Genomic DNA, 54,602 nt, shown 5'->3' with positions numbered 1-54,602 from the left:
GAAGGTGCACCAGTTCCGGCCGCGAGGCGAGGGGCGGCTCAATCGCGAGTGGCTCTCGGTCAGCGATGCCGACTTCGACGCGGCCATCGCCCCGCTCTCCCAGGGAGTCCTGCCATTCCCCGTCAGCACGTCGAGGGTGAGTGACTCCATCGGTGCCTATCTCATCGTCAACCCGGATTCGACGGTGTTGGTCACGCAGGAGGACCACTACCTCTCCTTCGGGCAACTCATCGTCGACGGCGACGTTCGACCGGAGGTCTACTCCGAGGCAGTGGCGCACCTCAACGCCGAGAAGCACATCGCCAACTCTCTCCGGGCTTTCCCGGAGGCGGCCTATGTCGCGCAGGCGACCGCGGCTCCCGCTGGACCGCCGCGACCCCGCGTGATCGCCGATATTCACCTCGACAGGGGCGGACGATGACGGCCGCGCACTCCTATGGCTCGACGTGCCAGATCGGGAGCGAATTCAAGGACATGGACCTGCGGGGCGCGGACTTCTCCCACGCGGATCTCAGCTACGCGCGCTTCGAAGGGTGCGACCTCTACGGCGCCAACTTCAGCGAAGCCATGCTCTACCACTGCACGTTCGTGGACTGCGACCTCACCAAGGCCACGTTCGAAGGTGCATATCTCAGCGGTTTCCGCCTGCGCGACGACGACATCACACACGTGAACTTCGATAAGAAGCCGATAGTAGGTGCGGTTCGCAAGCCGATCGCGTTCGGGCCGACCACGGACGACGTCTACGCGACGAGAGGCTGGTTGAGCGTCGACCGCGGTGACATCCTCCCGCCCGTCGCAACCCTGGAGAGCTCCTACGAGGGCATCTACTGCCCCTCGTACCCGTTCGCCATCGTCTTCTCGAGCGACCCGGTAAGTGAGCAGTGGCGCTCGAGCCGACGCCGCGCCGAGGTCTGCAAGATCCTTCGCATCCAGCTGCAGGGCAACGGATATGCAGAGCGCTCCCTCGACTACTACTTCGAGGAGCGCCGGTTCCGGCGGATGGCCCTTCCGCCGAGTCGGGTCCGCTGGATCCGGCGGTTCGGCGACTACGTCCTGGGCGAGCTCTTCTGGGGCTACTCCACTCGTCCCGTGCGTCCGATCATCGCCTACGGGGTGCTGCTGGCGATAGTGAGCCTGCTGTACGTGTTCATGCCGGCCGTGGTGCCCTCACAGGGCATGGGTCTGGCCGACGGTGCGGCCGGCACGATCGCGTTGGTCGACTCCGGCGACGGTGTCGCGGGCTTCGTCCGTGTTCTCTACGTGCTGGCGACCTGCGCCTTCGGCACCTCCGGGTTCGAACCCACCGGCCCCGCGGGGCAACTAGTATTCGCTGCCTACTGCGTGGTCTCGCTCGCGATCCTCACGTTCATGTTCGCCGCGATCTCGCGCCGCATCGGACAGTCCTAGCGCGCCCCAGCTGGCGGGCCGATGAGGTTGACCACTTCGCTCTCCCAGCCCGCGGTGAGCAGCACGACTATCGCGTCGGGCACGGCGAGCCGGAGCTGCCGCGCCCCCTGCGGGTCGATGTCCACCACCGCGAGGCGGCCGGCAGCTCGTGCCGCGGCGATCGGCGCACCCGGCGTGCCGTACCGGTGCTCGTGGACCTCCGCCCACTCGAGCAGCTCGCCTGCGGCGATGAAGCGGTCGAACTCCTCGTCGCTCACAAAGTAGTAGTGCACACCGTCGATCTCGCCCGGGCGCGGCGTACGCGTCGTCGCCGATACGCTCAGTACGACTTCGGGGTAGTTGTCGCGAATGTACGTCGACACCGTGCCCTTGCCGACCGCGGTCGGGCCGGCCAGCACCAGCAGGCGACTGGGCTCGGCTCCCTGGCGCTGGACGAGCCAGTCGCGGAGCTTGCTGCGCTGCCGGATGCCCAGGCCCCCGACCCGCTTGCGGTCTGAGATCTCCAGCTCCGCCATGATCCGGGCCGTCCGCGTCGGGCCGAGGGACGGCACGCTCCCGAGCAGCTCCGTGACCCGAAGGCTCGCCTCCGGGCTCTCGGGATCGTTCCACCCTGCCTGCGCCGCGTCGAGCGCAGTGCGCTGCCGGGTCGAGATCTCGTGCTTGACAGCCGCCCTGGCGCGCCGCGCAGCGATGGCCGCCCGTCCGGCGGCGGCGCGGTCGACGTCAGCGGGCGGAGCCGGTCGCGGGCTCATACCGTGAGGGCCCGGGAGAGCTCGTCGACCTGTTCCTCGAGAGCACCGCGCACGCCTGCGGGGCCCGCCTTGAGCACTGACCTGCCGAGGTTGGCGACCACATTGGCCGATGCGGGGCCGTACAACTGGGGCAGACGGGAGAGCACAGCGCCCTGCTCGCCGAAGCCCGGCGCGAGGATCGGGGTGGAAGCCAGCAGCCCCGGGTCGATTCCGTAGTCGGCGAAGCCGACCGTGGCACCGATCACGACTCCTACCGAGCCCAGGCCGGCGCCGCCGTTGATCGCGTCCACCTCAGCGACGATACCGGCAGCGACGGACAGCCTGTGGTGCGCGCCGGTCTGCAGCATCGCGGACTGCAGCGGGTACGCCTCGACGTTGGAGGTGGCCGCCAGCACGAACACGCCCTTGCCGTTCGCGCGGGCGAGCTCGATCGGGCCGCTGATCGATCCGACGCCCTGGTAGGCCACGAGGGTCATCGCGTCGACCTCCAGCGGCGACCCCGGCGTGAGCCAGGCCTCCCCATACGCGTCGATGGTGGAGCCGATATCGCCGCGCTTGACGTCGGCGATGACGACGAGCCCGGCCGAGCGGGCGGCCCGGATGACATCTTCAAGGGCGGCATAGCCCGCCGACCCGTGGCGCTCGTAGAACGCGATCTGCGGCTTCACTATCCCGACGACGCCGACGGCGGCGTCGACGGCGCGCAGGCCGAAAGCGCGGGCTCCGTCGGCGGAGTCGGGCAGCCCCCACTCGGCCAGCAGGTGCGCGTGCGCGTCAATCCCCAGGCACACGTGGCCGAAGGCATCGAACGCGGCGTCGAGCCGCTCACCGAAACTAGGCACGGGCGAGGCGCTCCGCCCTGTCGAGCGCGTAGTCCTGGAGCGACCGCACGTCGAAGCCGTCCCGAATGGCCTCGAATGAAGCCACGGCCGCGCCGAGCTGGGCGATGGTCGTGAACAGCGGCTTGTCCGCGGCGACCGTCGCGGTGCGGATCTCGTAGCCGTCGGCCCGCGCGCTGCGGCCGCTCGGCGTGTTGATCACGACGTCGACAAGGCCGTCGTTGATGAGCTCGACGATCGACGGCTGGCCCTCGACCACCTCCTGGCCCATGTAGTACTTCCGCACCACTCTGGCCTCGATGCCGTTGCGCGCGAGCACCTCCGCGGTGCCCTCGGTCGCGAGGATCGTGAAGCCCAGCTGGCTGAGTCGCAGCACCGGGAGCACGATCGCGCGCTTGTCGCGGTCGGCCACCGAGACGAATACCGCGCCGCTCGAGGGGAGCCCGCCGTACGCGGCCTCCTGGCTCTTGGCGAACGCCTTCGGGAAGTTCGAGTCGATGCCCATGACCTCGCCGGTCGATCGCATCTCCGGGCCGAGCACCGAGTCGACGACGTGCCCCTCGACGGTGCGGAAGCGCTTGAACGGCAGTACCGCCTCCTTCACCGAGACCGGCGCGTCCATCGGGACGATCGATCCGTCCTGCGCCGGGAGCAGGCCGTCGGCGACGAGCGACCGGATGTCCCGGCCGACCATGATGAGCGACGCCGCCTTGGCGAGCGGGATGCCGAGGGCCTTCGACACGAACGGGACAGTCCGGGATGCCCGGGGGTTCGCCTCGAGCACGTAGAGGATGCCCTGCCCGATCGCGAACTGGACGTTGATGAGCCCCCGCACGCCGATGCCGGCGGCGATGCCGAGCGTGGCCTCCCGCACGCGGTTGATCACGTCGCGGCCCAGGGTCACAGGGGGAAGGGTGCACGCCGAGTCGCCGGAGTGGATCCCCGCCTCCTCGATGTGCTCCATGATGCCGCCGATGTAGAGCTCGGCGCCGTCGTAGAGGGCGTCGATGTCGATCTCGATCGCGTCGTCGAGGAAGCGGTCGACCAGCAGCGGCGACCCGGGCGCGATGATCGCCTGGTCCTTCACGCGCTCGAAGTAGTCGGCCATCGACTCGGTGTCGTAGACGATCTCCATACCGCGGCCGCCGAGCACGTGGCTCGGGCGCACCAGCACGGGGTAGCCGATGTCCTCGGCGATCGTGATGGCGCCGTCGCGGTCGGTGGCCGTGCCGTTCTTCGGGGAGATGAGTCCCGCATCGTCCAGGATCTTCGAGAACAGCCCGCGCTCCTCGGCCAGGTCGATCGCCTCGGGAGTCGTGCCCAGGATCGGCACGCCCGCATCCTTCAGACCCTGCGCGAGCCCGAGGGCCGTCTGCCCGCCGAGCTGCACGACCACGCCGACCAGCTCGCCGGACGCGGACTCCGCGTGCACGATCTCGAGGACGTCCTCAAGAGTGAGCGGCTCGAAGTACAGCCGGTCGCTCGTGTCGTAGTCGGTCGAGACCGTCTCCGGGTTGCAGTTGATCATGATGGTCTCGAAGCCCGCGCCGGCGAGGGCGAAGCTCGCGTGCACGCAGGAGTAGTCGAACTCGATGCCCTGGCCGATGCGGTTCGGGCCGGATCCCAGGATGATGACCTTGCGGCGGTTGCTCGGGGTCACCTCGGTCTCGAGGTCGTAGCTTGAGTAGTGGTACGGGGTCAGCGCGGGGAACTCGCCGGCGCACGTGTCGACGGTCTTGAAGACCGGGCGGACATCGAGAGACCACCGGATGCCCCGCACCTCGGCCTCGGTGAGACCCCGCAGCGCGGCGATCTGCACGTCGCTGAAGCCGTGGTCCTTGGCCAGGCGCAGCGTTCCCTCGTCGAGCTCGGCGGACGAGGCCACAGCCGCGGCTACCTCGTTGATGAGCTCGATCTGGTCGATGAACCACGGGTCGATCTTGGTGGCCTCGAAGACCTCGGCATTGGTCGCGCCCGCGCGCATCGCCTGCTGCACGGTCACGATGCGGCCGTCGGTGGGCACTGCAGCGATCGCGAGCAGGACGTCCTTGTCGCCGGGCTCGCCGTCCCAGTGGAAGCTGCTCCCCCGCTTCTCGAGCGAGCGGAGCGCCTTCTGGAGGGCTGTCGAGTAGTTCCGGCCGATCGCCATGGCCTCGCCCACCGACTTCATGGTCGTGGTGAGGCGGGTGTCGGCGGCGGGGAACTTCTCGAACGCGAAGCGCGGTACCTTGACGACCACGTAGTCGAGCGTCGGCTCGAAGCTCGCCGGCGTGACCTTCGTGATGTCGTTGGGGATCTCGTCCAGGCGGTAGCCGATCGCGAGCTTGGCGGCGATCTTCGCGATCGGGAATCCGGTCGCTTTGGAGGCCAGCGCGCTCGAGCGCGACACGCGCGGGTTCATCTCGATGACGATCACGCGGCCGTTCGACGGGTCGATCGCGAACTGGATGTTGCAGCCGCCGGTGTCGACGCCCACGCGCCGGATGATGTCGATGCCGATATCGCGCAGGTTCTGGTACTCGCGGTCGGTGAGCGTCAGGGCGGGCGCGACGGTGATCGAGTCGCCGGTGTGGACGCCGACCGGGTCGACGTTCTCGATCGAGCACACGACCACGGTGTTGTCCGACGTGTCGCGCATGAGTTCGAGCTCGTACTCCTTCCAGCCGAGGATCGACTCCTCGAGGAGCACCTCGGTGGTGGGGCTCTGGTGCAGGCCGTCGCCGACCATGCGCATGAGCTCCTCGCGGTCGTACGCGAAGCCCGAGCCGAGACCGCCCATGGTGAACGACGGGCGCACGACGAGCGGGTAGCCGAGATCCTCGGCGCCCGCGATCGCCTCGTCGAGGGTGTGCACGATGTGGCTGCGCGCCACGTCCGCGCCCGACTCGAGGACGAGCTCCTTGAAGAGCTGGCGGTCCTCGCCCTTGTTGATCGCCTCGAAGTTGGCTCCGATGAGCTCGACGTCGTACTTCTCCAGGATTCCGTGGTTGTGCAGCTCGATGGCGGCGTTGAGCGCGGTCTGGCCGCCGAGGGTCGGCAGGATCGCGTCGGGCTTCTCCTTGGCGATGATCGTCTCGATCACCTGCCAGGTGATCGGCTCGATGTAGGTCGCGTCGGCGAAATCGGGGTCGGTCATGATCGTCGCGGGGTTGGAGTTCACGAGGATGACGCGCACGCCCTCCTCGCGGAGCACGCGGCACGCCTGCGTTCCCGAGTAGTCGAACTCGGCGGCCTGGCCGATGACGATGGGGCCCGACCCGATGACCAGGACCGAGTTGATGTCTGCGCGCTTAGGCACGTGCTTCCTTGCTCTTGAGGACCAGATCGCGGAAACGATCGAACAGGTAGTTGGCGTCGTGCGGCCCGGCAGCGGCCTCGGGGTGGTACTGCACCGAGAAGGCCGGGATGTCGAGGGCGTTGAGGCCCTCCACGACGTTGTCGTTGAGGTTCACGTGGCTCACCTCTACTCGGCCGAAGCCCGCCGGCGAGTCGGTGACCACGCCGATGGGCGCGTCGACCGCGAAGCCGTGGTTGTGGCTCGTGATCTCGGTCCGGCCCGTCGACACGTCGACCACCGGCTGGTTGATGCCGCGGTGGCCGAACGGGAGCTTGTAGGTGCCGAAGCCGAGAGCGCGACCGAGCAGCTGGTTGCCGAAGCAGATGCCGAAGAAGGGCAGGTCGGCTCGCAGGATGCCCTGCAGCAGGGCGACGTGGGCGTCGGATGCCGCGGGGTCCCCCGGCCCGTTCGAGAAGAACGCGGCCACCGGCTCGAGCGCCAGCACCTCGTCGAGCGTGACGGACTGCGGCAGCACGTGCACGTCGAACCCGCGCGCTGCGAGGTAGTTGAGCGTGGAGGTCTTGACGCCGAGGTCGAGGACGGCGACCCGGCCGATACTCTCCGCCGTCGCCGGGACGATGTACCCGTCGGCAGTCGAGACCTGGCTCGAGAGGTTCTGGCCCGCCATGCCCGTGGCGGCACGCACGACCTCGAGCTGCTCGTCGAGGGTGAGTGCGGCATCCGGGCCCGAGAAGACCCCGCCGCGCATGGAGCCGGCGTCGCGCAGGCGGCGGGTTACAGCGCGGGTGTCGATGCCGCTGATGCCGATCACGCCCTCGTTCACCAGCTGGTCGTCGAGCGAGCCGGTCGCGCGGTAGTTGGAGACCACGCGGCTGGGGTCGCGCACGACGTAGCCGGAGACCCAGATGCGGGAGGACTCCGGATCCCCGTCGTTGACGCCCGTGTTGCCGATGTGCGGCGCGGTCTGCACCACGATCTGGCCCGCGTAGCTCGGGTCGGTGATGGTCTCCTGGTAGCCGGTCATGCCCGTGGCGAAGACGACCTCGCCCAGCGTGCGGCCCACCGCGCCGTAGGAGCGGCCGGTGTAGCGCGTGCCGTCCTCGAGGACGAGGTATGCCGTGCCTGTGCTCGTGCCGCTCATGCCGCTGCCTTCTTCGGGAGGAGCTGCTCGAAGGCGGACTCGAACGCGTCGGGCTGCGCGAGGCGGAAGTAGCTGTCCACCGGGGTACCGCCCAGGTTCCAGGCGAGCAGCTCGAGGCCGTCGTGCTCCACCACCCGGTCGATGGTCCACGTCGCAGTACGGCGGTCGAGCACGTCGGCGCGCGGGATCCAGACATCGTCGGCGCCGGGGCGCTGGACGAGCACGCCTGTGCCGGTGAGGGTCAGCGAGGCGTCGCTGCGGAAGCCGAGGCCGTGCACGGCGATCCGCTCGAGCGGCTTGCCCGCGGCGGTTGTCGCGACGTACTTGCCGTCAAACGTGCCGATCGCCGCTCCGAGGTCTGCCGGGGCTGTGAGGGGCGCGGGGACGCCGCTCTGCCGGCGCTGGCGGGCACGCCAGCCGGTGTACATGAGGACGAGCAGGAGAGCGAGGACGACGAGGACTATCGCCATCAGCTGGGGCCTATCCATGAGATGCCTCCCTGGCAACACTGTGTTCACTGACGAGGCCGGCGTCGACGAGCTCGCCGTCGAGCACGGTCGCGTAACCGTTGTGCACGGTCGCGATCACCCGCCCGGGGAGCTCGCGGCCGAGGTACGGGGAGTTGAGCCCCTTGCCGCGCAGGTCGCTCGTGGCGAACGTCCTGGTGGCGCTGGGGTCGTAGAGCGTGACGTTTGCGGCGCTGCCGACGGCGAACGGGGTGCCGTAGCCGGCGAGCAGGCCGATCTCGGCGGGCTTGGCGGAGAGCACGCGCGCGACGTCGGACCAGTCCAGCTGGCCGGATGCCACGACCGCGGCGTGCACGACGCTCAGTGCGGACTCGAGTCCGACCATGCCGTTGGCCGCCTCATCCCAGGCGCAGTCCTTCGACTCGACGGGGTGCGGCGCATGGTCGGTCGCGACGATGTCGATGGTGCCGTCGGCGAGGGCGGCGCGGAGCGCGATGACGTCCTCGTCGCGGCGCAGCGGAGGGTTCACCTTGAAGCGCGAGTCGTACCCGCGCGCGAGCTCCTCGGTGAGCAGAAGGTGGTGGGGCGTGACTTCGGCGGTGACCTTGACCCCGCGCGCCTTCGCCCAGCGGATGACCTCCACCGATCCCGCGGTCGAGACGTGGCAGACGTGCAGCCGCGCATCGACGTGCTCGGCGAGGAGGACGTCGCGGGCGATGATCGACTCCTCCGCGACGGCCGGCCAGCCCGCGAGGCCGAGCTCGCTGGAGAGCGCGCCCTCGTTCATCTGCGCGCCGATGGTGAGGCGCGGCTCCTGGGCGTGCTGGGCGACTACTCCCCCGAAGGTCTTCACGTACTCGAGGGCCCGGCGCATGAGGAGCGCATCGCTCACGCAGTGGCCGTCGTCGGAGAACACCCTCACCTGCGCCCGCGACTGCGCCATCGCGCCGATCTCGCTGAGCCTCTCCCCGGCGAGGCCCGCGGTGACGGCGCCGATCGGGCGGACTGTCACGTAGCCGTGCCGGCGGCCGAGCGACTCCACCTGCTCCACGACACCGGCCGTATCCTGCACGGGCATCGTGTTCGCCATGGCGAAAACCGCGGTAAAGCCGCCGATCGCTGCCGCGCGGGAACCGGTGAGGACGGTCTCGCTCTGCTCGAACCCGGGCTCGCGCAGGTGCGTGTGCAGGTCGACGAGTCCCGGAAGGGCGACAAGGCCGTCGCCGTCGATGGTCTCCCCCGACCCGCTCGCGGCGAAGACGCCGTTCTCGATGAACAGGTCTGTGCGTGTTCCGTCCGGAAGCCGGACGCCGGTGATCTTCATTCGCTCACTCCAGACGAGAGCAGGTGATACAGCACGGCCATCCTTATCGAGACCCCGTTGGCGACCTGCTCGAGCACTGTCGACTGCGGCGAGTCGGCGGCGTTGGCTGAGATCTCAAGACCGCGATTCATCGGTCCGGGGTGCATGACAATGCTAGCCGCAGGCAGGCGGGCCGCCCGCTCGTCGTCGAGCCCCCACTGCCTGGAGTACTCGCGGGCGTTGGGGAAGAAGGCGGCGTTCATGCGCTCGGCCTGGATGCGCAGCATCATCACCACGTCGGGGCCGGCGTCGATCGCCGCGTCCAGGTCGTAACTCACCTCCACGGGCCACCCCTCGGTGGAGACCGGGAGCAGCGTGGCGGGCGCGACCAGGCTGACTCGCGCCCCGAGCGTCGTCAGCAGCCACACGTTCGAGCGGGCGACGCGGGAGTGCAGGATGTCACCCACGATCGTCACCGTGATGCCGTCGAGGGCCCTGCCGCGGGCATCCGGGCCGTGAAGTCTGCGGCGGATGGTGAAGGCGTCCAAGAGCGCCTGCGTGGGATGCTCGTGCGTGCCGTCGCCCGCGTTGACGATGCCCGCGTCGATCCAGCCGCTCTCGGCCAGCACCTGCGGGGCCCCGCTCGCCGAGTGGCGGATCACTACCGCGTCCGCGCCCATCGCGGCGAGGGTCTGCGCCGTGTCTTTGAGGCTCTCGCCCTTGGAGACGCTCGAGCCCTTCGCACTGAAGTTGATGACGTCCGCGCTCAGGCGCTTCGCGGCGACCTCGAACGAGACGCGGGTGCGGGTCGAGTCCTCGAAGAAGAGGTTCACCACCGTCTTGCCGCGCAGGGCCGGCAGCTTCTTCACCTCGCGGTCGGCGACTCCCGCCATGTCCTCCGCGATGTCGAGGATCGCGATCGCCTCATCCCGTGAGAGGTCTTTCGTGGAGAGCAGGTGCCTCATCCGATCGTCACCTCCTCGCTGCCGTCGATCTCGCCCAGGCGAACGTTGATCCGCTCCTCGGCGGAGCTCGGCAGGTTCTTGCCGACGAAGTCCGCGCGGATGGGCAGTTCACGGTGCCCGCGGTCGACAAGCACCGCGAGGCGGACAGCGCGCGGCCGGCCGATGTCGCTGAGCGCGTCGAGCGCGGCCCGGATGGTGCGGCCGGAGTAGAGCACGTCGTCGACGAGGATCACGGTCTTGCCGTCAATGCCGCCGGGCGGGATATCCGTGGGACTCGGCGCCCGCGTCGGGTTCTTGGCGAGGTCGTCGCGGTACATCGTGACGTCGATCGAGCCGACCGGGACATCCACGAGGATCGCACCGAGTCGCCGGGCGAGCAGCACGCCGCGAGTGGGGATGCCAAGAAGGACGAGGTTGTCCGAACCGCGGTTGGACTCCAGGATCTCGTGGGAGATGCGAGTCAGCGCACGCGCGATGTCAGCCTGCTGCAGCACTTGGCGTGCAGTCATCCTGACCTCCTTCCCCGCCTCTCTGGACGGAACTTAAAGGAAATCTGTTGGAGCGAGCCTAGCGGATTGAGTAGGGCGCTCTGGCGCACGTATCGAAATCCGGCGGATTGAGTAGGGCGCTCTGGCGCACGTATCGAAATCCGGTGGATTGAGTAGGGCGCTCTGGCGCACGTATCGAAATCTCACCAACCTGCAAGTTTCGATACGGCCCTGGCGGGCCTACTCAACCCGCCGGGTCGCTTAGCCCCAGCGCTTGAGGAGGTACCGCTCCAAGAGCCCCACGAGCGCATCGGTGACTTTGCCGAAGACGCCGAGGAGGATGATCACGAGGAACAGGCGGTCGATGCGTCCGTTGTTCTGCGAGTCCACGAGCAGGTGCCCCAGGCCCAGGGAGGACGCCAGGAGCTCCGCGGCGACGAGGAAGAGCCACGACTGCGCCAGTGCGAGCCGCAGCGACGAGATCACGGAGGGCACGACCGCGGGCAGCTGGACGAGGCCGAGCAGCCGCGTGCCCGTGTAGCCGTAGGCCCGGCCCGCCTCAACGAGCTGGGGATCAACGTGGCGCAGTGCCGCAGAGACCGTCGTGTAGACCGGGAAGAAGGCTCCGATCGCGATGAGCGCGACCTTCGAGTCCTCGTTGATACCGAGGTAGAGGCCCAGCAGCGGCACCCACGCGAGCGAGGGCACTGCCCGAAGCGCACCGAGAGTCGGGGCGAGCAGGCTGCTCGCGACGCTCGACAGCCCTACCGCCGACGCGGCAACGAGGCCGATGAGCGAGCCCGCGATGAAGCCGATCAGCACGCGCTGGACGGAGATGGCGATGCTGGAGAACAGCAGTCCCCGGTTTGCGAGATCGATGCCGGCCAGGAACACGCTCGCGGGCGACGGGAGCCGGTACGACGGGATCAGACCGAGGGTGACGATGAGCTGCCATATCCCGAGGATCGCCAGCGGGATGAGGGCGCCGAGGACGGCCCGGAGCCAGCGCGGCCCGGGAAGGATCTTCCGGCGCGCCGGCACGGCGAGCCCGGAGTACACCGAGCCCGCCGCGCCGGTTGCTGCGATGAACTGGTCAGCCAACGAGCGACGTGTCCACGTTGTCGATGTAGCTCGTGTCATAGAGGGAGCCGAGAGCCTTGTCGATGTCGCTCTGGTTCGCGACGGCACCGGACTCGACGAAGATCGGGCCGATGATCGAGAGCACGTCCGTCTGCGCCTTGCCGGGCTTCGGGTCGACTTCGAGGTTGGTGCGGTCGATCAGCACCGACTTCGCGATGGCGATGTCGATACCGGCGACGTCCGCGAGGATCTGCGCCGCCTCATCCGGGTTCGCCACCGCCCACTCGCGGGCCTTCTCGTAGGCGTCGACGACGACCTGCGCGATGTCGGGAGACTTCGACAGGAAGCCCTCGGTCGCGTTGAGGAAGCCGTAGCTGTTGAAGTCGGGGTTGTCGTAGATGATCTTCGAGCCCGCGTTCACCACGCTCGCCGAGAGCAGCGGGTCGAGGCCGGCCCAGGCGTCGACAGTGCCTGCCTCAAGGGCCGTCTTGCCGTCGGCGTGCGCGAGCTGGGTGATGGTGACATCGCTCTGCGCGATGCCCGCCTCGTCGAGCGCCTGCAGCAGGAAGAAGTAGGGGTCCGTGCCCGCGTTCGCCGCGATGTTCTTGCCCTTGAGGTCCGCCACGGTCGTGATGTCGGAGTTCGCGCCCACGAGGATCGCGGCCCAGTTGGGCTGCGAGTAGATGTCGATCGCCTTGATGGGCGACCCGTTGGAACGGGCGAGCAGAGCCGCCGAGCCGGCGGTCGAGCCGACGTCGATCGAGCCGGCGCGCAGCGCGTCGTTGGCGGCGGCGGAACCGGCGGACTGGACCCAGTTCACGGTCACCTTGTCGCCGAAGGTGCTCTCGAGCCAGCCCTGATCCTTGATGATGAGGCTCAGCGGGTTGTACGTGGCGAAGTCGATGTTCAGAACGTCGCTGCTCCAGGAGCCCGGCAGGGTCGCCGCGGGCTCGGGGTCGGCGGCGAGGTTGGAGCCCTCGCCCGGCACGCAGCCGGCCAGCGCGATCGCAGTTGCTGTGGCGATCGCGGCAAGGGAGATGAAGCGCTTGCGGGATGTCATGAAGTCCTCAAGTGTCGTCAGAATGTGTGGGCAGGGTGATGGGTGGAGACGCCCAGGCCGTAAAGGAGCTCGGCCCGGAGTTGAGCCAGGGAGGCGCTGCCGCGGTCGCGCGGCCTCTTCCCCGGAACAGTGATGACGGAGCGGATGACCGCGCCGGAGTTCGGCGGATAGCCGGGCTCGACGCCCAGCAGGATCACGCGGTCGGAGAGGTAGAGCGCCTCATCGACATCGTGAGTCACCAGCAGGATCGTGGCGGGCTCGGCAGCGTGGACCGTGAGCAGCAGGTCCTGCATTGTCAGCCGCGTGAGGGCGTCGAGCGCGCCGAACGGCTCGTCGAGGACGAGAACGCCGGGGCCGCGCGCAAGAGCACGGGCGAGCGACGCGCGCTGCGCCATCCCGCCGGAGATCTGCCGCGGACGCAGGCTCTTGGCGTCCTCGAGCTGGACCAGCCGCAGTAGCTCGTCGACCCGATCGCGGCCCGCCGCGCGCGCTGTAGTGCGGGGCAGCCCGACCTCGACGTTGCGCGCGACGGACCGCCACGGAAGAAGGCGCGGCTCCTGGAACGCAATAGCCGTGCGCTGGTCGACGCCGTTGAGCGGAGTGCCGTCGATCGTCACCGTGCCCTCATCGGGCCGGTCGAGGCCGCCGACCTGCCTCAGCAGCGTCGACTTGCCGCTCCCGGAGGCGCCGATGATGGCGACGATCTCGCCCGCGGCGATCTCAAGGTCGATATCGCGGAGCACCCGGCGGTCGCCGAACGTACGGCCGACACCGCGAAGGGCGACAGGGAGTGCGGGCACGGAAGGCATCGCTCAACGCTATGGTCTGCTCCGCCAGCTGCCGGACTCAGCCGTAATCTGGCGTCATCTCCGGCGCCGGCGAACTACGCGCGGCTGTCGGCGATCCTGGCCAGCAGTCCGTTGACGAAGCCGGCCGAGTCGTCCGTGCTGTGCACGCGCGCCGACTCCACGGCCTCCGAGATCGCGACGGCGTCGGGCACCTCGTCGTTGTACAGGATCTCCCAGAGTCCGATCCGGATGAGCGCACGGTCGACCGCGGGCATCCGGGCGATCGGCCAGCCCTGCGAGTAGGTCTCGATGAGCTCGTCGATCTCGTCGCCGTGCTCCGTGATGCCGATCACGATGTCGCGGGCGTAAGGCCAGGAGCCCGAGCGCTTCGGGTCCGCGTCATTGCGGGCCTGCTCGGCCGCCAGGACCGTGTTGATGGACTCCTCGCGGACGTCAGCCCCGTAGAGGATGTCGAGCGCGCGCTTGCGTGACTTGGAGCGGGCTCCCACTAGTCGGACACTCGGCCGAGGTACGACCCGTCGCGCGTGTCGACCTTGACCTTGGTGCCCTGCTCGAGGAACAGCGGGACCTGGATCTGGTAGCCGGTCTCCACCGTGGCCGGCTTCGTGCCGCCGGTCGAGCGGTCGCCCTGCAGTCCCGGCTCCGTGTAGGTGATCTCGAGGGTCACCGAGGCGGGCAGCTCGACGTAGAGCGGGTCGCCGTTGTGCAGCGCGATCGTGACGTCCTGGTTCTCGAGCATGAAGTTGGGGGCATCGCCGACCTGGGCCGGGGTGAGCGTGATCTGGTCGTAGTTGCCCTTGTCCATGAACACGAAGTTCTCGCCGTCCGCGTACAGGTACTGGTAGTCCGCCCGGTCGACGGTCTCGGTCTCGATCTTCGCGCCGGCGTTGAACGTGCGGTCGACGACCTTGCCGCTCATCACGTTCTTGACCTTGGTGCGCACGAACGCGCCGCCCTTGCCGGGCTTGACGTGCTGGAAGTCGATAACAGTCCAGAGCTGGCCGTCCATGTTGAGGACGACGCCGTTCCTGATGTCAGCGGTAGAGGCCATGAGGTGTATTCCGTTCGTTAAGTCGGCGGGTTGAGTAGCGCGCCCTGGCACGCGTATCGAAACCCAGCGCCCTAGCCTACCCGAGTCGGCGCTTGACCAGCTCAAGCGCGAGCACGTACGACTCGAAACCGAACCCCGCGATTACTCCCGTAGCCACCGCCGAGATCACGCTCGTGTGACGGAACTCCTCGCGCGCGTGCGGATTCGAGATGTGCACCTCGACGAGCAGGAGTCCAGCTTTGGTGACCAGAGCCGCGGCATCCCGGAGCGCGTAGGAGTAGTGCGTGAAGGCGGCCGGATTCAGGATGACCGGGCTGGCGGTGTCGACGGCCTCGTAGAGCCACGAGATGAGCTCGGCCTCGTCGTTGGTCTGGCGCAGGTCGATGGCGGGCCCGCCGGATGCCTCGAGCTGCAGCCGCAGGTCGTCGAGGGTTCCGCTGCCGTACACGTCGGGCTCACGGCTGCCGAGCCGCCCGAGGTTGGGGCCGTTGAGGACGAGGACTGTGGTCACGCGTTCGAGTGTATCGGCGCGGCATCGGCTCAAAACGCAGGAGAATCGCCCCGGAACTGCGCGCGCGAGCCCGTTTCGAGCCTCGGCTGCAGAATCTCCTGCGTTTTCGGCAGTGGGGGGCCGGCGGGGCGGGGCGGACGAGCTAGGCGCGGGACTCGATCGCCAGAACCGCACCGAAGGCGACGAGGATGCCGCCCGTGACGCGGTCGATCCAGGCCGAGACCCGCGGCGACGAGAGCCACTGGCGCGCGAAATGGGCTGCGAGGATGAGCCCGGTGAACCACACGATCGACTCGACGACGTGGACGCCCGCGAGCAGCAGCCCCATGCCGACCGGGTTGACGCCCTCCGGGATGAACTGCGGGATGAGCGCGATGTAGAACACGCCGACCTTCGGGTTCAGGAGGTTCGTGAGGGCGCCGCGCCCGAACGCGGCCTTGAGCGAGCCCACCGGCGGGACCACGTCCGTAGCGACCAGTGTGCGGCGGAACGACTTCACGATCATGGAGACGCCGAGGTACGCGAGGTAGAGCGCGCCGACAATCTTCAGGACCGTGAAGGCCAGCTCGGATGCCGCGAGCAGAGCTGCAGCGCCGACCGCCGCGGCCGCACCCCAGACGAAGGTGCCGCTCGCGATACCCAGTGCCGTGGCGTACGCGTGCTTCCGCGTCTGGATGAGCGCCGAGCGCAGGATGAGCGCGCTGTCCGGCCCCGGGATGATCGTGAGCACCCCGGCGAGCAGCGCGAACGACCACAGGGCCGAGGCGACGGTCATACCCCGACCTCCTGGTACGCCGTGAAGAGAGTCGCCTCTTCGGGGCCGGCGAGCACGCGCGGCTTGCCGACCTCGTCGAGCACGATGAACCGCATCATGCCCGCGCGGGCCTTCTTGTCCCGCTGCATGGTGGCGAGCAGGGTGTTCCAGCGCCCGAGCTGGTAGTCGATGGGCAGGGTCAGTGACGAGAGGATGCTGCGGTGCCGGTCGACCACGGCATCCGGGAGTGTTCCCGCCAGCCTCCCGAGCTCGGCGGCGAACACCATCCCGACGGAGATGGCGGCGCCGTGGCGCCAGCGGTACCGCTCGGCGTGCTCGATCGCGTGGCCGAGAGTGTGCCCGTAGTTCAGGATCTCGCGCAGCCCGGCTTCCCTGAAGTCCTCCGCGACCACGCGCGCCTTCAGCCCGATCGAGAGCTCGACGACCCTGCGGAACTCGTCGGACGCCGGATCGGTAACCCGGTCGACGTCCGCCTCGATGATGTCGAGGATCTCGGGCTCGCCGATGAATCCGCACTTCACGATCTCAGCGAAGCCGGCGAGGATCTCGTTGCGCGGAAGGGTGTCGAGCACGTCGAGGTCGGCGACCACGGCCGCCGGCGCGTAGAACGAGCCCACGAGGTTCTTGCCCTCCGACGTGTTGATGCCCGTCTTGCCGCCGACGGCAGCGTCGACCATGCCCGCGACGCTCGTCGGCACCTGCACCAGCCGCACACCGCGCAGCCAGGTCGCCGCGACAAAGCCGGCCAGGTCGGTGGTCGCTCCCCCGCCGAAGCCGATGACGGCGTCGGTGCGGGTGAAGTCGGTCTGGCCCATGATCTGCCAGCAGAACGCCGCTACTTCGACGCGCTTGGCGTCCTCCGCGTCGGGCACCTCCGCGAGAAGCACCTCGTACTGCCCCGAGAGCACGTCGCGCAGCTCGTTCGCCTTCGCACCGAGGGTCGGCGGATGCACGATCAGCACTTTCGCGACGCGCGGGCCGAGCTGCTCGGCGAGGCCCGCGAGCAGTCCGCGCCCGACGAGCACGTCGTACGAGTCGCCGACCGGGATAATCGTGGTGCCGGTCATTCGTTCTCCAACCATTCGGCGATCTGCTTCGCGACGCCGTCGAGGGGCCGGCGGGACGTGTCGATCGTGAGCTGCGAGAGCCGGTCGTAGATCGGCTGCCTGCCCTCGACCAGAGCCACCCAGGCGCCGATGCCGTCCTTGACGAGCGGGCGCTTGCCCGTGCTGATCCTCGCCTCCACCGCTTCGGGTGACACGGCGAGCTGCACGACCCTGTGCCCCTCGAGATCGGCCTGGGTGTCGGCATCCAGGACCGCTCCTCCACCGAGGGTGACCACCGCGGGCTCCGCGAGAGCCGCAGCGACGGCTGCCCGCTCCAGGGCCCGGAAGTGCGGCTCCCCGTGCTGCTCGAAGATCTGGGCGATCGGTCCGTGCTCGGCCACGATGCGCTGATCGGTGTCGATGAACGGGACGCCCAGGATGCGTGCGAGGCGCTTGCCCGTGCGGGTCTTCCCCGCGCCGGGCGCGCCGATGAGCACGACTACCGCGCGGTCACTCACGGGCGGACGCGGGGGCGGAGTGGAGGGCATCCGGGATCGCTGCCAGGTACGCCTCGAGGTTCCGCTTCGTCTCGCCGAGCGAATCGCCGCCGAACTTCTCGAGCACGGAGTTCGCGAGCACCAGGGCGACCATCGCCTCGGCGACGACGCCCGCCGCGGGAACTGCGCACACGTCGGAGCGCTGGTGGTGGGCCTCGGCCGCAGCGCCGGTGGCCACATCCACGGTCCGCAGCGCGTGCGGCACCGTCGAGATCGGCTTCATCGCGGCGCGCACGCGCAGCAGCGTGCCCGTGCTCATGCCGCCCTCGGTGCCGCCCGCCCGATCCGAGAGGCGCGTGATGCCGTCGGCGCCCATGACGAGCTCGTCGTGCGCCACGGAGCCGCGGCGGCGGGCCGTCTCGAAGCCGTCGCCGACCTCGACGCCCTTGATGGCCTGGATGCCCATGAGCGCGCCCGCGAGCTGCGAGTCGAGCCGCTTGTCCCAGTGGGTGTAGGAGCCGAGCCCCGGCGGGACCCCGTACGCGAGCACTTCCACGACGCCGCCGAGGGTGTCGCCGTCGTCGTGCGCGCGGTCGACCTCGGCGACCATGAGAGCCGAGGTCGCGGGGTCGAAGCAGCGGAGCAGATCGGCGTCGAGGGCGTCCACGTCGTCCGGGCCGGGGAGGGCCGAGCCATCCGGAACCCGCACGGCGCCGATGGCCAGCACGTGGCTCACGATGCGGATGCCGAGCTCCGACAGGAACGACCGGGCGATGGCGCCCAGCGCCACGCGCGCCGCGGTCTCGCGCGCCGACGCGCGCTCGAGCACGTTGCGCGCCTCCGGGAAGTCGTACTTCTGCATGCCGACGAGGTCGGCGTGCCCGGGTCGCGGGCGGGTCAGGGGCGCGCCGCGCCCCTTCGGGAAGGTCTCGGGGTCGACCGGAGTTGCGCTCATGACGTCGACCCAGCGGTGCCACTCCGTGTTGCCGATGCGCAGGGCGATCGGGCTGCCCATCGAGTAGCCGAGGCGGATGCCGCCGCTGATGGTCAGCTCGTCCTGCTCGAACTTCATCCGCGCGCCGCGGCCGTAGCCGAGCGAGCGGCGCTTCAGGTCGTCCTGGATCGCCTCGGGCGACACCGGCACCCCGGCCGGCAGGCCCTCGAGAATGGCCACGAGTTCCGGGCCGTGCGACTCACCAGCGGTCAACCAACGAAGCATGCGTCAATCCTCCCAGACCGCGGCGCGCATGGCCGCCACGACGGAGTCCTCGTTCGCGAGCGGCAGGTCGGGGTCCCCGCCGACGAAGACGCGCACCTGGCCGACTGCCTGGTTGAGGAGCAGTTCGATTCCGGGGATGATCGCGCCGCCGACATCCGCCCACTGGAGTGCCAGCGCGCTGGGCCAGGGGTCGTAGGCCACGTCGAACAGCACGGACGCCCGGCGCAGGGCTTCGGGGAACTCGAGCCCGTAGTCACCGCCGGGGAGCGTACTGACGACGGCGTCGGCCCCCGGGACGTCGGCACCCCAGGGCGCCACGGCCACGGACAGGCCGAGCTGCTCCCCCAGCGCCGCGAGGGGCGCTGCCTTGGACGGGGTGCGGGCGGACACGCTCACCATGGTCGCCCCGAGCCGGGCCACGCCCGCGATCACGGAGGCGGCTGTCGCGCCCGCCCCGATGACGTGGACCGAGCGGAGAGAGACCACGCCCGCCTCGACGAACGAGCGCTCGACACCGTAGACGTCGGTGTTGAAGCCACGCAGACCGGTGTCTGTGAAGAGCACCGTGTTCGCCCCTCCGACGAGGTCGACGAGCGGGTCGCGACTGTCCAGCAGCGGGAGCACGTCGCGCTTCAGGGGCATGGTCAGCGAGAGCCCCCGCCAACTGCCGTCGCGCGAGCCCACGAACGGCGCGAGGGTGGTACCGGTGATCTCGACGGCCTCGTAGCTCCACTCGAGCCCGAGCTCACGGTACGCCGCCCGATGGATGGCGGGCGACTTCGAGTGCGCGATCGGCGAGCCGAGCACGGCCAGCCGGTGCCTACTCACAGTAGGTGGCGTTCTCGTCGCTCTCCTCGCACCAGGCGAGCAGCTGGTCGACAGCCGCCTGGTGCTCCTCGACGGTCTCGGAGAACACGGTCTCCCCTGTCGCGAGGTTGATCGGGACGAAGAACAGCCACGGGCCGTCCGCGGGGTGCAGCGCCGCGTCGATCGCGTCGTCGCCGGGCAGGCCGATCGGGCCGATCGGCAGGCCCGGGTTGGCGTATGTGTTGTAGAGGTTCGAGGCGTCGGCCCGCTCCTCCGGCTCGGTCCAGACGGAGTCGAAGCGGCCGGTGCCGTAGGCGACCGTCGCGTCAGACTCGAGGTTGATCCCCTGGTCAATGCGGTTCTGGAACACGCGCGAGATCTTGTAGTAGTCGTCGGTGTTCTGGCCGCCTTCGCGCTGGATGATCGAGGCCATGATCACGATGTTGAAGCGGTTCTCGACCGGCACTCCGGCGGCATCGAGGTGCTCGAACATGGTGTCGACGAGCTTCTGCAGCACCTGCTGCGGAGTCTCCGTGCCGTCCAGCTCGTACGTCGCCGGGAAGAGGAAGCCCTCGAGAGTGGTGGCGCCCGCGGGCAGTCCGTAGGCGCTCGGGTCGGCCGCGGCCGCCTGCACGTCCTCCAGCGGAACGCCCAGCGTCTCCGCGATCAGCTCGAGCGCGGTCGCGAGCGAGATCCCCTCACGGAGCAGGAGCTTGTCCGTGACCTTGTTCTCCGAGTCCTGCAGCGCGGCGACTGCCGACTCGGCGCTCATCTCCTTCTGGAGGCGCCAGTTGCCCGGGAGGAAGCTGATGTCGGGATTCTCGACCAGGTAGTCGTAGACGGCGTCGTAGGTCATCGTCACGCCGGCCTCGTGGAGCGTTCGGGCGACGTCGGAGCCGATGTCGCCCGAGCGGATAGCGACCACGACCTCGTCGCCGTTGCCGGTTCCCTCGTAGTCGGTCGGCAGCGGGATGCCCAGCAGCGCCCTGACCTGCTCGTTGTAGTTGAACCAGCCGAAGGCCGCAACGCCGCCAGCGGCTCCCAGCACGAGCACGATCGGCAGCGTGATCTTGAGCCACAGCAGGCGACGCTTCGGCTTGCCGCTGGACCCTCCGCGACCGGAACCGCCGCCCGAGCCACCGCGGCCGGAGCCACCGCGGCCCGATCCGCTGTCGTCTCGCGATCGGCCCTCGCTCTCGCGCGCCTCGCGGCGGCTCATCGGCTGCTCGGCGGCCACCGTCGGGTAGGCCTGGGTGGGCGGGTAGGTCTCCGGGGTGCGGGCCTCGGGCGGCTCGACACCGAACAGGCCGCTGAAGGAGTCTGCGCGGGCAGCGGGCGCAGCCGCGCGCGGGGTCGCGTTGGGGAAGAGGTCCGCGAAGGGATCCGCCTCGGGCACGGGCGCCGGAGCGGCCGGTTCGACGAGGGCGGGCGGCTCGGAGGTTCCGAACAGTGCGGCCAGCGGATCGTCGTCGGCGGGCACGGCAGGCAGCGGCGCCGCCTGAGCGGGCTCGCCGCCGGTCGGGGTGGGCTTGAAGATGTCGTCCCAGCTCGGCTCGTTGGCCATGTTCATGATCCTTCGTGCGGGTCTACGACGATGCCGGGCAGTGTCTGGGCCGAGCGCTCGAAGTCGAGGGCGTGCTGCAGAATTATAACGGCGGCGACCTGATCGACTACCGAGCGCGAGTTCTTGGCGTTGCGCCCGGATGCCCGGAGTGCAGAGTTCGCGGACACCGTGGAGAGCCGCTCATCGACCATTCGCACGGGCGCCGGCTGCACGGCCGCCAATTCGCGGGCGAAGAGCCGGGCATCCCCCGTCGACGCGGTTTCGCGGCCCGAGAGCGCGATCGGCAGCCCGACGACGATCTCGATCGCGTCGTACTCGGTCGCGATCTCGGCGATCCGCGCCAGGTCGCCGGTACCGCGCTTCACGGTCTCGACCGGCGTCGCGAGCATCCCGTGCAGGTCGCTCCTCGCCACCCCGATGCGGGCGGTGCCCACATCGATGCCGAGGCGCGTTCCCGGGCGCATCAGGCCGAGACAGCTGCCGTGATCGCGTCCAGTGCCGCGGGGATCGCCGCGACATCCGCTCCGCCGCCCTGGGCGAGGTCGTCCTTGCCGCCACCGCCGCCGCCGAGGATGCCGGCCGCGGTCTTCGCGAGGGCGCCGGCCTTGAACCCGGCGGCGCGCGACGCGTCGTTGGTGGCGACGATCACCGCGGGCTTGCCCGCGACATCGGCCGCGAGGGCGACTACCGACGAGTCGGCGCCGAGCTGGCCGCGCACGTTGGTGACGAGGCTGCGCAGGTCGTCCGCGGAGGCGAGCGAGCCCACGTGCTCCGCGACGAGCTTCACCGAGCCGACTCGGCGCGCGTTCGCGACGATCGCGGGGATGCGCTGGCCGAGCTGGGCCGACTCGAAGTCCGCGATCTTCTTCTCCGCGGCCTTGAGGTCGGCAACGAGCGAGGCAATCCGGTCGGGCAGCTGCTCGCGCGGGGTCTTGAGCGAGCTCGTGAGCTCGGAGACGATCGCGCGCTCGGCGGCGAGGTCGCGGAACGCCTCGAGGCCGACGAGCGACTCGATGCGGCGGTTGGACGAGCCGACCGACGACTCGCCCACGAGGTTGATGAGGCCGACTTCGCTCGAGCGGGTCACGTGGGTACCCGCGCAGAGCTCGAGCGACCAGGGGCCGCCGATCTCCACGACGCGCACGGTCTCGCCGTACTTCTCGCTGAACAGTGCCATGGCGCCGAGCGCCTTCGCCTCGTCGAGCGGCAGGATGCGCGTGGTCACTTCGAGGTTGTCGCGCACGGCGTTGTTGGCAACCTCCTCGATCTCGGACTTCGTGGCGTGCGAGAGTGCCGAGTTCCAGGAGAAGTCGAGGCGCATGTAGCCGGCCTTGTTGTACGAGCCGGACTGGTGCGCTTCCGGGCCGAGGATCTGCCGCAGCGCGGCGTGGATGAGGTGGGTGGCGGAGTGCGCCTGGGTCGCGCCGCGACGCCACTCGGGGTCGACGACGCTGGTCGCGGCATCCCCCACGCCGACCTCGCCCGAGGTGACCTGGACCTTGTGGCTCACGAGCCCCTTCACCGGGCGCTGCACGTCGAGCACCTCGAGCTCGAAGCCGGCACCCACGATGGTGCCCGCGTCCGCCTCCTGGCCGCCGGACTCGGGGTACAGGCTCGTCTCCGCGAGGATCACCTCGGCGATCTGCCCTGCCGTCGCCTTCGTCACCGAGGCGCCGTCGACGATGAGGCCGAGCACGCTGGTCTCGGTCGTCAGGTAGTCGTAGCCGGTGAATACGGTCTCACCCTGAGCGCGGAACGCGCTGTAGACGGAGAGGTCGGCGAGGTGCTGCTTCTTCGACTTCGCGTCCTCTTTCGCCCGCGTGCGCTGCTTCTGCATGAGGGCGTCGAAGGCGTCGCGGTCGACCGCGAGTCCCGCCTCCTCGGCAATCTCGAGGGTGAGGTCGATCGGGAAGCCGTAGGTGTCGTGCAGCAGGAACGTCGTGTCGCTCGGCAGCTCGGCAGCTCCCGCGTTCTGAGCGCGGGTGACAGCGAGGTCAAGGATGCTCGTGCCGGCCGCCAGCGTCTTGAGGAAGGTCTCCTCCTCCGCTACCGCGAGACGCGAGATGCGGTCGTAGTCGCGCTCGACCTCGGGGTACTGCGCCTTCATCGCGTCCCGCGACGCGGGGAACAGCTCGGCGAACGTCGGGTCCTCGACGCCCAGCAGGCGCATCGAGCGGACTGTGCGGCGCAGCAGGCGGCGCAGGATGTACCCGCGGCCGTCGTTCGCGGGCGTCACGCCGTCCGACATGAGCATCAGGCTGGAGCGGACGTGGTCGGCGATCACGCGCATCCGGACGTCGTCCTCGTGGTTCGCGCCGTACTTGCGCTTCGAGAGCTCGGCCGCCCTGTCGAGGACCGGGCGCACCTGGTCGATCTCGTACATGTTCTCGACGCCCTGCTTGAGGAAGGCGACGCGCTCCATGCCCATCCCGGTGTCGATGTTCTTCTTGGGCAGCTCGCCCAGGATCTCGAAGTTCTTGCCGCTGCCCTCGCCGCGCAGATACTGCATGAAGACGAGGTTCCAGATCTCCACGTAGCGGTCGTCGTCGGTGGCGGGGCCGCCGTCGACGCCGTAAGCGGGACCGCGGTCGAAGAAGATCTCCGAGCACGGGCCGGCGGGGCCCGGCTGGCCGGTCGACCAGTAGTTGGTGTCCATGTCGAGGCGCTGGATGCGCTCATCGGGGAGACCGGCGGTCTTCTTCCAGAAGTTCACCGCATCGTCGTCGTCCTTGTAGACGGTGACCCACAGGTCCTTCGGGTCGAAGCCCAGGCCGCCGTCGGACTCGTTGCTCGTCAGCAGCTCCCAGGCGTACTCGATCGCCTGCTCCTTGAAGTAGTCGCCGAAGGAGAAGTTGCCGTTCATCTGGAAGAAGGTGCCGTGCCGCGGCGTCTTGCCGACCTCTTCGATGTCGAGGGTGCGGATGCACTTCTGCACGCTCGTCGCGCGCGGGTACGGCGCCGGCACGAGGCCGGTGAGGTACGGCACGAACGGGACCATGCCCGCGACCGTGAAGAGCAGGGTGGGGTCGTCGCTCACGAGCGACGCGGACGGCACGATGGTGTGCCCGCGGTCGCCGAAGAAGTTGAGCCAGCGGTTCTGGATGTCAGCGGTGTACATGGTGTTTCCCGGGGTCGTTGGTGAAGCGGGGGTGGCCCCGGTGATCGAGCGGAGTCTGGATCAGCGGGAGCGCTTGAGGTCTGCGATGACGTCCTCGGCGTCGGCGACCGCCGCGCGGAGCTCGGCCTCGCGTGCCTTGTAGCCGTCCACCACGGCGCTGCCGAACTCGCGGGCCTTCGAGTCGACATCCTCGAAGAACCTCTTGCCCTCGGGGGTCTTGGCGACCTGGTGCGCGACGACGAAACCTGCGACTACGCCGACGGCAAGAAGAAGAATGCCCTTCATGAGTGCTCCTAAGTTCGTATCGGAATCCTGCGTCAAGCTTAGTTCTTCGGAGGCCGGGGCTTTCGGTCTTGACGAAGGCCCACGACTGCGGCACGCACGCCCGCGGAGAAGCCGGCGATCTTGATCAGCGGACCGCCGACGGTCGCGGCGAACAGGGCGACCAGAGCCGACACATTGCCGGTCGTCTCCTCGACGCTGCTCGTGATCGAGTCGACACGGGCGAGCTGCTTGTTGGTCTCACTGATCGTCGTCGTGGCCTCCTCCAGGAGCGGGGTAACGCCCTGGCGAACGTCCTTGATGGTCGCGCTCGTCTCGTCGAACACGCGGCCGAGCTTGAGGAGCGGGATCGCGAGAAGTCCGACGAGCACGGCGAACACTCCGGCCGCGATGAGCCCTGCGATGTCTCCACCAGTCATGCAGTCGAGCCTACCGACTCGGGTGGTGGCCGAAAACGCAGGAGAAGCGGCGGGAAGCGACATCCGGATGCTCGTTCCGGTGCTTCTGGGACGAATCTCCTGCGTTTTCAGCCGAGCACGGCAGCGACGACCCGCCTGCCCCTCTCGGCATCGACTCCCCCGGCCTCGACCCAGAGGAGGGACTACCAGAGCGCCCAGCCTCGGGCGCGGGCGAGCATTGCCTCGTCCGGGGCACTCAGCCCGCCCCAAAACGCAGGAGAAGAGGCGGAAAGGCGCTCCGGGATGCCCGTTCCGGCCCATCCGCCGAGAATCTCCTGCGTTTTCGGCAGACGCGGGCGAGCAGCCGGCGGGCACGCAAAAGGGGCCGCGCCCGAAGGCACGGCCCCTTTCGACGGAGGTACTAGCGCGCGGCGTAGTACTCGACGACGAGCTGGACTTCACACGTGATCGGGACCTCGGCGCGCTTCGGGCGGCGCACGAGGCGCGCCTGCAGCTTGTCGAGCTCGACCTCGAGGTAGCCCGGGGTCTTCGGGAGCACGTCGACGTGGCCGCCGGCAGCGGCGACCTGGAAGATCTCCATGCCCTCGCTGCGAGCCTTGACGTGGACGAGCTGGCCCGGCTTGACGCGGAACGACGGGCGGTCGACGAGCTGGCCGTCGACGAGGATGTGGCGGTGCACGACCATCTGACGGGCCTGGGCCGTGGTGCGCGCGATGGCGGAGCGGACGATGATCGCGTCGAGGCGCATCTCGAGCTGCTCGACCAGGTTCTCACCGGTCAGGCCGGCGGCCTTGCGGGCCTCCTCGAACTGGATCTTCAGCTGGGCCTCGCGGATGCCGTACTGGGCGCGCAGGCGCTGCTTCTCGCGGAGGCGGACGGCGTAGTCGCTGTCCTGCTTGCGCTTGGTGCGGCCGTGCTCACCGGGAGCGTACGGGCGCTTCTCCAGGTACTTGGCGGCCTTCGGGGTGAGGGCGATGCCGAGCGCACGGGAGAGGCGGGTCTTGCTACGGGTACGTGACTTGGTAGACACAGGTTCCTTCCAACAACATGGCCGCGACTCTCGCAGCTCACAGACGTACTCTCACCAGTCCTGTCTCAACAGACACAGCCGGAGGCACGTCGACGCCGCCGGGGACTTTCTGGATGGGAGTGTTGGCAATGACCAACCTTGGGAGCTTACCAGAGGTTCAGGAACCGCGGATAATTGCCCGCAGCTTCTCCAGCCGGGCCGCGACATCCCGCTCGTTGCCGTTGCTGGTCGGCCGGTAGTACTCGGTGCCCTTGAGCTCGTCGGGCAGGTACTGCTGCTCCGCGACCCCGAACTCGGCGTCGTGGGCGTACTTGTAGCCCTTCCCGTGCCCGAGCCGCTTGGCCCCCGGGTAGTGCGCGTCGCGCAGCGGCTTCGGCACGCGGCCGATCTTGCCGGCGCGCACGTCGGCGATCGCGGCATCCAGCGCCATGTAGGCGGCATTCGACTTGGGCGCCGTCGCGAGGTAGACGACCGCCTCTGCGAGCGGGATGCGCCCCTCCGGCATGCCGATGAGCTGCACCGCGTCCGCCGCGGCCATCGCGATCACGAGCGCCTGCGGGTCGGCCATGCCGATGTCCTCCGCGGCGGAGATGATCACCCTCCGGGCGATGAACCGCGGGTCCTCCCCCGCCTCGACCATGCGCGCGAGGTAGTGCAGGGCGGCGTCGACGTCGGACCCGCGCACTGACTTGATGAACGCGCTGATCACGTCGTAGTGCTCGTCGCCCTGGCGGTCGTAGCGCAGCAGTGCCCTGTCCACCGCGGACGACACGATCTCCACGGTCACGACCGGCTTCTCGTCGCCCTGCTTCGACGCGCCCGCCACCAGAGCCGAGGCCTCGAGCGCCGTGAGCGCGCGCCGGGCATCCCCCGATGACAGCCGGATGATCGCCGCCCGAGCCTCGGGATCGAGCACGATCGCGCCGTTCAGCCCTTGCGGTGCCGCGACCGCGCGGTCGATGACGTCTCCGAGGTCGTCCTCACTGAGCTGCTCGAGCGTGAGCAGGAGCGACCGGGAGAGCAACGGCGAGATGACGGAGAACGACGGGTTCTCGGTGGTGGCGGCGATGAGGATGACCCAGCCGTTCTCCACGCCGGGCAGGAGCGCATCCTGCTGCGCCTTCGAGAACCGGTGGATCTCGTCGAGGAACAGGACCGTCGTGAGCCCGTACAGGTCGCGGCTGGACAGCGCCTCCTCCATGACCTGGCGCACGTCGCGCACGCCGGCGGTGACCGCGGAGAGCTCGACGAACTTGCGGCCCGAGCCCTGGGCGATCGCCTTGGCGATCGTGGTCTTGCCCGTGCCGGGCGGGCCCCACAGGATGATCGACACCGAGCCCTGCTCGCCCGTGCGGTCCGTGGCCAGGCTCACGAGCGGCGAGCCCGGTGTCAGCAGGTGCTTCTGGCCCGCGATGTCCTCGAGCCGCTGCGGCCGCATCCGCACTGCGAGGGGCGTGGCCCCGCTGCGCAGTCCGGGCTGGTCCATCTCGCCATGCTAACCGGAGCGACCGACGCGCTCACGTATCGTAAAGTTCTCGTTGACCGTCAACTGGAGGAACCGTGGCTGCCAGCAAGAACACCGAGCGCGAGGCGCGCGAAGCCCGTGAGCGCCTGCGCCGCTACAACGCCCGACAGGCTGTGCACGCGCACCAGGTGACCCGCCGCCGCCGCGACAACCTGTTCGCCATCGGCGCGGTCGTCGTGGTCGCCGCCCTCGCCACGGTGGGGCAGCTCTTCTACTTCAACGGCGGGCCCGGCACTCCCACCCCCGCTCCCTCGGCCTCGGCCAGTGCCGCGGCGGAGACGCCCACCGGCACGAACGTCGGCGACGTGCCCGATCCCTCGCTCGCCGAGGGACGGCAGTGGACGGGCGAGATGACGCTCAACGACGTGCCCCTCGGCATCACCCTGGACGGCGCGGCCGCACCGCAGGCTGTCGCCTCCTTCGTGGCATCCGTCGAATCCGGCTACTACATCGGCACCACCTGCCACCGACTTGTCTCGAGCGACTCGGCGAACCTGATCCAGTGCGGCTCCGCCGACGGAACGGGCGCCACCGATCCGACCTACAGCTTCGGCCCCATCGAGAACGCCGCGGTCGGCGGCATCTACCCGACGGCCTCGATCGCGATGGCCCGCGCGAGCGGCGACGCGTACAGCAACGGACGGCAGTTCTTCATCGTGCTCTCCGATTCTGCGATCCCGGATGACGCGGCCGGCGGCTACACCGTCTTCGGCACCGTCACCACCGGGCTCGACCAGCTCATCGCCCAGATCACGTCGAAGGGCGTCACCGGCGGCGGCACGGACGGCGCCCCGGTCGTTCCGACGACCATCAAGGCGCTCACGATCCAGTAACGCCACGACGGGCGATTCCCCGCTTGCCATAAGCTTGTGTCCGCTCGGCGAGGAGCAACCTCACGACCAGGACAACAGCTAAGGGTGATTCACGTGGCGACAGGCGATCAGGCTCCATGGGGCCGCGTCGACGAGACCGGAACCGTCTACGTTCGCGAGGAGTCGGGTGAGCGCGCCGTCGGGCAGTACCCGGACGGCTCCCCCGAGGAGGCACTCGCGTACTTCGAGCGGAAGTTCACCGAGCTCGCGGGCCAGGTGACCCTGCTCGAGCAGCGCGCCAAGCGCGGTGCTCCCGCAGCCGACGTCGCGAAGACCGTCAAGACGCTCTCCGCCGCTCTCGAGGGCGCCAACGCCGTCGGCAACCTCGCCGCGCTCAAGGCGCGCATCGAGGCGCTCGGGGGCACGGTGACGGAGCTCACCGAGAAGCAGTCCGAGGAGTCGAAGGCCGCCGTCGCCGCAGCTCTCGCCGAGCGCGAGTCGCTCGTGGTCGAGGCGGAGACGCTCGCCGCACAGGACCCGGCAAAGGCGCAGTGGAAGCAGGTCACGGCGACGATCGACGACATCTTCGCCCGCTGGCAGAAGCACCAGGCCGACGGCCCGCGCCTACCCAAGAACGAGGCGAACGAGCTCTGGAAGCGGTTCCGCGCCGCACGCGCCACCATCGACGGCCACCGCAAGGCGTTCTTCGCGGAGCTCGACTCCGTGCACAAGGACGCGCGCGCCGCCAAGCAGGATCTCGTGGAGAAGGCCCAGGCCCTCGTCGGCAAGGGTGCGGACGGAATTCCCGAGTACCGCACGCTGCTCGACCGCTGGAAGGCCGCGGGCCGCGCCGGCAAGAAGTTCGACGACGCGCTGTGGGCGGCGTTCAAGGACGCCGGTGACGCGCTCTACGCCGCCAAGGGCGAGCTCGACGCGAAGGACAACGTCGAGTTCAGCGCCAACCTCGAGGCCAAGGAGGCCCTCCTGGCCGAGGCGGAGCCGATCCTTGCAGAGACGGACCGGATCAAGGCGAAAGACGCCCTTGCGGGCATCCAGCGCCGCTGGGACAAGATCGGCAAGGTGCCCCGCGACAAGGTCAAGGTCGTTGAAGACCGCCTCCGCCGCATCGAGACCGCCGTTCGCAAGCTCGACGAGGACCACTGGCAGAAGAACAACCCGGAGCGCCAGGAGCGGGAGTCGGGCTTCCTCGGCCAGCTCAACGAGGCGATCGCGAAACTCGAGCGCGAGCTCGCCGACGCCACCGCGTCGGGCGACAAGCGCAAGATCAAGGACGCGCAAGAGGCCCTCGACGCCCGCAAGGCGTGGCTGGGCGCCCTCGGCAAGTAGTCCACCGATCGAGTCGTCTCGCGCCAGAGCGGGTCGCGGTGCGGGGACGATGGCGGGATGCGACTGCCGCCAGTACTCTCCGCCGACGACCTGCCCGCACCCGAGCTGTACGCCGCGAGGCTGGACGGCCAGCTGTTCGCCATCGGCGGCTGTTTCGCGCCAGTGGACGAGATCGAGCAGCCCCGGCACCGCGCCAGAGCCCTGCTGTCAGCGCTCGGCGGCAAGCTCATCGCCGAGCAGCTCACCGCGGCCTGGGTGTGGGGCGCTCTCGACTCGCCCCCGGCGCACCACCAGTTCTGCGTCGCGACCGGGGCACGCGTCAGTCACTCCCCCGCGCGCTGGATGACCGTGCGCGAGGTCGTCATCGACCCGGACGAGCTGGTGGATCTCGGGGGCGCGTACGTCACCGGCCCGACGCGCACGATCATGGACCTCGCGCGGTTCTGCCCGACCTTCGACCTCGCGGTCGCGCGCCGTCTCGTGGGCGTCGGAGCCTCGCCGCAGCGCGCGATCGAGTCGATCCTCGCTCGGCGCAACCTGCCGAACAAGAAGTCGACGGTCGAGCGGCTCAGCCGCTGTTGACGCGGTACACGTCGTAGACCGCGTCGATGCGGCGCACGGCGTTGAGCACGCGGTCGAGATGCGTGGTGTCGCCCATCTCGAAGACGAACCGGCTGAGAGCCAGGCGCTCGCTCGAGGTGGAGACGGTGGCCGAGAGGATGTTCACGTGGTTCTCGCTGAGCACACGAGTGACGTCGGAGAGCAGTCCCGCCCGGTCGAGCGCCTCGACCTGGATCTGCACGAGGAAGAGCGACTTCGAGCTCGGCGCCCACTCGACGTCGATCATCCGCTCGGGCTCGGTGAGGAGCTCGGCCACGTTCTTGCAGTCGCTGCGATGCACCGAGACGCCGGCGCCACGAGTAACGAAGCCGACGATCTCATCCCCGGGAACCGGGGTGCAGCACTTCGCGAGCTTCACCAGGATGTCCGGCGCCCCGCGAACGAGCACGCCGGAGTCACTGTTCTTCAGAGCCCGACTGCGGCCCTTGGGCGCGAACTCGATCTCCGCGTCCTCGGTGTCCGCCTGCGTGTGCAGGGTCGCCAGGACCTTCTCGATCACCGACTGGGTAGAGACGTGGCCCTCGCCGACCGCCGCGTACAGCGCCGTTACGTCGTCGTACCGCATCTGGGATGCGACCTCGGCGAACGAGTCCTGGCTCATGAGCTTCTGGAGGGGCAGGTTCTGCTTGCGCATGGCGCGCGCAATGGCATCCTTGCCCTGCTCGATCGCCTCGTCGCGCCGCTCCTTCGTGAACCAGGCGCGGATCTTGTTGCGCGCTCGGGTGCTCTTGACGAAGTTCAGCCAGTCCTGGCTCGGGGCGGCGTCCGGGTTCTTCGAGGTGAAGACCTCGACCGAGTCGCCGCTGTTGAGGGTGCTCTCCAGCGGCACGAGCCGGCCGTTGACCTTCGCGCCCATGGTGCGGTGGCCCACCTCGGTGTGCACCGCGTACGCGAAGTCGACGGGGGTCGCACCGGCGGGCAGGCCGATGACCTTGCCCTGCGGCGTGAAAACGTAGACCTCTTTCGCGCCGATCTCGAAGCGGAGCGAGTCGAGGAACTCCCCCGGGTCCTCTGTCTCGGCCTGCCAGTCCGTGATGTGGGCGAGCCACGCCATGTCGCCGTCGTCGCGCCCCGTGGAGCCGTCGTCGCCCTTGTTGCCGTTGACCCGCGCCTTGTACTTCCAGTGCGCGGCGACTCCGAACTCGGCGCGCTGGTGCATCTCGTGGGTGCGGATCTGGATCTCCACAGCCCGACCGCCCGGCCCGATCACGGTGGTGTGCAGCGACTGGTACAGGTTGAACTTCGGCGTCGCGATGTAGTCCTTGAACCGACCGGGGATCGGGTTCCAGCGCGCGTGGATCGAGCCGAGCACCGCGTAGCAGTCCCGCACGGAGTTGACGAGCACCCGGATGCCCGTGAGGTCGTAGATCTCGTCGAACTCCCGGCCGCGGACGATCATCTTCTGGTAGATCGAGTAGTACTGCTTCGGCCGGCCCGCGACCGACCCCTTGATCTTCGCCGCCTTGAGGTCGTCGTTCACGGCGTCGATGACCTGCTGCACGAACTCCTCGCGCTGCGGCGTGCGCTGCTTCACGAGGCTCTCGATCTCGACGTAGAGCTTGGGGTGCAGCACCGCGAAGGACAGGTCTTCCAGCTCGAGCTTGATCGCCTGGATGCCGAGGCGGTGAGCGAGCGGCGCGTAGATCTCGAGCGTCTCCTGCGCCTTGCGGGTCGCGGACGCCTCCTCCACGAAGCCCCACGTCCGCGCGTTGTGCAGGCGGTCGGCGAGCTTGATCACGAGCACCCTGATGTCCTTCGACATCGCCACGATCATCTTGCGGACGGTCTCTGCCTGTGCGCTGTCGCCGTACTTGACCTTGTCGAGCTTGGTCACGCCGTCCACGAGCATGGCGATCTCGTCGCCGAAGTCGCGCCGGAGCATCTCGAGGTTGTAGTCGGTGTCCTCGACGGTGTCGTGCAGGAGCGCCGCGGCAAGGGTTTTGGCGCCGATGCCCAAGTCGGCGAGAATCTGCGCGACCGCGACCGGGTGCGTGATGTACGGCTCGCCGCTCTTGCGCTTCTGGCCCGAGTGCGCCTTCTCCGCGGCCGAGTACGCCCGCTCGATGAGCGCGACGTCAGCCTTCGGGTGGTGGGTGCGGACCGTCTTGATCAGCCGGTCGACCGCGCCGGAGGGCTGCGCCCGCGAGAAGAGGCGGGGTAGCAGGGTGCGCAGGGACGCGGTGCTCTGCGTCGTTTCCGTCATGCGAGCACCTCCTGCGGCAAGTCTAGGCTCGGCTCTCTCAGGCTTCGGTGGTGTTCGCCGACAGCGGTCCGCCGACCTGGGCCCAGGCGCTCATGCCGCCCACGACGTTGATGGCGTCGACGCCCTCCGACCGGAGGAACGAGGTGGCGCGCAGGGATCGACCGCCACTGTGGCAGATGATGAGCACGGGCTGGTCGGTCGGGATCTCGTCAACGCGCGACTGCAGCTCGGAGAGCGGCACGAGACGGGCATCCGGGGAGTGGCCCGCGTCCCATTCATCCTGCTCGCGCACGTCGATCAGGATCGTCCCGGCAGCGGCGCGCTCGATGGCCTCGTCGACCGCGATCTCGGGCAGTTCGTCAGTCACGCTCAGCGCACCGCGCCCGACGTCGCACGGGCAACCGCGGTCGTCTTCTTCTTGTCCGAGTCGCGCACGATGGTCTCTCCCTGGCGGAAGGTCGCGTAGAGCGGCGCCGCGATGAAGATCGTGGAGTACGTTCCCACGAGCACGCCGATGAAGAGCGCGAGCGAGATGTCGCGCAGCGTACCGGCACCCAGGACGAACGCTCCGATGAAGAGGATCGAGCCGATCGGAAGCAGTGCGACGATCGAGGTGTTGATAGATCGCACGAGGGTCTGGTTGACCGCGAGGTTCACCGACTCCCCGAAGGTCCGGGATGTCCCCTCCGCCGTATTCTCGCGGATCTTGTCGAACACCACGACAGTGTCGTACAGCGAGTAGCCGAGGATCGTGAGGAACCCGATCACCGCGGCGGGAGTGACCTCGAACCCGAGGATGCCGTAGACGCCGGCGGTGATGATGAGGTCGTGGAACAGCGCGATGAGGGCGGCCAACGACATCTTCCAGGTGCGGAAGTAGAGCGCCATCACGATCGCGGCGAGCAGGATGAACACCACGAGCGCCGTGAGGGCCTGTCGGGTGATATCCGCGCCCCAGGTGGCACCGATGAAGGACGAGGTCACCTCGCCGGCGTCGACGTCGTACGCCTTCGCCAGGGCGTCGCGCACCTCGTTCAGCTCGGCGTTCTTGAGGAGGTCGGTCTGCACGCGCACCGCGTCGCCGCCGTTGACGATCGAGATCTTCGGCGTCGCGTTCGGGAGCACGCTCGTGACGGCGTCCGAGGCGAGACCCTGGTCGATGGAGCCGTCGGCCTGCTTCGCCGGGCTGGACACCGTGAATTCGGAACCGCCGCTGAACTCGATGCCGAACACGAAGCCGCCGCGCAGGAACGGCACGACGATGGCAGCGACGACCATCACGATCGCGACCGTGAACCAGATCCTGCGGCGCTTGACGAAGTCGAACGAGCGCTTGCCCGTGTAGAGGTCATTGCCGAACTGGGAGAAGCTCGCCATCAGGAATCCTTCCCCTTGTTGCGCGCGGCCTCGGCTTCTGCCGCCTTGCGCTCAGCGATCGTCTGGCGCTTCGCCGCCTCGCGGCTGCTCGACGCCTGCTTTCCGGCCGGCACGCTCACCGGGGCGCGGAACTGCGCACGGCCCCGGTAGACAGCGCCGAGCGCTTTGGCGTCCAGTCCGCTGAGCGGGTGACCCTCGCCGAAGAACTTCGTGCGCGCGATGAGCTGCAGCACGGGGTGGGTGAAGAGCGACACGACGATGATGTCAACGACGGTGGTGACACCGAGCGTGAGCGCGAATCCGCGGACGTTGCCGACCGCGAGGGCGAAGAGGATGCCCGCCGCGAGGAAGTTGACCGCGTCAGAGGCGAGGATCGTCCGGATGGCGCGCCGCCAGCCGGCTTCGACCGCGGACTCGAGGCCGCGGCCATCCCGGAGCTCGTCTCGGATTCGCTCGAAGTACACGATGAAGGAGTCCGCCGTGATACCGATCGCCACGATGAGGCCGGCGACACCGGCGAGTGACAGCCGGAAGCCCATGAAGAGCACCAGCAGGTACGTGATCGCGGCCGCCACGATGAGCGACGCGATGGTCACGAAGCCCAGGGTCCGGTACTGGATGAGCGAGTAGACCACCACGAGGATGAGGCCGATGAGGCCGGCGAGCAGGCCGCTCACCAGCTGGGACGAACCGAGAGTCGCGGAGATCGTGTCGTTGGACTGAACCTCGAAGCTGAGCGGCAGCGCGCCGAACTTGAGCTGGTCGGCGAGGGTCTTCGCGGTCTCCTGCGTGAACGACCCGCTGATCTGCGGCTTGCCGTCGAGGATCGCCGCCTGCGTGCTGGGCGCGGAGATCACCTTGCCGTCGAGCACGATCGCGAACCTGTTGCGCGGGTCGCGGTTGGGGCTCCCGGCGTTGGCGGGGTCGATCGCGTTGAGGCGCGTCGTGACCTTCGCGAAGTCGTCGGTGCCCTGGGCGTTGAACGTGATGAACACGCCCCACACGCCGGTGCTGACGCCCTGGCTGTTGCCGATGATGCCGCTGGTCGCGTCGGCGATCTGCTCGCCCGAGATCTCGACGGGGCCGAGGATGTACTTCGCGCTGCCGTCGGCCTCGCAGGTGATGAGCGGCTGGTCGGTGGGGGCGACATTCGTCTGCGCCTTGTCGAGGCTCGCGCAGTCGAAGTCGTTGAACTCGGCGAGGAGCGCGGGAGTCACCCAGTTCGGGTCGCTCGCGTCGGTGGGCGAGGCGGTCGGGGTCGACACCAGCGACTCGGTGGGAGTCGGGGTCGGCGTGGGTGTCGCGGTCGAGCCGTCGCCCTCCGTGCCGTCGCCGACAGAGCTCGTCGACGGGGCGCCGGTGAAGATCACGGGACGGAACTCGAGCTTCGCCGAGGACTCGATACGGCGCAGCGTCTCGTCGTCCGGCCGGCCCGGGATGGACACGACGATGTTCTGCGGGCCCTGGGTGCTGATCTCCGCCTCGGAGACACCGCTCGCGTCGATGCGCTGGCGGATGATCGCGACGGCCTGGTCGAGCTGGTCCTGGGTCGGGGTCTGGCCGCTCTCGAGCTTCGGAGCGAGGATGATCTGCGTTCCGCCCTCGAGGTCGAGGGCGAGCTTGGGAGCCCAGCTTCCGCTGTTGAAGAGCACTTGGGCCAGGTTCGCACCGACGAGCACGAGTGCGATGACTCCAAGCCCAATGAGCGCGTTCACCGCCTTACGCGCGGAAGTAGATCGTGCCACCAGTGCAACTCAGCTTTCTGTACGGGGAGGTCGTGCCAACAACCGAAAGGTGCTGGTCACTGCAGTCAGTGACCAGCACCCAAGAGTAGTGCTTACTCCGCGGACTTCTTCGTCGTGCGGCGCACGGGCTTCTTGGCCTCGGCAGCGGTCTCGTCGACGCGCTCGCCGTACTGCGGCTCAGCTGCATCCTTCGCGGCAGCGGCCTCGCGCTCCTCGGCCTCGCGGTTGGCGATGGCCATGGCCTCCTCGACCGAGCGCGGTGCGCCGTCGACGGTGCCGGCGGCCTCGTCGACAACCTTGGCGATCGTCTGGCTGTGCACGCGCACGATGTTGCCGGGCGCCACCTCGAGCTCAGCGACCTTGCTGACCTCGTCGAGGGAGACGAGCTTGCCGAACAGGCCGAAGTTGGTCATCACGTCGGCACCGGGGACGATCTGCTTGCGCAGCTCCTCCTGCTGGGCCTTGCGCTTGCGGCTGTTGCGGAACATGAAGAACACGAGGACGGCCAGAACCGCCAGCATCGCAATTGTCAAACCATCGAACTGCATGAGTTACCTTCCAAAGGGGAGTCTGTAGGCCGGCAAGTCTAGGCAGACTGCCTGAAGGGCCACCTGTGAATTATAGGTCATCCCCGAAGAGCCCAACGGAGCCGTGCGCCGCGACAGGGCTGAGGCCGAAGTGCCTCCACGCCTCGCGGGTCGCGACGCGCCCGCGGGGGGTGCGCGTGAGCAGCCCGATGCGCACGAGGAAGGGCTCGACGACGGACTCGATCGTGTCGGCCTCCTCCCCCACCGAGACGGCGAGCGTGTTGAGCCCGACCGGCCCGCCGTCGAAGCGGGTGAGCACGGTCTGCATGACCGCGCGGTCGAGGCGGTCGAGCCCGAGCTCGTCCACGTCGTAGAGCTCCAGCGCCTTGTGCACGGCGTCGAGGGTGGCACCCGTTCCATGGACCAGGGCGTAGTCCCGCACGCGGCGCAGCAGGCGGTTCGCGATGCGCGGAGTTCCGCGGCAGCGACCGGCGATCTCGGCGAGAGCCGCCTTGTCGATGTCCAGCTCGAGCAGGGCCGCGGCACGGGTGAGCACCTGCTCCAGCTCGGCCTCGTCGTAGAACTCGAGGTGCGCGGTGAAGCCGAACCGGTCGCGCAGCGGGTTGGGCAGCATCCCGGACCTGGTCGTCGCGCCGACGAGCGTGAAGGGTGCGAGATCGAGAGGGATCGATGTGGCGCCCGCGCCCTTGCCGACCATGATGTCGATGCGGAAGTCCTCCATCGCGAGGTACAGCATCTCCTCCGCGGAGCGCGCCATGCGGTGGATCTCGTCGATGAACAGCACCTCGCCCGGCACGAGCGACGAGAGCACCGCAGCGAGGTCGCCCGCGTGCTGGATCGCGGGACCGCTCGACATGCGCAGAGGCCTGCCGCCCTCGTAGGCGACGATCATCGCGAGCGTCGTCTTGCCGAGCCCGGGAGGGCCCGCGAGCAGGATGTGGTCGGGAGTCCGGTTCTGCATGGTGGCAGCCTGCAGCAGCAGCTGCAACTGCCCGCGCACCTTCGACTGCCCGACGAACTCGGCGAGCGACTTCGGCCGCAGCGCGCCCTCGAACGCGAGCTCCGCCTCGGACTCGGGGGTCGGCTGCACTATCGAGTCACTCATGGCTCGCCTGCTGGGGTCCGAGTTGGGCGAGCGCCAGGCGCAGCAGGGCGGGCACCGAGGTACGGTCGGCGTCCGAGGCGTCGGCGAGGGCATCCTCGACCGCCTGCATGGCCGTGCGCTCGGGCCACCCGAGCCCGACGAGGGCGACGGTGACGTTCTCGCCGATGGACGAGCGGCGCGGGGATGCCGCGGCTCGCGCCGTGGGCAGGACCGCGAGCTTCCCCGCCAGCGACACGACGATGAGCTTGGCCGTCTTCGGGCCGATGCCGCTCACCTTGCGGAACGCGGAATCGTCCTCCAGCGCCACCGCCTGGGCCACCTCGCCCGGGCTCATCGCGGCGAGCACGCCCATGGCGCTCTTGGGCCCCACGCCGGTGACGCCGCGCAGCAGGTCGAAGACAGCGAGCTCCTCGGCCTCCGCGAACCCGAAGAGGGAGAGGTCGTCCTCACGGACGATCAGCGCGGTGCGCACCGTCGCCTCGGCGCCGACGCGGAGGGCGAGCGCGTGCTGCGGGGTGACCTGCACCGCGAGCCCGATGCCGCCGACCTCGATGACCGCGCTCGTGCCGACGGCCGAGAGCACTGTTCCGCGCACCGAGGCGATCACGCGCGGGCCGCCTTCTTCTCGGCCGCGCGCCAGGCCTGCTGGGCGGGCGTGAGCGCGCCGCCCGCGACCACGAGGGTCGGGCCCTTCCACGCGTGGCACAGCGCGATGGCGAGCGCGTCGGCAGCGTCCGCCGGCCGCGGGATCTCGCTGAGCCCCAGCACCTTGGCCACCATTGTTCCGACCTGCTTCTTGTCCGCCGAGCCGTAGCCCGTGATCGCGGCCTTCACCTCGCTCGGCGTGTGCAGCCCGACCACGAGGCCGCGCGATGCCGCCACCTGCAGCGCGACTCCGCTCGCCTGGGCGGTGCCCATCACCGTGCGGAGGTTGTGCTGGGCGAACATGCGCTCGAGTCCCACGGCGACCGGCGAGAACCGGTCGAGGGCGTCCTCGATGCCGCGGGCGATCGCGAGGAGGCGCTGCTCGAGCGGCAGATCAGGGGGCGTCGCGATGACTCCGACGTGCACGAGCGTCGCCGTGCGGGTTGCCGAGACATCCACAATGCCGATGCCACACCGGGTGAGACCTGGGTCGATTCCCAATACCCGAAGTGACATGACCCCTATTCTTCGTCCAACTCCGCCTGAACCTCGGGCGACACGTCGTAATTCGAATATATGTTCTGCACGTCCTCGAGGTCTTCGAGGGCGTCGATGAGGCGCATGACCTTGCGAGCGGTCTCCGCGTCGACCTCGACGGTCAGGTTCGGGACGAACTCCGCCTCGGACGAGTCGTAGTCGATGCCGGCGGCCTGCAGGGCCTCGCGAGAGGCGACCAGGTGGGCGGTGTCGGTGATGACCTCGAAGCCCTCGCCGCGGTCCGTGACCTCCTCCGCGCCGGCGTCGAGCACGGCGAGCAGGATGTCGTCCTCGCTCACCGCGTCCGTCTTCGTGATCGAGATGACGCCCTTGCGGGTGAAGTTGTAGGCGACGCTGCCGGGATCGGCCAGGTTGCCGCCGTTGCGGGACATCGCCGTGCGCACCTCGGCGGCAGCGCGGTTCTTGTTGTCCGTGAGGCACTCGATGAGCAGGGCGACGCCGCCCGCGCCGTAGCCCTCGTACATGATCGTCAGGTAGTCGACAGACTCGCCGGTGAGCCCGGCACCTCGCTTGATCGCAGAGTCGATGTTGCTGTTCGGCACCGACGTCTTCTTGGCCTTCTGGACGGCGTCAACGAGCGTCGGGTTGCCCGAGAGGTCGGCGCCTCCCATCTTCGCTGCGACTTCGATGTTCTTGATGAGCTTGGCAAACGACTTGGCGCGGCGCTGGTCCTTGATCGCCTTCTGGTGCTTCGTGGTTGCCCATTTGGAGTGGCCTGACATGGAGAACAGTCTAGAGGCGCACTCCCGACGACTTCAGTTCGAGCTGCGCGAGCGCGCGCATGACCGTCTCGTCGCCGCGGCGCCAGGCTGCCATCGCATCGGGGTCGACCGCGCTGAGCGCGGAGATCTTCTGGGTCGCGAGCGCCCGCAGGGCGAGAAGGTCGATTCCCGCGCCGGACTTGACGATCGCCTTCGCGCGCCCGGCCTTGCGCACGAAGCGGATGCGCGGCACGAGCCACAGCACCAGGATCATGATGATCGGCAGCGCCGCGATACCGATGCCGAGCCCCGTCGCGAGCTGGTTCACGGCGACCTGCTGGCTCTGGCCCGCCGCCTCGAGCGCGCCGCCCGCGCCGCTCGCCCCGTCGAAGGGCGCCCGGATGCCCCCGCCGATGACAGGGATCCCGCCGAGTGTCTCCCCCACCTCGGTCATGGTCTCCTTGAACCCGGCGCCGGCCTCCTCCATCTGCACGCCGAAGCCCGCAAGGTTCTCGACGAGCTGGTAGACCGTGATCCCGAGCCACACCCACGCCGCGATCGCGGCGAGGGCGAGCACGTCGCCGATGATCTGGCGGGTCCTGCGGGGGCCGAAGTCCGAGTACAGTTTCATGCCCCAACCGTACTCAGGCGCCGCGGACCTTCGACAGGAAGTACTCGTGGAAGCGCGTGTCGCCGGTCATCTCCGGGTGGAAGGACGTGCCCAGGAGCCCGCCCTGCTCGACCGCCACCACGCGCCCGTCCGGAAGCGAGGCGAGCGCGCTCGCCCGCTCCCCCACTGACTCGACGATGGGCGCGCGGATGAACACCGCGTGCACGGGGTCGCCGCCGATCGCGGGAACGTCCAGGTCCGTCTCGAAGGAGTCGAGCTGAGACCCGAAGGCGTTGCGGCGCACGACGAGGTCGAATCCGCCGAGCGTCTGCTGCCCGTCGATCGCATCGAGGACCGTGTCGGCGAGCATGATGAGCCCCGCGCACGTGCCGTACACGGGCATCCCCGAGGAAATGGCGTCCTTGAGCGGGCCGGCGAGCCCGAACATGCGGCTCAGCTTGTCGATGACGCTCGACTCGCCGCCGGGGATGACGAGGCCGTCGACGCGCGCGAGCTCCTCAGGGCGCTTGACCGGGACAGCGTCGGCGCCCAGCCCTTTCAGTACCGCCAGGTGCTCGCGGAAGTCGCCCTGGAGGGCGAGGACACCGACCCTCGGTGCGCTACCAGCCACGCTCGGCGAGGCGGTGGGGCGCTGCCAGGTCGGAGACGTTGATGCCGACCATGGCCTCGCCGAGCCCGCGCGACGCCTCGGCGATGATGTCCGCGTCCTCGTAGAACGTGGTCGCCTTGACGATCGCTGCTGCGCGCTGCGCCGGGTTGCCCGACTTGAAGATGCCGGAGCCGACGAAGACGCCGTCCGCGCCGAGCTGCATCATGAGAGCGGCATCCGCGGGAGTTGCCACTCCCCCGGCGGTGAACAGCACGACGGGGAGCTTGCCGGTCTCGGCGATCTCCTTGACGAGCTCGTAGGGAGCCTGGAGCTCCTTGGCCGCCACGTACAGCTCGTCCTTGGTCTTCGACTTGAGCGCGTTGATCTCGCCCGTGATCGTGCGGATGTGCTTGGTCGCCTCGGAGACGTCGCCGGTGCCGGCCTCGCCCTTAGAGCGGATCATCGCCGCACCCTCGGTGATGCGGCGCAGCGCTTCGCCGAGGTTGGTCGCGCCGCACACGAACGGGACGGTGAAGTTCCACTTGTCGATGTGGTTGACGTAGTCGGCGGGGCTCAGCACCTCGGACTCGTCGATGTAGTCGACCTTGAGCGACTGGAGGATCTGGGCCTCGACGAAGTGGCCGATGCGCGCCTTCGCCATGACCGGGATGGATACGGCGGCGATGATCCCGTCGATCAGGTCGGGGTCGCTCATGCGAGCCACACCGCCCTGCGAGCGGATGTCGGCGGGCACCCGCTCGAGCGCCATGACCGCGACAGCACCCGCGTCTTCGGCGATCTTCGCCTGGTCGGCGGTGACGACGTCCATGATGACGCCGCCCTTGAGCATTTCGGCAAGGCCGCGCTTCACACGGGCGGTACCAATTTCTTCAGTCATGTTCCTAGATTCTACGTTGGTGGTCTTGGTGGGTTCTCCGGCCAATCACTGGCCGCTGGCCCACGCGATGGCGATCTCCTCGCGAACCTCGCCCAGCAGGCGGGGAACCGCCTTGGTGCCGGCGATGATCGGGAAGAAGTTCGAGTCGGTGGCCCATCGCGGCACGATGTGCTGGTGGAGGTGGTCGGCGATCCCCGCGCCCGCGATGCGGCCCTGGTTCATACCGATGTTGAAGCCCTGAACGTTCGCCGTCACGGTGAGCACGCGCATCGCCGTCTGGGTCAGGCTACCGATCTCGGCGATCTCCTCGGGCGTCGCCAAGTCATACGTCGCAACATGGCGGTACGGGCACACGAGAAGATGGCCGCTGTTGTAGGGGAAGAGGTTGAGAAGCACATACGCGTGCTCGCCCCGGGCCACAATGAGGGACTGCTCGTCGGACAGGGTGGGCGCCGTGCAGAACGGGCACGCGTCGTCGGCCGGCGCCTCGCGGTGGTTCGACTCGATGTAGGCGTAGCGGTACGGCGTCCAGAGCCGCTGGAAGGCGTCGGGCACGGCCGCGAAGCCCGAGGCCGACTCCCCCTCGCCGAGCTCGGTGCCGTCGTAGTCACGCACGGCTCACACCTGCGCGTGCTCGGAGATGGCCGCAGTGATCCGCGCGATCGCCTCGGGGATCGGAACACCGTTCTCCTGCGTGCCGTCGCGGAAGCGGAAGCTCACGGAGCCGTTCTTGGAGTCCTCTTCGCCCGCGATGAGCTGGAAGGGCACCTTCATGGTGGTGTGCGTGCGGATCTTCTTCTGCATGCGCTCGCTCGATGCATCGAGCTCGGCTCGCACGCCGGCATCCCGAAGCTGCTGGATGACGTCGCCCAGGTAGTCCTCGTACGCCTCCGCGACCGGGATGCCGACGACCTGCACGGGCGACAGCCACACCGGGAACGCGCCCGCGTAGTGCTCGAGCAGGATCGCGAAGAACCGCTCGATCGAGCCGAACAGCGCGCGGTGGATCATGATCGGGCGCTGCTTGGAGCCGTCCTTGTCGGTGAACTCGAGGTCGAAGCGCTCGGGCAGGTTCGGATCGACCTGCACGGTCGAGAGCTGCCAGGTGCGGCCGATCGCGTCCTTCGTCTTGAGGTCGATCTTCGGGCCGTAGAACGCGGCCTCGCCGGGGACCTCGGTGAGCTTGAGGCCGCTCTTGACGGCGACATTGCGCAGGGCGTTGGTCGAGTACTCCCAGAACTCCTCGGAGCCGATCCACTTCGACTTCTCGTCGTCCTTCATCGAGAGCTCGAGCTCGAAGTCGTCGAGCCCGAAGTCGCGCAGCATCGAGATGACGAAGTCGAGGACCTTCGAGACCTCGCTCTCGAGCTGGTCCGGCGTCACGAAGAGGTGGGAGTCGTCCTGGGTGAAGCCGCGCACGCGGGTGAGGCCGTGCAGGGCGCCCGAGAGCTCGTTGCGGTAGACGGTGCCGTTCTCGGCGAGGCGCATCGGCAGGTCGCGGTAGCTGCGGCCGCGCTCCTTGTAGATGAGGATGTGCATCGGGCAGTTCATCGGCTTGAGGTAGTAGTCCTGCCCCTGCTTGGTGACGTGCCCCTCGTCGTCGCGCTCCTCGTCCATGACGATCGGCGGGAACATCCCCTCCTTGTAGGTCACCAGGTGGTTCGAGGTGATGAAGAGGTCTGCCTTGGAGATGTGCGGGGTGTACACGTAGGTGTAACCGGCTGCCTTGTGGCGGCGCAGCGCGTGCTGCTCGATCTCCTGGCGGACGATACCGCCGCGAGGGTGCCAGACCGAGAGGCCGGAGCCGATCTCCTCGGGGAACGAGAAGAGGTCGAGCTCCTTGCCGAGCTTGCGGTGGTCGCGCTTCGCGGCCTCGGCCTGGCGCTCCTGGTAGGCGCGCAGCTCGTCCTTGGTCGGCCAGGCGGTGCCGTAGATGCGCTGCAGCTGCTTGTTCTTCTCCGAGCCGCGCCAGTACGCCGCGGCATTGCGCACGAGCGACCAGCCGTTGCCGATCATGCGGGTGTTGGGCAGGTGCGGCCCGCGGCAGAGGTCCTTCCAGAAGACCTCGCCGGTCTTGCCGTCCACGTTGTCGTAGATGGTGAGCTCGGCGCCGCCGACCTCCACCGACTCGTTGTCGTCGGTGTGGGAGTCCCCCGAGCCCTTGAGCCCAATGAGCTCGAGCTTGTACGGCTCGTCGGCGAGCTCGGCGCGCGCCTCGGCATCCGTCACCACGCGCCGCTGGAAGCGCTGGCCCTGCCGGATGATGCGGTCCATGGCCTTCTCGATGGCCTTGAGGTCCTCGGGCTGGAACGGCTCGGCGACGTCGAAGTCGTAGTAGAAGCCGTCCGTGACGGGCGGGCCGATGCCGAGCTTCGCCTCCGGGTTGATCGACTGCACGGCCTGCGCCATGACGTGGGCCGCCGAGTGCCGAAGGATGTTGAGACCGTCGGGCGAGTCGATCGTGACCGGCTCGACCGTGTCGGTGACCGCTGTCGTGGCGGCGAGGTCTTTGAGCTCGCCGTTGACGCGCATGGCGACGACGTTGCGGTCGGTGAACAGTTCGAATCCGGTACTCACCTAAGCAACTTTAGCCGTGCGCGACGGCGGGCCCGTGCCGCGGGGCCCGCCGCCCCACGGGCTGCCGCGGGTGCTGGCATGGGGCCTGCTGAAAATGCAGGAGATCCTCTCCGTGGAGGCTTCTTCCGCTCCGGTTTCGCGTTCGAGGGCGGCTTCTCCTGCGTTTTCATCCCGGGATGCCGCAGCGGGGCGGCGGCGAGAGGCGCCGCCCACGGACCGGTCGGCGGCGAACCCCGCTCGGCGGGAGAAGGACGCACGGACTCACACAGCATCCCACTTCTCGACGGAACATGAAAGTCTCTCTTTTACCGCTACCGCGGGTGGCAGCGCACCGCTACTTTTCGCTCAATAGCTCTATCCACGGACGAAATGAGGGAGGCACCATGACGGGCAAGAGCGGCGACATCCTGCGATGGGTTCTGACGATCATCGTTATCGCGGTGATGATCTGGTGGCTGTACAACGTGTGGCTAGTGCAGGGAGTTGCGGTGACGAAAGACCAGGATGGCAACGTTCTGGACGTGTACACGCGCGCCCGCGACACTCTCGCGATCATCGTGCCGCTCGTGACGCTGGCGCTCGGGTACTGGTTCGGCGTCAAGGGCGCCGACACCGCCGAGAAGAATGCCGCCACCGCGAACGACCAGGCGAAGGCGGCGACCGAGCAGGCGAAGGATGCGACCGCGCAGGCCGTTGTCGCCGAGAAGCAGGTCACCGCGCTGAGGGGGGCCCTCGAGCCGAGCGCCTACGAGGCGGCGGTCCAGAAGTACCCGGACATCTTCACGAAGTGAGGGCCGCACGATGATGAAGCACCAGGAGGATGACGGCGACCTGAGCATCGTCGCGCAGGACGACACCATCCTGATCGCCTGCAACCAGGGCCACTACTGGGTCATCCCCTCGCAGGTCCAGCACCCCGCCGACCACGCGGACACCGTCGCGGCGCCGTTCCTCGCGGGCTCGCTCGCCCGGTCGGCGCTCGGCCTGCAGGACTAGGGCCGGAGCTGACCCGGGCGGCGCGCCCGGGTCAGTCGGCGGCACGGGACGCTCGCGCGGGCTTCGGGCCGGAGCGACGACAAAAATGCAGGAGACCTTCACGAAATTGGTTCCTAGCGACACCCAGCCAGCGATCGACGGCAGATCTCCTGCGTTTTCATCAGCGACGGGCACGGCGGCCGACGGGCACGGCGGCCGGGAACGGGGAAACAAAAAACCCCCGCCGAAGCAGGGGTTTCTCGGTGGGCGGTACTGGGATCGAACCAGCGACCTCTTCCGTGTCAGGGAAGCGCGCTACCGCTGCGCCAACCGCCCATAGTTGTGGCGTCCTCCGAAAAGAACTACCGAGGTGACGACCGGATTTGAACCGGTGTACACGGCTTTGCAGGCCGTTGCCTCGCCTCTCGGCCACGCCACCGCGTGCGAGAAACATCAGCGAGCCTAAAAGACAAGAACTGACACTTCTCACTCGAGCGGATGACGAGATTCGAACTCGCGACCCTCACCTTGGCAAGGTGATGCGCTACCACTGCGCCACATCCGCACTGCCGCATTTCTGCGACTAGATGACCATAGCCGATGTTCGCGGACGGAGCCAATCGTGTGACAGGCGGGTCGCGATCCTGTGGCAAGATATTGACTGCCCGCTGAAAAGCAGGCAGCGGGCGATTGGCGCAGTTGGTAGCGCGCTTCCTTCACACGGAAGAGGTCATCGGTTCGAGTCCGGTATCGCCCACTCGATTTCTCTCGAGGAGTCTCTTATGAAGCGCATCCGAGAGTTCTTCACCGGCGTGGGCCTGCTGTTCCGCGGGTTCGCCACGTGGCGCACCGCCCCCGGTCGCATGGCTCTCGGCCTCGTCCCGGCGCTCATCGTCGCCGCCGTGTTCACTGCGGGCCTGATCGTCCTCGCCGTCAACATCCAGGCGATCGCCGCCGCGGCCACCCCGTTCGCGAACGACTGGGACCGTCTCTGGCGCGACCTCACCCGCCTCGCTGTCGGCATCGCCTTCCTGATCGCGGCGGTCCTCCTGATCTCGCTCACCTTCACGACCATCACCCTCATCGTCGGCCAGCCGTTCTACGAGCTGGTCTGGCGGCACGCCGAGTCGCGGTTCGGCGATATCCCGGACAGGGCTCCCGGATTCTGGCGGTCGGTCGGCCTCGGCCTCTCCGGTGCGCTCCGGATGCTCGTGCCGACGATCCTCGCCGGCATCGGGCTGTTCGCACTCGGGCTGGTGCCCATCGTCGGGGCGGTGCTGTCGGCCGTGCTCGGCGCTCTCGTCGGCGGATGGTTCCTCGCCCTCGAGCTCACCGGCCTCGCGTTCGACGCGCGCGGGCTCGGCTTCCGCGAGCGGCGCGCGGCTCTCCGCTCCCGCCGCGCCCTCGTACTCGGGTACGGCGCGGCCACCTACGTGCTCTTCCTCATCCCGCTGGGCGCTGTGTTCGTGATGCCCGCCGCGGTGGCGGCGTCCGTGCTCGTGGTCCGCCGCGCGCTCGGGGAGCCGCTGCAGGTCGGTGCGCAGAAGCCCGGGCAGCGCCCCGCCTGAGCGTTGACCGCTCAGTCGCGCGAGCGACTGAACCAGGTCGTGACGCCCGCGCTGTAGAGCACCGAGTCGGGCGCGCGGTCGGTGAGGCCCGGGATGCCCGCGCGCTCGAGCAGCGTGTCCTCGAGCAGTTCCAGCCGGGCGGCGACCAGCGGCCAGGGCTCGTGGTGGTTGCGGAGGTAGACCGTGCGCCCTCCGCGAGTAGTGAACAGGGCCCACCGCGCGGTCAGGAAGTCGGCCGTGGCATCCCCCGAGACCACCTCGGTGCCCGGCCGCGCCACGATGTGCGACGCGCCATCGCCGACGTGCCGCACCGCCCGGTAGTCGACAACGCCGTCGTGCTCGGCCAGAGAGGTGCGAGACCAGAAGTAGGGGATGGAGAATGCCGCCCGGGCCGCGAGCACGGCGGCGAGCCGCGAGGCCTCGAGGGAGAGGAACACCACTCCCCTGCGGCCCCGCTCGTCAACGCCGTAGAGGCGCACGTTGATCTCGGTGAACGCTCCGAAGTAGGGCACCGGCGGGCTACCGAGCAGCGTTGCCCGGTCGAGGTAGAACGCGATGAGTCCGACCCAGCTCGAACCGTCGTGCTCGTCGGGCCGCACACCGGCCGGCAGTAGCGGCGCGACGACGGACGACTCGACCCGCCAGTGCACGAACGTCGCCTTAGTCCACCGCTGGCTGGCGGACGCCGTGCCCTCGAGCTCCGGCGCTACGGCGCTGATCGGCTCGATCATGTCGCGGTCACCCGCTGGGCCGCCAGCTTCACGGCCCACCGCAGCGGCAGCCACAGGGCGACGGACACCACGGTCGAGTAGAGCGCGACCAGCACCGTGCCCGCGACCTGGTTGATGATGAGGGCCATCGAGCCGGTGAACAGGAAGCCCATGCCCGTGGCGAGCAGCCCGAGCACGACGATCCCCACCGCCGCGGCGATGAGGTGCGACCCGACGACGAACCACTGCTGCCGCCGGCTCGCCCCGACCCGGCGCAGCGTGAAGATGCAGGCCGCTCCGCCGGCAAGGATGCCCGCGGCGATGGCCGACACGGGGGTGAACAGCGGCGCGCCCGCCGTGACGGCGACGAGCCCGCTCACGAGGCCCGCCGCGATCGCGTTCAGGGTCGTGGACCGGTGGCTCAGCCGCTGCACCACGAGCCAGCCGACCACGCCGCCGCCGGCCCCCACGAGGCCGTTGAGCAGGATGCCCGGCGTGACGTCGTCGATGGCGAGCTCGGCGCCGACGAGCCACAGGATCCAGCCGAGGCACAGCCCCACCATCGCGACGAGGCCGGTCACTCGCCCGATGGTCGCGGTGCGCAGGCGAGGGCCGCCCAGGAGAAGTACGCCCATCGCCGCCGCCCCCGCCGAGACGTTGACCGCCAGCGCGCCGCCGTGGTCGATCGGCGCGATGTCGATGGGCCACGAGGCGGCGTACGGCGCGAAGGTGAGGATCGCGGTCGGAACGAAGACAATGGCGCTCCAGGCGAGAGCGAAGGCGATTGTCGCGACCACGCCGCCGCCCGCCGCGCGGACCGCGATGGTGGCGAGGTACGAGGCGACGCCCGCGAGGGCGGCGATGGGCGCGAAGAGCGGTCCCAGCACCTCGGGGGCGATGAGCGGGCCGAGCGCGGCCCAGGCGAGGGCGCCGGCGGCGGCGCACGCGAGCGAGAGCAGCACGGACCGGCGCCACGGGACGGCGGGGAGCATCCGGGCATCGACAACAGCGAGGGCGACGAGCACCACGAGGATGGCGGCGACGGAGGCCGCAACCACGCTCCAGTTGTTCACGGCGCCCCCTCAGGAGAACAGTAAAGGGTGCCGCTCTCGCGAGCGGCACCCTTCACCTGTGTGTTGTCCTGTTACGCCTTGGTGTCGGCGAGGACGTAGCCCTCTTCACCGTGGACGACCAGGTCGACGCCGGCGAGCTCGTCCTCGTTCTTGATGCGGAAGCCGATCGTCTTCTCGATGATGAAGCCGATGACGAACGCGAGCACGAAGGAGTACACGAGCACCGAGAACGCGGCGATCGCCTGCACCAGCAGCTGGGCGCCGCTCGCGCCGTAGACGAGGCCGGTGCCGTTGGCGAAGAAGCCGAGGAACAGCGTTCCGACGAGACCACCGACGAGGTGGACGCCCACCACGTCGAGCGAGTCGTCGAAGCCGAGCTTGAACTTCAGGTCGATCGCCAGCGCGCAGATGATGCCGGCGAGGGCGCCGAGCACGAGGGCCCAGCCCGGGGTCAGCGAGCCACAGGCGGGAGTGATCGCCACGAGACCGGCAACAGCACCGGATGCCGCACCGACCGAGGTCGGCTTGCCGTCCTTGATCTTCTCCACTACGAGCCAGGCGAGCAGAGCCGCCGCAGGAGCGATGAGCGTGTTGACGAAGGCGACTGCCGCGGTGCCGTCAGCCGCGAGCTCCGAGCCCGCGTTGAAGCCGAACCAGCCGAACCAGAGGAGACCGGCGCCGAGGAGCACGAACGGCGGGTTGTGCGGAACGGCGATGCCCTTCGCGAAGCCGACGCGCTTGCCGAGGACGAGCGCGAGAGCGAGGGCTGCGGCACCGGCGTTGATGTGGACAGCGGTACCACCGGCGAAGTCGATGACGCCGACGCCGAAGACATCCTGCAGGCCCTTGGTGATCCATCCGCCGTAGGCGAAGGAGCCGTCGTCGGCGAGGCCGAAGTTGAATACCCAGCTCGCCACGGGGAAGTACACGACAGTCGCCCAGACACCGGCGAAGATCATCCACGAGCCGAACTTGGCGCGGTCGGCGATGGCGCCCGAGATCAGGGCGACGGTGATGATCGCGAAGGTCGCCTGGAAGGCGACGAACGCGAGAACCGGGTAGCCGCCAGCGGGCTCGGCCGCGTCAGCGAGGGCGCCGGAGAGCAGGAAGTTGCTCGAGTCGAACATCCACGGCAGCGGCGCGGTGCCCTCGATGGTGGGGAACGCGATCGCGTAGCCGTAGATCGCCCAGAGGACGCCGATGAGGCCGATCGCGCCGAAGCTCATCATCATCATGCTGATGACGGACTTCGCCTTGACGAGGCCGCCGTAGAAGAACGCCAGGCCCGGGGTCATCAGCAGCACAAGTGCTGTTGCGAGCAGAAGGAAGGCGGTATTGCCTTGATCCATTATGTGAACCTCTCTTTGTTACATGCGAAGGATGCACCGTCGGGTCCGCACGAGGGAGAGCCCGCCTCGGGTACGGAGCCAGTTTGGAGGGGGGAGGTTTCGCCGGGTGTGTCAGCGTGTTTCGGAACTGTTACGCGGCACCGGTGAATGTAAACATCGTGTTTCGACGGCCCACCGGTTCGCTGGGGATCCTCACCGTAGGCTCGTCCCATGGCGATCCTTCGGTCCGAGCGGTTCTCGGCTGTCCTCCTTCTCGCTGCGGCCGTGGTCGGGCTCGTGCTCGCCAACTCCCCGCTCGCACCGGCCGCCAACGCCGTTGAGGCCTTCCACTTCGGCATTCCCGGCATCGACCTGTCGGTCGGCCACTGGATCAAGGACGGCCTGCTGGCCGTGTTCTTCTTCCTCGCGGCGATCGAGCTGCGGCACGAGCTTCGGCACGGCGAGCTCGACTCCCCCACCAAGGCTCTCGTTCCGACGGTGGCGGCTGTCGGCGGAGTCATCGTGCCCGCACTGCTGTTCCTGGCGATCGCGCGCGGCGACGGCCTCGAGGCGGGCTGGCCGATCCCGACCGCCACCGATATCGCCTTCGCCCTCGGGGTGCTCGCGATCGTCGGCAAGTCGCTTCCGCCGAAGTTCCGGGCCCTGCTGCTCGCCCTCGCCGTGATCGACGACCTCATCGCGATCCTCATCATCGCCGCCTTCTTCACGAAAGACCTGCAGCCCGTCCCGCTGCTGCTCGCCGTTCCGGTCATCCTGCTGTTCGGCTGGCTGAGCTACCGCTCCGGGCGCTGGCGCATTCCGCTCCTCATCGTGCTCGGCGTGCTCGCGTGGGCGCTCGTGCTCCTGTCGGGCATACACCCCACCATCGCCGGGGTCGCCCTGGGCCTCGTGATGGCGGATGCCCCGGCCGCCCGCACCCGCCGCGCGCTCGAACCGTGGTCGAACACCGTGGTGCTGCCCCTCTTCGCCGTGGTCGCCGCCCTCGTGCCGTTCCCGGACGCGAGGGTGAGCGAGCTGAGCCCGGCGTTCTGGGCGGTGATCGTCGCCCTGCCCGTCGGCAAGCTCATCGGCATTACGGGCGGCGCGGCCCTCGCGCAGTCCCTCGCGAAGGGCGACCGGCTGCCGCTGCCCGACATCGTCGCCGTCGCGGGGCTCGGCGGGATCGGCTTCACCGTGTCCCTGCTCATGAACGAGCTCGCGTTCGAGGGCACCGTGGCCGACGAGGTCACGCTCGCCGTGCTCATCGCGTCGCTCGTCGCCGCCGTGATCGGCGGCGGCCTGACGGCGCTGCGGAACCGCCACTACGCGCGGTTGGCAGGTTGAGTAGGCCGCCCGCGGCCGTATCGAAACCGGTGTCGATTCAGGCGCCCGTGCGCCTTGGCCAACCCGCCTAGTTCGTCAGGGCGATCAGCCGCGACACCGCGCGCAGGTACTTCTTCCGGTAGCCCCCGGCGAGCATCTCCTCGGGGAACACCTGGTCGAGAGGCGTGCCCTCCGCCGCGATGCGCACCTGCGCGTCGTAGAGGCGGTCGACGAACGCCACGAAGCGCAGCGCGTCGGTCTGGTTGAGGAACTGGTGCACGCCCGTGAGCCCGATGGCGGAGAGGCCGTCCACCAGCTTGACGTAGCGGGACGGGTGGACGCTGCCGAGGTGGGCGAGCACCTCGTCGAAGGGGTCGAGGGTGACCGTGCCGCCGATCGCGGCGACTGCCGCCGCGGCATCCCGACTCACCACCGCGTGGGCCTCAACGTCTCGGCGGCGGTAGTCGAGCCCGTCGATGCGCATGATCTCGAAGCGGGCCGCGAGGGAGTCGATCTCGCGCAGGAAGTCCTGGGCGGCGAACCGTCCCTCGCCGAGCGCGTTGGGCGGGGTGTTCGAGGTTGCGGCGATACGAGTGCCGGTGTCAGCGAGAGCGCCGAGCAGGCGGGACATGAGGCGGGTGTCGCCCGGGTCGTCGAGCTCGAACTCGTCGATGCAGACCAGGGATGCGCCCTTGAACAGCTCGACCGCCGGCGCGTAGCCCAGCGCGCCGACGAGGGCGGTGTACTCGATGAACGTGCCGAAGTACTTGCGGCCGGGAGCCGCGTGCCACAGGGCCGCGAGGAGGTGGGTCTTGCCGACGCCGAACCCGCCGTCCAGGTAGATGCCGGGAGGGCCCTCCGGCAACTTCTTGCGGGAGAACAGGCCGCCCTTCGTCGCCGACCAGCCGCCGACGAAGTTGCGGATCGCGGCAACCGCGGCGCCCTGCGAGGGGTAGTCGCGATCGGGCCGGTAGGAGTCGAGCGTCGCCGTCGCGAACTGGCGCGGCGGGACGAGCTGGGCGACCATCTCGGGCCCGGAGAGCCGGGGGTTCCGGTCGACAAGGCGCCCGGGTACGGCCGGTGCGTCGGCACTCATGGAATCAGCCTCAGGTCTCTGTCTAGCGCAGCGTCTCTGTCTAGCGCAGTGTGTCGAAGTCTTACGACGCCTCTCGCGCGCTGCGCGTAGCCTCGTCTGCAGGGAGTCATTCAAGCCTAGCCGCCTCCCTTCCCGTCACTTCACACCGGAGGTACCCATGGCCGTCGAGGTCGATCCAGCAGCGCAGTTCACCGAGTTCGCCCACCCCGAGCGGCTGGTCTCCGGCGAATGGCTGGAAGCACGCCTGGGCACCCCGGGCCTGGTCGTCGTCGAGTCCGACGAGGACGTGCTCCTCTACGAGACGGGCCACATCCCGGGCGCCGTCAAGATCGACTGGCACACCGACCTCAACGACCCGGTGGAGCGCGACTACATCGACGGCGAGGGCTTCGCGAAGCTCCTCGGCTCGAAGGGGATCTCCCGCGACACCACAGTCGTGATCTACGGCGACAAGAACAACTGGTGGGCCGCCTACGCCCTGTGGGTGTTCACCCTGTTCGGCCACGAGGACGTGCGCCTGCTCGACGGCGGGCGGGCCAAGTGGGAGGCCGACGGCCGCGCCTACACGACCGACCCCGAGTCGGCGACCCCGGTCGAGTACCCGGTGGTGGAGCGCAACGACGCCCCCATCCGCGCCTACAAGGACGACGTCCTCGCCCACCTCGGCAACCCGCTGATCGACGTGCGCTCCCCCGAGGAGTTCAGCGGTGAGCGCACCACGGCCCCCGCCTACCCGGAGGAGGGCACGCTGCGCGCCGGCCACATCCCGAGCGCCGTCAACATCCCCTGGGCGAAGGCGGCGGCCGACGACGGCACGTTCCGCCCGATCGCGGAGCTCAACGCCCTGTACCGCGACCAGGCCGGCCTCAAGGACGGCGACAGCATCGTGGCCTACTGCCGCATCGGTGAGCGCTCGAGCCACACCTGGTTCGTGCTGACGCACCTGCTCGGCTTCGAGGGCGTGCGCAACTACGACGGCTCCTGGACCGAGTGGGGCTCCGCAGTCCGCGTGCCGATCGTGAAGGGCGCCGAGCCGGGCTCCGTGCCCGCCGCTCGCTAAACTCGACGGGTGACCGACCAACTCCCCGAGCAGCTCGCCGAGATCCGGGACGACTTCCTGGGCCTCGAGGTCAAGGAGCGGCTGCAGCTGCTCCTCGAGTTCTCGAACGAGCTGCCGGAGCTGCCCGCGCGGTACGCGGACCATCCCGACCTGTTCGAGCGCGTCGAGGAGTGCCAGTCCCCCGTGTTCATCTTCGTGGAGGTGGACGACGCCACCGTCGTCCACCTCTTCGCGATGGCGCCCAAGGAGGCACCGACGACCCGCGGCTTCGCCTCGATCCTCGCCCAGGGCCTCGCCGGGCTGACCGCCGAGGAGGTGCTCGCCGTCGCGGACGACTTCCCGCAGGGGCTCGGGCTGACCGAGGCCGTGAGCCCGCTGCGCATCCGCGGCATGACGGCGATGCTCGCCCGCATCAAGCGGCAGGTGCGCGAGAAGCTGAGCCCGACAGAGTCGCCCGCGTGATCCTGCGCCGCGTGCATCCCGGCCCGGTCGAAACGCTTGAACTGGATGCCGACGGCACCCGCGACCGCCTGCTCGAGCTCTACCGCCCGCCAGCCGGCGAGTGGTTGCGCCTCAACCTCGTCACGAGCGTGAGCGGCAGCGCGGCCGGGTCGGACGGCACCTCGGAGACGCTCACGAGCGCCTCCGACCGGCGCATTCTCGGCGTCATCCGCGAACTCGCTGACGTCGTCCTCGTCGGCGCGGAGTCGGTGCGCTCGGAGGGCTACCTGCGGCCGAAGCGGGCGCCGCTGGCGGTCGTCACCGGCAGCGGCGACCTCTCCGGGCACCGCATCGGCGGCGCCGAGGGGCCGCCGGTGGTCGTGCTGTGCCCGCCGTCGGCTGTCGACCGCGTGCGCGAGACTCTTGCCGATGCCGAGGTCATCACCGTACCGGGGCCGCGCATGTCCCCCGCGGACCTGATCGCCGCGCTGCGCGCCAGCGGCTTCGCCTCGATCGTGTGCGAGGGCGGGCCGGGCCTCGCGCGCCAGCTCGTGGTAGCCGGGCTGGTCGACGAGGCCTGCCTCACCACGAGCCCCCGGCTCACCGGCGTGACGCATCCGCTGTTCGGCATCGAGCCGTTCGCCGAGGTCGCCGTCGAGCTCGCTCAGCTGCTAGTGGACGACGAGAGCGCGCTGTTCGCCCGCTGGCTCATCCGAGCCGGTCGAGCCACCGCGTGATCGCGCCGTTCCAGCGGTCGGCGTCGTAGTTCCACAGCTTGGTGTGCCGGGCTGTCGTGAATCCCTCGAACGTCACGATGTCCGGCCGGGCGACCGCCAGTGCCCGCGAGGCCGTCGACGGCACGAAGCCGTCGTCGTCGCTGTGCAGGAGCAGGATCGGCTTCGTGAGCTCCTTGGCGCGGGCCACGAGGTCGAGCCGCTTCAGGTCGATCGGCGCCGACTGGCCCGTGAGGAACCTGCTCCACCTGCTACTGAGCAGGGACAGGATGCCCAACCGCACCACGCGCGGCAGCCGGTACGCCACGCCCTGGTAGTGGAGGGCGGTGACCCAGTCCACCACCGGCGACTCGAGGACGACCCCGACCACGCGGTCGGCCAGCGGGGACCGCGTGACGGCCTGCAGCACCGTGGCACCGCCCATCGACCAGCCCATGAGCACGATGCGCTTCGCGCCGTGGTCGATCGCGTACTGCAGGGC

57 protein-coding genes and 4 tRNA genes (2 of these 61 cut by a window edge) are annotated in these 54,602 nt (G+C 69.0%); 13 read left to right on the top strand and 48 right to left on the bottom strand.

What is annotated here, in order from left to right:
• Nucleotides 1-421: the 3' end of a radical SAM protein gene (locus tag AC1RTC_RS03480; RefSeq protein WP_493154060.1), read on the top strand. The gene continues 533 nt to the left of window position 1, outside the view; the window shows 421 of its 954 coding nt (coding positions 534-954); its start codon lies beyond the left edge, outside the window; its stop codon occupies nucleotides 419-421.
• A complete protein-coding gene (locus tag AC1RTC_RS03475; protein ID WP_493154059.1) occupies nucleotides 418-1,410 on the top strand; it encodes a pentapeptide repeat-containing protein in 993 nt (330 codons plus the stop codon). Before AC1RTC_RS03480 ends, AC1RTC_RS03475 begins: the two co-directional genes overlap by 4 nt.
• On the opposite strand, the gene mihF is transcribed toward AC1RTC_RS03475, so the two are convergent.
• The 26 genes from mihF to AC1RTC_RS03345 all read right to left on the bottom strand — a co-directional run bounded on the left by mihF (nucleotide 1,407) and on the right by AC1RTC_RS03345 (nucleotide 27,417).
• Nucleotides 1,407-2,162 (bottom strand): integration host factor, actinobacterial type, encoded by a 756-nt coding sequence (mihF, locus tag AC1RTC_RS03470; RefSeq protein ID WP_493154058.1) that lies wholly within the window; start codon nucleotides 2,160-2,162, stop codon nucleotides 1,407-1,409. The two genes, AC1RTC_RS03475 and mihF, sit on opposite strands and share 4 nt — an antisense overlap.
• The gene (gene pyrF / locus AC1RTC_RS03465) at nucleotides 2,159-3,004 is read right to left on the bottom strand and encodes an orotidine-5'-phosphate decarboxylase (protein ID WP_493154057.1); all 846 of its coding nucleotides are present in this window, start codon (nucleotides 3,002-3,004) and stop codon (nucleotides 2,159-2,161) included. Before pyrF ends, mihF begins: the two co-directional genes overlap by 4 nt.
• Nucleotides 2,997-6,299, bottom strand: a complete 3,303-nt coding sequence (carB, locus tag AC1RTC_RS03460; protein ID WP_493154056.1) for a carbamoyl-phosphate synthase large subunit — start codon at nucleotides 6,297-6,299, stop codon at nucleotides 2,997-2,999. Before carB ends, pyrF begins: the two co-directional genes overlap by 8 nt.
• On the bottom strand, nucleotides 6,292-7,440 hold the full coding sequence (gene carA / locus AC1RTC_RS03455; protein WP_493154055.1) for a glutamine-hydrolyzing carbamoyl-phosphate synthase small subunit: 1,149 nt from the start codon (nucleotides 7,438-7,440) through the stop codon (nucleotides 6,292-6,294). The genes carB and carA overlap by 8 nt, the downstream gene beginning before the upstream one ends.
• Nucleotides 7,437-7,928 carry a PH-like domain-containing protein gene (locus AC1RTC_RS03450; RefSeq protein ID WP_493154054.1) on the bottom strand — a complete coding sequence of 164 codons (492 nt, stop codon included), beginning with the start codon at nucleotides 7,926-7,928 and terminating at the stop codon, nucleotides 7,437-7,439. Before AC1RTC_RS03450 ends, carA begins: the two co-directional genes overlap by 4 nt.
• Nucleotides 7,921-9,231, bottom strand: coding sequence for a dihydroorotase (locus AC1RTC_RS03445; RefSeq protein ID WP_493154053.1), 1,311 nt, complete (start codon nucleotides 9,229-9,231; stop codon nucleotides 7,921-7,923). Before AC1RTC_RS03445 ends, AC1RTC_RS03450 begins: the two co-directional genes overlap by 8 nt.
• Nucleotides 9,228-10,175, bottom strand: a complete 948-nt coding sequence (locus AC1RTC_RS03440) for an aspartate carbamoyltransferase catalytic subunit (RefSeq protein ID WP_493154052.1) — start codon at nucleotides 10,173-10,175, stop codon at nucleotides 9,228-9,230. Before AC1RTC_RS03440 ends, AC1RTC_RS03445 begins: the two co-directional genes overlap by 4 nt.
• Nucleotides 10,172-10,684 (bottom strand): bifunctional pyr operon transcriptional regulator/uracil phosphoribosyltransferase PyrR, encoded by a 513-nt coding sequence (pyrR, locus tag AC1RTC_RS03435; protein ID WP_493154051.1) that lies wholly within the window; start codon nucleotides 10,682-10,684, stop codon nucleotides 10,172-10,174. The genes AC1RTC_RS03440 and pyrR overlap by 4 nt, the downstream gene beginning before the upstream one ends.
• 240 nt (nucleotides 10,685-10,924) lie before the next feature.
• Complete coding sequence (locus AC1RTC_RS03430) at nucleotides 10,925-11,764, bottom strand: ABC transporter permease (protein ID WP_493154050.1); 840 nt, start codon at nucleotides 11,762-11,764, stop codon at nucleotides 10,925-10,927.
• Nucleotides 11,757-12,803, bottom strand: coding sequence for an aliphatic sulfonate ABC transporter substrate-binding protein (locus AC1RTC_RS03425; RefSeq protein ID WP_493154049.1), 1,047 nt, complete (start codon nucleotides 12,801-12,803; stop codon nucleotides 11,757-11,759). The genes AC1RTC_RS03430 and AC1RTC_RS03425 overlap by 8 nt, the downstream gene beginning before the upstream one ends.
• Before the next feature lie 17 nt (nucleotides 12,804-12,820).
• Entirely contained in the window at nucleotides 12,821-13,612 is a 792-nt protein-coding gene (locus tag AC1RTC_RS03420; RefSeq protein ID WP_493154048.1) for an ABC transporter ATP-binding protein, read from the bottom strand.
• 74 nt (nucleotides 13,613-13,686) lie between these two features.
• Nucleotides 13,687-14,100, bottom strand: a complete 414-nt coding sequence (gene nusB / locus AC1RTC_RS03415) for a transcription antitermination factor NusB (RefSeq protein WP_493154047.1) — start codon at nucleotides 14,098-14,100, stop codon at nucleotides 13,687-13,689.
• Complete coding sequence (efp, locus tag AC1RTC_RS03410) at nucleotides 14,100-14,663, bottom strand: elongation factor P (RefSeq protein WP_493154046.1); 564 nt, start codon at nucleotides 14,661-14,663, stop codon at nucleotides 14,100-14,102. Before efp ends, nusB begins: the two co-directional genes overlap by 1 nt.
• Nucleotides 14,664-14,739: 76 nt before the next feature.
• Nucleotides 14,740-15,174: a type II 3-dehydroquinate dehydratase gene (locus tag AC1RTC_RS03405; protein WP_493154045.1), complete on the bottom strand. Its 435-nt coding sequence runs from the start codon at nucleotides 15,172-15,174 to the stop codon at nucleotides 14,740-14,742.
• A gap of 142 nt (nucleotides 15,175-15,316) precedes the next feature.
• Entirely contained in the window at nucleotides 15,317-15,949 is a 633-nt protein-coding gene (locus AC1RTC_RS03400; protein WP_493154044.1) for a LysE family translocator, read from the bottom strand.
• Nucleotides 15,946-17,016: a 3-dehydroquinate synthase gene (gene aroB / locus AC1RTC_RS03395; protein WP_493154043.1), complete on the bottom strand. Its 1,071-nt coding sequence runs from the start codon at nucleotides 17,014-17,016 to the stop codon at nucleotides 15,946-15,948. The genes AC1RTC_RS03400 and aroB overlap by 4 nt, the downstream gene beginning before the upstream one ends.
• Nucleotides 17,013-17,513 (bottom strand): shikimate kinase, encoded by a 501-nt coding sequence (locus tag AC1RTC_RS03390; protein ID WP_493154042.1) that lies wholly within the window; start codon nucleotides 17,511-17,513, stop codon nucleotides 17,013-17,015. The genes aroB and AC1RTC_RS03390 overlap by 4 nt, the downstream gene beginning before the upstream one ends.
• Nucleotides 17,506-18,711, bottom strand: coding sequence for a chorismate synthase (gene aroC, locus AC1RTC_RS03385; protein WP_493154041.1), 1,206 nt, complete (start codon nucleotides 18,709-18,711; stop codon nucleotides 17,506-17,508). Before aroC ends, AC1RTC_RS03390 begins: the two co-directional genes overlap by 8 nt.
• 3 nt (nucleotides 18,712-18,714) lie before the next feature.
• A complete protein-coding gene (locus tag AC1RTC_RS03380) occupies nucleotides 18,715-19,539 on the bottom strand; it encodes a shikimate dehydrogenase (protein ID WP_493154040.1) in 825 nt (274 codons plus the stop codon).
• The gene (mltG, locus tag AC1RTC_RS03375; RefSeq protein WP_493154039.1) at nucleotides 19,532-21,082 is read right to left on the bottom strand and encodes an endolytic transglycosylase MltG; all 1,551 of its coding nucleotides are present in this window, start codon (nucleotides 21,080-21,082) and stop codon (nucleotides 19,532-19,534) included. Before mltG ends, AC1RTC_RS03380 begins: the two co-directional genes overlap by 8 nt.
• A 2-nt stretch (nucleotides 21,083-21,084) precedes the next feature.
• Nucleotides 21,085-21,546 carry a Holliday junction resolvase RuvX gene (ruvX, locus tag AC1RTC_RS03370; RefSeq protein WP_493154038.1) on the bottom strand — a complete coding sequence of 154 codons (462 nt, stop codon included), beginning with the start codon at nucleotides 21,544-21,546 and terminating at the stop codon, nucleotides 21,085-21,087.
• Nucleotides 21,546-24,200, bottom strand: a complete 2,655-nt coding sequence (alaS, locus tag AC1RTC_RS03365; RefSeq protein ID WP_493154037.1) for an alanine--tRNA ligase — start codon at nucleotides 24,198-24,200, stop codon at nucleotides 21,546-21,548. Before alaS ends, ruvX begins: the two co-directional genes overlap by 1 nt.
• 60 nt (nucleotides 24,201-24,260) lie before the next feature.
• Nucleotides 24,261-24,485 (bottom strand): hypothetical protein, encoded by a 225-nt coding sequence (locus AC1RTC_RS03360; protein WP_493154036.1) that lies wholly within the window; start codon nucleotides 24,483-24,485, stop codon nucleotides 24,261-24,263.
• 38 nt (nucleotides 24,486-24,523) lie between these two features.
• Nucleotides 24,524-24,901, bottom strand: a complete 378-nt coding sequence (locus tag AC1RTC_RS03355; protein ID WP_493154035.1) for a DUF948 domain-containing protein — start codon at nucleotides 24,899-24,901, stop codon at nucleotides 24,524-24,526.
• Between the two features lie 400 nt (nucleotides 24,902-25,301).
• Nucleotides 25,302-25,931: a 30S ribosomal protein S4 gene (rpsD, locus tag AC1RTC_RS03350; protein ID WP_493154034.1), complete on the bottom strand. Its 630-nt coding sequence runs from the start codon at nucleotides 25,929-25,931 to the stop codon at nucleotides 25,302-25,304.
• 157 nt (nucleotides 25,932-26,088) lie between these two features.
• Nucleotides 26,089-27,417: a replication-associated recombination protein A gene (locus AC1RTC_RS03345; protein WP_493154033.1), complete on the bottom strand. Its 1,329-nt coding sequence runs from the start codon at nucleotides 27,415-27,417 to the stop codon at nucleotides 26,089-26,091.
• A gap of 74 nt (nucleotides 27,418-27,491) precedes the next feature.
• Here AC1RTC_RS03345 and AC1RTC_RS03340 point away from each other — a divergent pair, with 74 nt between their 5' ends.
• The 3 genes from AC1RTC_RS03340 (at nucleotide 27,492) to AC1RTC_RS03330 (ending at nucleotide 30,197) form a co-directional block, all read left to right on the top strand.
• Nucleotides 27,492-28,289: a peptidylprolyl isomerase gene (locus AC1RTC_RS03340; RefSeq protein WP_493154032.1), complete on the top strand. Its 798-nt coding sequence runs from the start codon at nucleotides 27,492-27,494 to the stop codon at nucleotides 28,287-28,289.
• A 93-nt stretch (nucleotides 28,290-28,382) separates the two neighbouring features.
• Nucleotides 28,383-29,615, top strand: coding sequence for a DUF349 domain-containing protein (locus AC1RTC_RS03335; RefSeq protein ID WP_493154031.1), 1,233 nt, complete (start codon nucleotides 28,383-28,385; stop codon nucleotides 29,613-29,615).
• Nucleotides 29,616-29,672: 57 nt separating this feature from the next.
• Complete coding sequence (locus tag AC1RTC_RS03330; protein WP_493154030.1) at nucleotides 29,673-30,197, top strand: type IV toxin-antitoxin system AbiEi family antitoxin; 525 nt, start codon at nucleotides 29,673-29,675, stop codon at nucleotides 30,195-30,197.
• On the opposite strand, the gene AC1RTC_RS03325 is transcribed toward AC1RTC_RS03330, so the two are convergent.
• The 14 genes from AC1RTC_RS03325 to thrS all read right to left on the bottom strand — a co-directional run bounded on the left by AC1RTC_RS03325 (nucleotide 30,184) and on the right by thrS (nucleotide 43,768).
• Nucleotides 30,184-32,439, bottom strand: coding sequence for a RelA/SpoT family protein (locus AC1RTC_RS03325; protein WP_493154029.1), 2,256 nt, complete (start codon nucleotides 32,437-32,439; stop codon nucleotides 30,184-30,186). The genes AC1RTC_RS03330 and AC1RTC_RS03325 overlap by 14 nt on opposite strands.
• Nucleotides 32,440-32,476: 37 nt before the next feature.
• Complete coding sequence (locus tag AC1RTC_RS03320) at nucleotides 32,477-32,806, bottom strand: rhodanese-like domain-containing protein (protein ID WP_493154028.1); 330 nt, start codon at nucleotides 32,804-32,806, stop codon at nucleotides 32,477-32,479.
• Between the two features lie 2 nt (nucleotides 32,807-32,808).
• On the bottom strand, nucleotides 32,809-33,816 hold the full coding sequence (gene secF / locus AC1RTC_RS03315; RefSeq protein ID WP_493154027.1) for a protein translocase subunit SecF: 1,008 nt from the start codon (nucleotides 33,814-33,816) through the stop codon (nucleotides 32,809-32,811).
• The gene (gene secD / locus AC1RTC_RS03310) at nucleotides 33,816-35,561 is read right to left on the bottom strand and encodes a protein translocase subunit SecD (protein WP_493154026.1); all 1,746 of its coding nucleotides are present in this window, start codon (nucleotides 35,559-35,561) and stop codon (nucleotides 33,816-33,818) included. The genes secF and secD overlap by 1 nt, the downstream gene beginning before the upstream one ends.
• A gap of 92 nt (nucleotides 35,562-35,653) precedes the next feature.
• On the bottom strand, nucleotides 35,654-36,109 hold the full coding sequence (locus tag AC1RTC_RS03305) for a preprotein translocase subunit YajC (RefSeq protein ID WP_493154025.1): 456 nt from the start codon (nucleotides 36,107-36,109) through the stop codon (nucleotides 35,654-35,656).
• 70 nt (nucleotides 36,110-36,179) lie between these two features.
• Nucleotides 36,180-37,214 carry a Holliday junction branch migration DNA helicase RuvB gene (gene ruvB / locus AC1RTC_RS03300; protein ID WP_493154024.1) on the bottom strand — a complete coding sequence of 345 codons (1,035 nt, stop codon included), beginning with the start codon at nucleotides 37,212-37,214 and terminating at the stop codon, nucleotides 36,180-36,182.
• Complete coding sequence (gene ruvA / locus AC1RTC_RS03295; RefSeq protein ID WP_493154023.1) at nucleotides 37,207-37,821, bottom strand: Holliday junction branch migration protein RuvA; 615 nt, start codon at nucleotides 37,819-37,821, stop codon at nucleotides 37,207-37,209. The genes ruvB and ruvA overlap by 8 nt, the downstream gene beginning before the upstream one ends.
• Nucleotides 37,818-38,375, bottom strand: coding sequence for a crossover junction endodeoxyribonuclease RuvC (gene ruvC / locus AC1RTC_RS03290; protein ID WP_493154022.1), 558 nt, complete (start codon nucleotides 38,373-38,375; stop codon nucleotides 37,818-37,820). Before ruvC ends, ruvA begins: the two co-directional genes overlap by 4 nt.
• Nucleotides 38,376-38,380: 5 nt before the next feature.
• A complete protein-coding gene (locus AC1RTC_RS03285) occupies nucleotides 38,381-39,139 on the bottom strand; it encodes a YebC/PmpR family DNA-binding transcriptional regulator (RefSeq protein ID WP_493154021.1) in 759 nt (252 codons plus the stop codon).
• Between the two features lie 10 nt (nucleotides 39,140-39,149).
• Nucleotides 39,150-39,749, bottom strand: coding sequence for a hypothetical protein (locus AC1RTC_RS03280; RefSeq protein WP_493154020.1), 600 nt, complete (start codon nucleotides 39,747-39,749; stop codon nucleotides 39,150-39,152).
• Nucleotides 39,750-39,762: 13 nt separating this feature from the next.
• Entirely contained in the window at nucleotides 39,763-40,359 is a 597-nt protein-coding gene (gene pdxT / locus AC1RTC_RS03275) for a pyridoxal 5'-phosphate synthase glutaminase subunit PdxT (protein ID WP_493154019.1), read from the bottom strand.
• Complete coding sequence (gene pdxS / locus AC1RTC_RS03270; RefSeq protein ID WP_493154018.1) at nucleotides 40,349-41,236, bottom strand: pyridoxal 5'-phosphate synthase lyase subunit PdxS; 888 nt, start codon at nucleotides 41,234-41,236, stop codon at nucleotides 40,349-40,351. The genes pdxT and pdxS overlap by 11 nt, the downstream gene beginning before the upstream one ends.
• A gap of 45 nt (nucleotides 41,237-41,281) precedes the next feature.
• Nucleotides 41,282-41,851, bottom strand: coding sequence for an HIT family protein (locus AC1RTC_RS03265; RefSeq protein WP_493154017.1), 570 nt, complete (start codon nucleotides 41,849-41,851; stop codon nucleotides 41,282-41,284).
• A gap of 3 nt (nucleotides 41,852-41,854) precedes the next feature.
• Nucleotides 41,855-43,768, bottom strand: a complete 1,914-nt coding sequence (gene thrS / locus AC1RTC_RS03260) for a threonine--tRNA ligase (RefSeq protein ID WP_493154276.1) — start codon at nucleotides 43,766-43,768, stop codon at nucleotides 41,855-41,857.
• A 428-nt stretch (nucleotides 43,769-44,196) separates the two neighbouring features.
• Here thrS and AC1RTC_RS03255 point away from each other — a divergent pair, with 428 nt between their 5' ends.
• Together AC1RTC_RS03255 and AC1RTC_RS03250 are read left to right on the top strand one after the other, a co-directional pair.
• The gene (locus AC1RTC_RS03255; protein WP_493154016.1) at nucleotides 44,197-44,604 is read left to right on the top strand and encodes a hypothetical protein; all 408 of its coding nucleotides are present in this window, start codon (nucleotides 44,197-44,199) and stop codon (nucleotides 44,602-44,604) included.
• A gap of 10 nt (nucleotides 44,605-44,614) precedes the next feature.
• Nucleotides 44,615-44,809 (top strand): hypothetical protein, encoded by a 195-nt coding sequence (locus AC1RTC_RS03250; protein ID WP_493154015.1) that lies wholly within the window; start codon nucleotides 44,615-44,617, stop codon nucleotides 44,807-44,809.
• 243 nt (nucleotides 44,810-45,052) lie between these two features.
• Here the strand turns inward: AC1RTC_RS03250 and AC1RTC_RS03245 are convergent.
• The 3 genes from AC1RTC_RS03245 to AC1RTC_RS03235 all read right to left on the bottom strand — a co-directional run bounded on the left by AC1RTC_RS03245 (nucleotide 45,053) and on the right by AC1RTC_RS03235 (nucleotide 45,353).
• Nucleotides 45,053-45,124 (bottom strand) — tRNA-Val (locus tag AC1RTC_RS03245).
• 32 nt (nucleotides 45,125-45,156) lie between these two features.
• Nucleotides 45,157-45,227 (bottom strand) — tRNA-Cys (locus tag AC1RTC_RS03240).
• A gap of 54 nt (nucleotides 45,228-45,281) precedes the next feature.
• Nucleotides 45,282-45,353, bottom strand: a tRNA-Gly gene (locus AC1RTC_RS03235).
• A 119-nt stretch (nucleotides 45,354-45,472) separates the two neighbouring features.
• Between AC1RTC_RS03235 and AC1RTC_RS03230 the strand changes: the two genes are divergently transcribed.
• Nucleotides 45,473-45,545, top strand: a tRNA-Val gene (locus AC1RTC_RS03230).
• A gap of 25 nt (nucleotides 45,546-45,570) precedes the next feature.
• Nucleotides 45,571-46,356, top strand: coding sequence for an EI24 domain-containing protein (locus AC1RTC_RS03225; RefSeq protein ID WP_493154014.1), 786 nt, complete (start codon nucleotides 45,571-45,573; stop codon nucleotides 46,354-46,356).
• An 11-nt stretch (nucleotides 46,357-46,367) separates the two neighbouring features.
• Here the strand turns inward: AC1RTC_RS03225 and AC1RTC_RS03220 are convergent, their stop codons facing one another.
• The 3 genes from AC1RTC_RS03220 to AC1RTC_RS03210 all read right to left on the bottom strand — a co-directional run bounded on the left by AC1RTC_RS03220 (nucleotide 46,368) and on the right by AC1RTC_RS03210 (nucleotide 49,488).
• The gene (locus AC1RTC_RS03220; RefSeq protein ID WP_493154013.1) at nucleotides 46,368-47,087 is read right to left on the bottom strand and encodes a YqjF family protein; all 720 of its coding nucleotides are present in this window, start codon (nucleotides 47,085-47,087) and stop codon (nucleotides 46,368-46,370) included.
• Nucleotides 47,084-48,139: an ammonium transporter gene (locus AC1RTC_RS03215; protein ID WP_493154012.1), complete on the bottom strand. Its 1,056-nt coding sequence runs from the start codon at nucleotides 48,137-48,139 to the stop codon at nucleotides 47,084-47,086. The genes AC1RTC_RS03220 and AC1RTC_RS03215 overlap by 4 nt, the downstream gene beginning before the upstream one ends.
• 71 nt (nucleotides 48,140-48,210) lie before the next feature.
• On the bottom strand, nucleotides 48,211-49,488 hold the full coding sequence (locus tag AC1RTC_RS03210) for an ammonium transporter (RefSeq protein WP_493154011.1): 1,278 nt from the start codon (nucleotides 49,486-49,488) through the stop codon (nucleotides 48,211-48,213).
• 210 nt (nucleotides 49,489-49,698) lie between these two features.
• On the opposite strand from AC1RTC_RS03210, the gene AC1RTC_RS03205 reads away from it, so the two are divergent.
• Nucleotides 49,699-50,811, top strand: coding sequence for a Na+/H+ antiporter NhaA (locus AC1RTC_RS03205; RefSeq protein ID WP_493154010.1), 1,113 nt, complete (start codon nucleotides 49,699-49,701; stop codon nucleotides 50,809-50,811).
• A 67-nt stretch (nucleotides 50,812-50,878) separates the two neighbouring features.
• Here AC1RTC_RS03205 and zapE read toward each other — a convergent pair whose 3' ends face one another.
• Entirely contained in the window at nucleotides 50,879-51,886 is a 1,008-nt protein-coding gene (gene zapE / locus AC1RTC_RS03200; RefSeq protein ID WP_493154009.1) for a cell division protein ZapE, read from the bottom strand.
• Between the two features lie 157 nt (nucleotides 51,887-52,043).
• On the opposite strand from zapE, the gene AC1RTC_RS03195 reads away from it, so the two are divergent.
• From AC1RTC_RS03195 to AC1RTC_RS03185, 3 genes are read left to right on the top strand one after another with little or no spacing between them, the layout of a single operon-like run.
• Nucleotides 52,044-52,946 (top strand): sulfurtransferase, encoded by a 903-nt coding sequence (locus tag AC1RTC_RS03195; RefSeq protein ID WP_493154008.1) that lies wholly within the window; start codon nucleotides 52,044-52,046, stop codon nucleotides 52,944-52,946.
• A gap of 9 nt (nucleotides 52,947-52,955) precedes the next feature.
• Nucleotides 52,956-53,408, top strand: a complete 453-nt coding sequence (locus tag AC1RTC_RS03190; protein WP_493154007.1) for a SufE family protein — start codon at nucleotides 52,956-52,958, stop codon at nucleotides 53,406-53,408.
• Nucleotides 53,405-54,124 carry a dihydrofolate reductase family protein gene (locus AC1RTC_RS03185; RefSeq protein WP_493154006.1) on the top strand — a complete coding sequence of 240 codons (720 nt, stop codon included), beginning with the start codon at nucleotides 53,405-53,407 and terminating at the stop codon, nucleotides 54,122-54,124. Before AC1RTC_RS03190 ends, AC1RTC_RS03185 begins: the two co-directional genes overlap by 4 nt.
• On the opposite strand, the gene AC1RTC_RS03180 is transcribed toward AC1RTC_RS03185, so the two are convergent.
• On the bottom strand, nucleotides 54,096-54,602 hold the final stretch of the coding sequence (locus AC1RTC_RS03180; protein ID WP_493154005.1) for an alpha/beta hydrolase family protein. It continues 672 nt past the right edge of the window; only the last 507 of its 1,179 coding nucleotides appear in the window; the start codon falls outside the window, past its right edge — the gene reads right to left on this strand; its stop codon occupies nucleotides 54,096-54,098. The two genes, AC1RTC_RS03185 and AC1RTC_RS03180, sit on opposite strands and share 29 nt — an antisense overlap.

The organism is Rhodoglobus sp. GW821-FHT12B09 (genome assembly GCF_058809925.1).
The sequence above is the reverse complement of the archived record's forward strand: the minus strand, read 5'-3'. Positions and strand labels throughout refer to the sequence as shown.

Coding starts and splice junctions, on each gene's coding strand:
- AC1RTC_RS03360 (WP_493154036.1), bottom strand. CDS start 24,485: ATGAAGGGCATTCTTCTTCTTGCCGTCGGCGTAGTCGCAGGTTTCGTC.
- pyrR (WP_493154051.1), bottom strand. CDS start 10,684: ATGACTGCACGCCAAGTGCTGCAGCAGGCTGACATCGCGCGTGCGCTG.
- AC1RTC_RS03420 (WP_493154048.1), bottom strand. CDS start 13,612: ATGCCTTCCGTGCCCGCACTCCCTGTCGCCCTTCGCGGTGTCGGCCGT.
- mltG (WP_493154039.1), bottom strand. CDS start 21,082: ATGGCCAACGAGCCGAGCTGGGACGACATCTTCAAGCCCACCCCGACC.
- AC1RTC_RS03325 (WP_493154029.1), bottom strand. CDS start 32,439: ATGACGGAAACGACGCAGAGCACCGCGTCCCTGCGCACCCTGCTACCC.
- secF (WP_493154027.1), bottom strand. CDS start 33,816: ATGGCGAGCTTCTCCCAGTTCGGCAATGACCTCTACACGGGCAAGCGC.
- ruvX (WP_493154038.1), bottom strand. CDS start 21,546: ATGCGCCCGGGAACGCGCCTCGGCATCGATGTGGGCACCGCCCGCATC.
- thrS (WP_493154276.1), bottom strand. CDS start 43,768: ATGCGCGTCAACGGCGAGCTCAAAGACCTCGCCGCCACGACAGCGGTC.
- AC1RTC_RS03355 (WP_493154035.1), bottom strand. CDS start 24,901: ATGACTGGTGGAGACATCGCAGGGCTCATCGCGGCCGGAGTGTTCGCC.
- mihF (WP_493154058.1), bottom strand. CDS start 2,162: ATGAGCCCGCGACCGGCTCCGCCCGCTGACGTCGACCGCGCCGCCGCC.
- AC1RTC_RS03220 (WP_493154013.1), bottom strand. CDS start 47,087: ATGATCGAGCCGATCAGCGCCGTAGCGCCGGAGCTCGAGGGCACGGCG.
- zapE (WP_493154009.1), bottom strand. CDS start 51,886: ATGAGTGCCGACGCACCGGCCGTACCCGGGCGCCTTGTCGACCGGAAC.
- AC1RTC_RS03285 (WP_493154021.1), bottom strand. CDS start 39,139: ATGTCAGGCCACTCCAAATGGGCAACCACGAAGCACCAGAAGGCGATC.
- aroC (WP_493154041.1), bottom strand. CDS start 18,711: ATGCTTCGTTGGTTGACCGCTGGTGAGTCGCACGGCCCGGAACTCGTG.
- pdxS (WP_493154018.1), bottom strand. CDS start 41,236: ATGACTGAAGAAATTGGTACCGCCCGTGTGAAGCGCGGCCTTGCCGAA.
- AC1RTC_RS03255 (WP_493154016.1), top strand. CDS start 44,197: ATGACGGGCAAGAGCGGCGACATCCTGCGATGGGTTCTGACGATCATC.
- AC1RTC_RS03205 (WP_493154010.1), top strand. CDS start 49,699: ATGGCGATCCTTCGGTCCGAGCGGTTCTCGGCTGTCCTCCTTCTCGCT.
- AC1RTC_RS03305 (WP_493154025.1), bottom strand. CDS start 36,109: ATGCAGTTCGATGGTTTGACAATTGCGATGCTGGCGGTTCTGGCCGTC.
- AC1RTC_RS03280 (WP_493154020.1), bottom strand. CDS start 39,749: ATGAAACTGTACTCGGACTTCGGCCCCCGCAGGACCCGCCAGATCATC.
- efp (WP_493154046.1), bottom strand. CDS start 14,663: ATGGCCTCTACCGCTGACATCAGGAACGGCGTCGTCCTCAACATGGAC.
- AC1RTC_RS03330 (WP_493154030.1), top strand. CDS start 29,673: ATGCGACTGCCGCCAGTACTCTCCGCCGACGACCTGCCCGCACCCGAG.
- AC1RTC_RS03475 (WP_493154059.1), top strand. CDS start 418: ATGACGGCCGCGCACTCCTATGGCTCGACGTGCCAGATCGGGAGCGAA.
- AC1RTC_RS03440 (WP_493154052.1), bottom strand. CDS start 10,175: ATGAGGCACCTGCTCTCCACGAAAGACCTCTCACGGGATGAGGCGATC.
- AC1RTC_RS03210 (WP_493154011.1), bottom strand. CDS start 49,488: ATGGATCAAGGCAATACCGCCTTCCTTCTGCTCGCAACAGCACTTGTG.
- alaS (WP_493154037.1), bottom strand. CDS start 24,200: ATGTACACCGCTGACATCCAGAACCGCTGGCTCAACTTCTTCGGCGAC.
- ruvC (WP_493154022.1), bottom strand. CDS start 38,375: ATGTCACTTCGGGTATTGGGAATCGACCCAGGTCTCACCCGGTGTGGC.
- AC1RTC_RS03450 (WP_493154054.1), bottom strand. CDS start 7,928: ATGGATAGGCCCCAGCTGATGGCGATAGTCCTCGTCGTCCTCGCTCTC.
- AC1RTC_RS03250 (WP_493154015.1), top strand. CDS start 44,615: ATGATGAAGCACCAGGAGGATGACGGCGACCTGAGCATCGTCGCGCAG.
- aroB (WP_493154043.1), bottom strand. CDS start 17,016: ATGACCGGCACCACGATTATCCCGGTCGGCGACTCGTACGACGTGCTC.
- AC1RTC_RS03195 (WP_493154008.1), top strand. CDS start 52,044: ATGGCCGTCGAGGTCGATCCAGCAGCGCAGTTCACCGAGTTCGCCCAC.
- carA (WP_493154055.1), bottom strand. CDS start 7,440: ATGAGCGGCACGAGCACAGGCACGGCATACCTCGTCCTCGAGGACGGC.
- AC1RTC_RS03425 (WP_493154049.1), bottom strand. CDS start 12,803: ATGACATCCCGCAAGCGCTTCATCTCCCTTGCCGCGATCGCCACAGCA.
- ruvB (WP_493154024.1), bottom strand. CDS start 37,214: ATGAGTGACTCGATAGTGCAGCCGACCCCCGAGTCCGAGGCGGAGCTC.
- AC1RTC_RS03400 (WP_493154044.1), bottom strand. CDS start 15,949: ATGACCGTCGCCTCGGCCCTGTGGTCGTTCGCGCTGCTCGCCGGGGTG.
- AC1RTC_RS03445 (WP_493154053.1), bottom strand. CDS start 9,231: ATGAAGATCACCGGCGTCCGGCTTCCGGACGGAACACGCACAGACCTG.
- AC1RTC_RS03225 (WP_493154014.1), top strand. CDS start 45,571: ATGAAGCGCATCCGAGAGTTCTTCACCGGCGTGGGCCTGCTGTTCCGC.
- AC1RTC_RS03345 (WP_493154033.1), bottom strand. CDS start 27,417: ATGGACCAGCCCGGACTGCGCAGCGGGGCCACGCCCCTCGCAGTGCGG.